Source organism: Sphingomonas sp. BL-S-29, from assembly GCF_055521495.1.
Map to the genome: position 1 here is coordinate 3525328 of NZ_CM145482.1, position 57671 is coordinate 3582998.

Annotated in this window: 43 protein-coding genes (2 of these 43 only partly in view); 21 read left to right on the plus strand and 22 right to left on the minus strand. The window is 66.0% G+C overall.

Annotated features, from left to right (window positions below):
* Together ACZ1I2_RS16675 and ACZ1I2_RS16680 are read right to left on the minus strand one after the other, a co-directional pair.
* Positions 1-290, minus strand: the beginning of a protein-coding gene (locus ACZ1I2_RS16675) for an amidohydrolase family protein (protein WP_465176494.1). It extends 586 nt beyond the left edge of the window; 290 of the gene's 876 nt are visible here — the first part of the coding sequence; it begins with the start codon at positions 288-290; its stop codon lies off the left edge, out of view.
* On the minus strand, positions 287-457 hold the full coding sequence (locus ACZ1I2_RS16680; protein WP_465181484.1) for a hypothetical protein: 171 nt from the start codon (positions 455-457) through the stop codon (positions 287-289). The genes ACZ1I2_RS16675 and ACZ1I2_RS16680 overlap by 4 nt, the downstream gene beginning before the upstream one ends.
* A gap of 183 nt (positions 458-640) precedes the next feature.
* On the opposite strand from ACZ1I2_RS16680, the gene ACZ1I2_RS16685 reads away from it, so the two are divergent.
* Positions 641-1633, plus strand: coding sequence for an adenosine kinase (locus tag ACZ1I2_RS16685; RefSeq protein WP_465176493.1), 993 nt, complete (start codon positions 641-643; stop codon positions 1631-1633).
* On the opposite strand, the gene ACZ1I2_RS16690 is transcribed toward ACZ1I2_RS16685, so the two are convergent.
* From ACZ1I2_RS16690 to ACZ1I2_RS16705, 4 genes are all read right to left on the minus strand, one after another.
* Positions 1630-2943, minus strand: a complete 1314-nt coding sequence (locus ACZ1I2_RS16690) for a hypothetical protein (protein ID WP_465176492.1) — start codon at positions 2941-2943, stop codon at positions 1630-1632. The genes ACZ1I2_RS16685 and ACZ1I2_RS16690 overlap by 4 nt on opposite strands.
* Before the next feature lie 76 nt (positions 2944-3019).
* The gene (locus ACZ1I2_RS16695) at positions 3020-3535 is read right to left on the minus strand and encodes a flavin reductase family protein (RefSeq protein ID WP_465176491.1); all 516 of its coding nucleotides are present in this window, start codon (positions 3533-3535) and stop codon (positions 3020-3022) included.
* Positions 3536-4098: 563 nt separating this feature from the next.
* Complete coding sequence (locus ACZ1I2_RS16700; protein WP_465176490.1) at positions 4099-5376, minus strand: cobalamin-independent methionine synthase II family protein; 1278 nt, start codon at positions 5374-5376, stop codon at positions 4099-4101.
* Positions 5336-6337 (minus strand): peptidyl-alpha-hydroxyglycine alpha-amidating lyase family protein, encoded by a 1002-nt coding sequence (locus ACZ1I2_RS16705; RefSeq protein ID WP_465176489.1) that lies wholly within the window; start codon positions 6335-6337, stop codon positions 5336-5338. The genes ACZ1I2_RS16700 and ACZ1I2_RS16705 overlap by 41 nt, the downstream gene beginning before the upstream one ends.
* 112 nt (positions 6338-6449) lie before the next feature.
* Between ACZ1I2_RS16705 and ACZ1I2_RS16710 the strand changes: the two genes are divergently transcribed.
* From ACZ1I2_RS16710 to ACZ1I2_RS16730, 5 genes are all read left to right on the plus strand, one after another.
* The gene (locus ACZ1I2_RS16710) at positions 6450-7511 is read left to right on the plus strand and encodes a hypothetical protein (RefSeq protein WP_465181485.1); all 1062 of its coding nucleotides are present in this window, start codon (positions 6450-6452) and stop codon (positions 7509-7511) included.
* Entirely contained in the window at positions 7508-8404 is an 897-nt protein-coding gene (locus ACZ1I2_RS16715; protein ID WP_465176487.1) for a sulfotransferase domain-containing protein, read from the plus strand. The genes ACZ1I2_RS16710 and ACZ1I2_RS16715 overlap by 4 nt, the downstream gene beginning before the upstream one ends.
* The gene (locus ACZ1I2_RS16720; protein ID WP_465176486.1) at positions 8404-8667 is read left to right on the plus strand and encodes a PqqD family peptide modification chaperone; all 264 of its coding nucleotides are present in this window, start codon (positions 8404-8406) and stop codon (positions 8665-8667) included. The genes ACZ1I2_RS16715 and ACZ1I2_RS16720 overlap by 1 nt, the downstream gene beginning before the upstream one ends.
* A gap of 133 nt (positions 8668-8800) precedes the next feature.
* Positions 8801-8950: a hypothetical protein gene (locus tag ACZ1I2_RS16725; protein WP_465176485.1), complete on the plus strand. Its 150-nt coding sequence runs from the start codon at positions 8801-8803 to the stop codon at positions 8948-8950.
* Positions 8951-9091: 141 nt separating this feature from the next.
* On the plus strand, positions 9092-10984 hold the full coding sequence (locus tag ACZ1I2_RS16730; RefSeq protein WP_465176484.1) for an asparagine synthetase B family protein: 1893 nt from the start codon (positions 9092-9094) through the stop codon (positions 10982-10984).
* A 9-nt stretch (positions 10985-10993) separates the two neighbouring features.
* Here ACZ1I2_RS16730 and ACZ1I2_RS16735 read toward each other — a convergent pair whose 3' ends face one another.
* The 10 genes from ACZ1I2_RS16735 to ACZ1I2_RS16780 form a co-directional block, all read right to left on the minus strand.
* The gene (locus ACZ1I2_RS16735; protein WP_465181486.1) at positions 10994-12151 is read right to left on the minus strand and encodes a 50S ribosomal protein L11 methyltransferase; all 1158 of its coding nucleotides are present in this window, start codon (positions 12149-12151) and stop codon (positions 10994-10996) included.
* A 371-nt stretch (positions 12152-12522) separates the two neighbouring features.
* Positions 12523-13011: a hypothetical protein gene (locus ACZ1I2_RS16740; protein WP_465176482.1), complete on the minus strand. Its 489-nt coding sequence runs from the start codon at positions 13009-13011 to the stop codon at positions 12523-12525.
* Positions 13008-13949 carry an alpha/beta hydrolase gene (locus ACZ1I2_RS16745; RefSeq protein WP_465176481.1) on the minus strand — a complete coding sequence of 314 codons (942 nt, stop codon included), beginning with the start codon at positions 13947-13949 and terminating at the stop codon, positions 13008-13010. The genes ACZ1I2_RS16740 and ACZ1I2_RS16745 overlap by 4 nt, the downstream gene beginning before the upstream one ends.
* A complete protein-coding gene (locus tag ACZ1I2_RS16750) occupies positions 13946-17305 on the minus strand; it encodes a glycosyl hydrolase (RefSeq protein WP_465176480.1) in 3360 nt (1119 codons plus the stop codon). Before ACZ1I2_RS16750 ends, ACZ1I2_RS16745 begins: the two co-directional genes overlap by 4 nt.
* On the minus strand, positions 17302-18606 hold the full coding sequence (locus ACZ1I2_RS16755; RefSeq protein ID WP_465176479.1) for a glycoside hydrolase family 1 protein: 1305 nt from the start codon (positions 18604-18606) through the stop codon (positions 17302-17304). The genes ACZ1I2_RS16750 and ACZ1I2_RS16755 overlap by 4 nt, the downstream gene beginning before the upstream one ends.
* Positions 18603-19457 carry an alpha/beta hydrolase gene (locus ACZ1I2_RS16760; protein ID WP_465176478.1) on the minus strand — a complete coding sequence of 285 codons (855 nt, stop codon included), beginning with the start codon at positions 19455-19457 and terminating at the stop codon, positions 18603-18605. Before ACZ1I2_RS16760 ends, ACZ1I2_RS16755 begins: the two co-directional genes overlap by 4 nt.
* A 32-nt stretch (positions 19458-19489) precedes the next feature.
* A complete protein-coding gene (locus ACZ1I2_RS16765) occupies positions 19490-21784 on the minus strand; it encodes a TonB-dependent receptor (RefSeq protein ID WP_465176477.1) in 2295 nt (764 codons plus the stop codon).
* Between the two features lie 37 nt (positions 21785-21821).
* On the minus strand, positions 21822-22658 hold the full coding sequence (locus ACZ1I2_RS16770; RefSeq protein ID WP_465176476.1) for a fumarylacetoacetate hydrolase family protein: 837 nt from the start codon (positions 22656-22658) through the stop codon (positions 21822-21824).
* Positions 22659-22687: 29 nt separating this feature from the next.
* Positions 22688-24244, minus strand: coding sequence for a bifunctional 3-(3-hydroxy-phenyl)propionate/3-hydroxycinnamic acid hydroxylase (locus tag ACZ1I2_RS16775; RefSeq protein WP_465176475.1), 1557 nt, complete (start codon positions 24242-24244; stop codon positions 22688-22690).
* 179 nt (positions 24245-24423) lie between these two features.
* Positions 24424-25317: a LysR family transcriptional regulator gene (locus tag ACZ1I2_RS16780; RefSeq protein ID WP_465173018.1), complete on the minus strand. Its 894-nt coding sequence runs from the start codon at positions 25315-25317 to the stop codon at positions 24424-24426.
* Between the two features lie 179 nt (positions 25318-25496).
* Here ACZ1I2_RS16780 and ACZ1I2_RS16785 point away from each other — a divergent pair, with 179 nt between their 5' ends.
* From ACZ1I2_RS16785 to ACZ1I2_RS16795, 3 genes are read left to right on the plus strand one after another with little or no spacing between them, the layout of a single operon-like run.
* On the plus strand, positions 25497-26387 hold the full coding sequence (locus ACZ1I2_RS16785) for a VOC family protein (protein WP_465176474.1): 891 nt from the start codon (positions 25497-25499) through the stop codon (positions 26385-26387).
* Positions 26388-26409: 22 nt separating this feature from the next.
* On the plus strand, positions 26410-27408 hold the full coding sequence (locus ACZ1I2_RS16790; protein WP_465176473.1) for a cupin domain-containing protein: 999 nt from the start codon (positions 26410-26412) through the stop codon (positions 27406-27408).
* 27 nt (positions 27409-27435) lie between these two features.
* Positions 27436-28257, plus strand: a complete 822-nt coding sequence (locus tag ACZ1I2_RS16795) for an IclR family transcriptional regulator (RefSeq protein ID WP_465176472.1) — start codon at positions 27436-27438, stop codon at positions 28255-28257.
* Between the two features lie 255 nt (positions 28258-28512).
* Here ACZ1I2_RS16795 and ACZ1I2_RS16800 read toward each other — a convergent pair whose 3' ends face one another.
* On the minus strand, positions 28513-30867 hold the full coding sequence (locus ACZ1I2_RS16800; protein WP_465176471.1) for a transketolase family protein: 2355 nt from the start codon (positions 30865-30867) through the stop codon (positions 28513-28515).
* 76 nt (positions 30868-30943) lie between these two features.
* Positions 30944-31906 (minus strand): LysR family transcriptional regulator, encoded by a 963-nt coding sequence (locus ACZ1I2_RS16805; protein WP_465181668.1) that lies wholly within the window; start codon positions 31904-31906, stop codon positions 30944-30946.
* A gap of 162 nt (positions 31907-32068) precedes the next feature.
* Here ACZ1I2_RS16805 and ACZ1I2_RS16810 point away from each other — a divergent pair, with 162 nt between their 5' ends.
* From ACZ1I2_RS16810 to ACZ1I2_RS16860, 11 genes are all read left to right on the plus strand, one after another.
* Positions 32069-33274: an aromatic ring-hydroxylating oxygenase subunit alpha gene (locus ACZ1I2_RS16810; protein WP_465176470.1), complete on the plus strand. Its 1206-nt coding sequence runs from the start codon at positions 32069-32071 to the stop codon at positions 33272-33274.
* Positions 33271-34530 (plus strand): cystathionine gamma-synthase family protein, encoded by a 1260-nt coding sequence (locus ACZ1I2_RS16815; RefSeq protein WP_465176469.1) that lies wholly within the window; start codon positions 33271-33273, stop codon positions 34528-34530. Before ACZ1I2_RS16810 ends, ACZ1I2_RS16815 begins: the two co-directional genes overlap by 4 nt.
* Positions 34527-35945 carry an FAD/NAD(P)-dependent oxidoreductase gene (locus ACZ1I2_RS16820; protein ID WP_465176468.1) on the plus strand — a complete coding sequence of 473 codons (1419 nt, stop codon included), beginning with the start codon at positions 34527-34529 and terminating at the stop codon, positions 35943-35945. The genes ACZ1I2_RS16815 and ACZ1I2_RS16820 overlap by 4 nt, the downstream gene beginning before the upstream one ends.
* A complete protein-coding gene (locus ACZ1I2_RS16825) occupies positions 35938-37086 on the plus strand; it encodes an NAD(P)/FAD-dependent oxidoreductase (protein ID WP_465176467.1) in 1149 nt (382 codons plus the stop codon). The genes ACZ1I2_RS16820 and ACZ1I2_RS16825 overlap by 8 nt, the downstream gene beginning before the upstream one ends.
* Positions 37083-38339 (plus strand): sarcosine oxidase subunit beta family protein, encoded by a 1257-nt coding sequence (locus ACZ1I2_RS16830; RefSeq protein ID WP_465176466.1) that lies wholly within the window; start codon positions 37083-37085, stop codon positions 38337-38339. The genes ACZ1I2_RS16825 and ACZ1I2_RS16830 overlap by 4 nt, the downstream gene beginning before the upstream one ends.
* A complete protein-coding gene (locus tag ACZ1I2_RS16835) occupies positions 38339-38602 on the plus strand; it encodes a sarcosine oxidase subunit delta (RefSeq protein ID WP_465176465.1) in 264 nt (87 codons plus the stop codon). The genes ACZ1I2_RS16830 and ACZ1I2_RS16835 overlap by 1 nt, the downstream gene beginning before the upstream one ends.
* Complete coding sequence (locus ACZ1I2_RS16840) at positions 38599-41331, plus strand: 2Fe-2S iron-sulfur cluster-binding protein (protein ID WP_465176464.1); 2733 nt, start codon at positions 38599-38601, stop codon at positions 41329-41331. The genes ACZ1I2_RS16835 and ACZ1I2_RS16840 overlap by 4 nt, the downstream gene beginning before the upstream one ends.
* The gene (locus ACZ1I2_RS16845; RefSeq protein ID WP_465176463.1) at positions 41324-41776 is read left to right on the plus strand and encodes a sarcosine oxidase subunit gamma; all 453 of its coding nucleotides are present in this window, start codon (positions 41324-41326) and stop codon (positions 41774-41776) included. The genes ACZ1I2_RS16840 and ACZ1I2_RS16845 overlap by 8 nt, the downstream gene beginning before the upstream one ends.
* Positions 41777-41995: 219 nt before the next feature.
* A complete protein-coding gene (locus ACZ1I2_RS16850) occupies positions 41996-43297 on the plus strand; it encodes a spinster family MFS transporter (protein ID WP_465173005.1) in 1302 nt (433 codons plus the stop codon).
* Positions 43298-43321: 24 nt separating this feature from the next.
* Positions 43322-44182 carry a formyltetrahydrofolate deformylase gene (purU, locus tag ACZ1I2_RS16855; RefSeq protein ID WP_465176462.1) on the plus strand — a complete coding sequence of 287 codons (861 nt, stop codon included), beginning with the start codon at positions 43322-43324 and terminating at the stop codon, positions 44180-44182.
* Positions 44183-44192: 10 nt separating this feature from the next.
* Positions 44193-45350 carry a DUF3089 domain-containing protein gene (locus ACZ1I2_RS16860; RefSeq protein WP_465176461.1) on the plus strand — a complete coding sequence of 386 codons (1158 nt, stop codon included), beginning with the start codon at positions 44193-44195 and terminating at the stop codon, positions 45348-45350.
* Between the two features lie 243 nt (positions 45351-45593).
* Here the strand turns inward: ACZ1I2_RS16860 and ACZ1I2_RS16865 are convergent, their stop codons facing one another.
* Positions 45594-48101 carry a TonB-dependent receptor gene (locus tag ACZ1I2_RS16865; RefSeq protein ID WP_465176460.1) on the minus strand — a complete coding sequence of 836 codons (2508 nt, stop codon included), beginning with the start codon at positions 48099-48101 and terminating at the stop codon, positions 45594-45596.
* 174 nt (positions 48102-48275) lie between these two features.
* Positions 48276-50249, minus strand: a complete 1974-nt coding sequence (locus tag ACZ1I2_RS16870) for a tetratricopeptide repeat-containing sulfotransferase family protein (protein ID WP_465176459.1) — start codon at positions 50247-50249, stop codon at positions 48276-48278.
* Positions 50250-50447: 198 nt separating this feature from the next.
* On the opposite strand from ACZ1I2_RS16870, the gene ACZ1I2_RS16875 reads away from it, so the two are divergent.
* Entirely contained in the window at positions 50448-52517 is a 2070-nt protein-coding gene (locus tag ACZ1I2_RS16875; protein ID WP_465176458.1) for a CocE/NonD family hydrolase, read from the plus strand.
* Positions 52518-52585: 68 nt separating this feature from the next.
* On the opposite strand, the gene ACZ1I2_RS16880 is transcribed toward ACZ1I2_RS16875, so the two are convergent.
* Together ACZ1I2_RS16880 and ACZ1I2_RS16885 are read right to left on the minus strand one after the other, a co-directional pair.
* Positions 52586-55573, minus strand: coding sequence for a TonB-dependent receptor plug domain-containing protein (locus tag ACZ1I2_RS16880; RefSeq protein ID WP_465176457.1), 2988 nt, complete (start codon positions 55571-55573; stop codon positions 52586-52588).
* Between the two features lie 136 nt (positions 55574-55709).
* Positions 55710-57671: the 3' portion of a glycosyl hydrolase family 28-related protein gene (locus tag ACZ1I2_RS16885; protein WP_465176456.1), read on the minus strand. It continues 1095 nt past the right edge of the window; only the last 1962 of its 3057 coding nucleotides appear in the window; its start codon lies beyond the right edge, outside the window; it ends in the stop codon at positions 55710-55712.

The following is a 57671-nucleotide window of genomic DNA, read 5'->3' on the forward strand; positions in this document are numbered from 1 at the left end:
AGCCTCTTGTCGCCGCGTGCGCGCTCGACGGCGGCAGCCAGATCCGAACCCGTCGCGCTGAACGTCTCCACCCCGATGAATCGCCCGGGGTAGCGTGCCACGCAGGCTTGGATATAGGGCAGGGCCGCGACCACCAATGTCGCGTCGACGCCCGTGCTGTCCATCGCCTCGCGCGCCAATTCGACATTGACGGCCAGCTTCGCTCCCTCGGGCACATCGTCGCCGAACGGCACCGGGGGCGCGGGCTGGTGGATCTGGGCATCGATGATGTCGAAGTCTGCGCTTTTCAAGAAACGGACCCTTCATTGGCGGCGAACCCGCGGTAGATCGCCCGGCCGCATGCCGTGCAGCACAGGTCTTCGACAGGCAGTGGGACGGAGGTGGAATGAAGCGCGGGCGCACCGCCGCAGCACGCGCAGCTCGACGGAATGGAGAAGCGGTCGAACTGGGCCAGCATCGCATCGCTCCACGCGGCGCCACAGAACGGGCACGATGCGCCCTCCCCTTGTGATCCGCTCAAACCAGTCATCGCCCTCCCCGTCTCCACATGCGCCTTGTTGAACGCCGTTCGTCTTTATATAACGATCATCGACTTTATCCAGCGCCTTCATGCCCTGTTTCGTCTGTCCAGGAGACAAGAATGCAGCCTCCCCAATATCACGTCCTCGCCATCGGCAACGCGATCGTCGACGTCATTGCAAATGCCAGCGATGCGTTCCTCGACCAGCAAGGGATGGCGAAGGGCAGCATGGCGCTCATCGACGAAGACAGTGCTGAACGCCTCTACGCAGCGATGGGCCCGGGCATCGAAATCTCGGGTGGCTCGGGGGGCAATACCATTGCCGGCGTGGCAGCGTTTGGCGGAACCGGTGCCTTTATCGGCAAGGTGCGCGACGATGCGCTCGGCGACATTTACCGCCACGATCTTGGTGCGCTCGGCGTACGGTTTGCCACTCCAGCAACCACCAGCGGTCCTGCGACGGCGCGGTGCCTGGTTCTGGTGACGCCCGACGCCGAGCGGACGATGAACACCTTTCTCGGCGCCTGTGTCGGGCTGGACGAAGACGATATCGACCCGGTGCTCGTCACCTCGGCTGGGATAATCTATCTGGAAGGCTATCTGTTCGATCAGCCGCCGGCCAAGGCCGCGTTCCGCAAGGCGGCATCGCTCGCCCGCGCTGCGGGCCGCAAGGTAGCGCTGACCATGTCCGACAGCTTCTGCGTCCATCGCCACCGCGACGAATTTCTCGACCTGATCGACGGCCATATCGACATCCTTTTTGCCAATGAGGATGAAATTCGCACGCTTTATGGCGTCGACGACGTCGTCGCGGCTGCGCGCATTGCCGCGCAGCATGTCGAGATCGTCACGGTAACCCGGGGCGCTGCCGGGGCATTGCTGATCGATGGGAACGGCATGGTCGAGGTCCCGGCAGCGGGCGTGGCCACCGTCGTGGATACAACCGGCGCGGGCGATCTCTACGCGGCAGGCGTCCTGTACGGCCTCAGCCACGGACTGGCGCTTGAAGAATGCGGGCGCCTCGGCTGTGCGGCCGCGGCTGAAGTCATCGGGCATGTCGGTGCGAGGCCGCAGGCCGACCTGAAGGCGTTCCTGTCGGCCAACACCGCCTAGTTGAGCCGCGCGCGGCGCGAGATCAGATAGATCTCGTCATTGAACCACAGTCCCTGGTGGCGCTGCAGCACTTCACGCGTCGCCTGGAGATACTGGTCGTTGGAGATCGCCTTGGCGAACCGCCCGTCCTCGATCTGAGCAACGTAACTGGCCGCGTTCCACGCCGCGAACAAGGTCGAGCTGCCGATCGGCGTGTGCTCGTCGATCTCGGTCGGCAGCGTCCGAATGTCGTAGCGAAATAGCGCCTCCTCATCGGACAATGCCTGGAAATGATAGTCGCGCGCAGAAGAACCCAATTCGCTTCTGACCGCGTCCATGATCGCCTGGCGGCTGGTCTGGAACGGATTCTCGTTCGGCCAGATCGCGCGGATGATCTCCAGCCCGGGATCGTTGCCGTGGCTATGGACTCCCATCAGTCTACCGTTCGCGCGAAGCGCCTTGACCAGGGGCGTCACCACCCGCGAGGTCTTGAATTCAAGCGGCGCGTGGGCGCGATAGGGCTGCGACAGGAGCACGAAATCGAAATCGGCCTGGGCATAGCCGCGGCGCGGGATGATCGGATCGAGCATGAAATGATGGTCGCTCCGATACAGCACGAGCACCGTCGGCGTCTTGTACATCGGATTGCCGCTCGGCGCGATGCTCGCCTGCCAGTGCCTGGCGAGAAACGGATCGAGCTGCTGGATCTGCTCTTCGAACTGGCCCGCCGACGTTCCATCCAGGCCGACTTCATGCCACACCATCGCGCTCGCGCCGGCTGGCGTGTCGGGCTGGAGCGTCGGCGCTTCGGCATATTTTAGATTGGTGAGCACCAGGACGGTGCCGGGATGCTCGCGCAGCCGATCGGGCATCTTCTCGAGAGTCAGACGGATATTCTCCATGCTGATCTCCTTGGCGACGACATAAAAGGGTACCCAGGGGTGACGGCGATGAAGCCCGCGCAGCATGCGCGCCAGGGCGGTGCCGTCGCCCGCGCCACCGTCGAACAGGCGGATGGCGGGTGGAACGGGCTGGGTGTCCGAAAGCTCGCGGACCGCGCGATCCGCGATGATCTGTTTCTCGTTCGTCGTGTTGACGAACATCAGATATTTCTGGCGGTTGTCATAGAAACGAAAATTGTGCTCGGGCCGGACCTCGGCGCGAAGGCCCTTGATCCCCGCGCGCAACGCGCTTGCCGAAGCGCCGTTCTGATTTTCGATGAAACGATGCACGCGCTCCACCGTCTGGACGGTTACGCGGCCACCCTCCTGCAGCCGGGAGACCAGTTTGCCGTCGTTGACGGCCAGCCGACCGAAAGTCGACTGCGCCATCTTCAGGCGCCGGCAGGCGTGCTCGATTTGCACGAGAAGGGCTTGGGTATCGTCCATTATATTCTGTGCTGCCCGATCAAAACCTGACCACGCCTGCATAGTCGCCATCGACATAAATCAGCGGATCAGGCTCGCCCCACGAGTCCGCTTCTCGCACCGCGCCGATGACGACGGCGTGGCTGCCAAAATCGAAATGGGTTTCGTATTCGCAGAAGAAATTGGCCTGCGCCTCGCGCAGATAAGGCGACCCGCACGCTCCCGAGCCCCATTGCCCCTCGCTGAACCGCGCCTCGCCTTTAGCGTCGCCACCGCATGCCAGCGACACGCTGCGTTGATCGGCGCGCAGGATGTTGACGCAGAAATTAAGTCCCGCCACGAGCGGCGCACAAAGGCCAGCACTTCTGTCGACGCAAATGAGCAGCAATGGCGGATCCATGCTGAGTTCGCTCACCGCGGTCGCGCTCACCGCCCAGCGCTTCCCCTCGTGCCAGCATGTCACCACCGCGGCGGCTTTACCCAGCCTGCGAAGCCCGTTTCGCAGCTGCTCAACGGCATTCAGCGGTGCCGACGCGGCCATTCCCAGCTCGATCATGCGCGCTGCCCTCTCCTGCCGACGATGCACGGCGCGGATGGCTCATGCGACATTGCGCACAATGCCTCCCGCGACAGGGGTGCAGCCTCGGCGAGACGCTGCGCCGCACCTCTGGCGTGAATCAGGGCAGGTCGGCCTATCGCGGCGCGACCAAAGCTTGCGACCTGCATCGCTCTCCATTCATCGTTTTGACTATGATTTGACTAGCAGAGTGTTGCCCTGGACACCCTGCGTCCAATTCTTTGTGCTCGAACGATTGATACCGCCGAAGCATGAAAAGTGACGAAACTTCACTAACCTGGCTGGCTTATGCCATGTGCCGGCGAGATGCCGACACATGATTGCGCAATGGCCAAAGCCCTTCACGGGATGGCCGGCCCCCTCCACGACCGCGGATATGCCGCCGAGCAAGGCCATCTCTATCTTGTCAGTCTCGTGCGTGAGAACATGGCGTATCGGATTTGATTCGGCCTGATTTCAGGCCGAAACGTCGTCGCATCCGGCGTGCGGTTCTCTCGCCTGGGGTCGGGCGGTGCGGCAAGCCCTGCCGCACCGTGATTGTCTCAACCCTTGAGCTTCTTTGTCGCGATCGCAGCGCCCTCGGCCATCGCGGACAGCTTCGCCCACACGACCTCGGGATGCCCGACGCGCGAGCCGATTCCGCAGTCGGTGCCGCCCTGAATATTCTCCATGCCGACGAGCTTGGCGACATTGACCAGCCGCTCGGCGACGAGTTCGGGATGCTCGACGAGATCGGTCATATGACCGACCACGCCGGGGCAGATGATCTTGCCCGTGGGAAGTTTGACATCCTCCCAGACGCGCCATTCATGCGCATGTCGGACGTTGCTGGCTTCGAAGGTGTAACACTGGGCGTTCACCTTGAGCATGAGATCGACGATATTCTTGAATTCGATGTCATGGACATGTGGGCGATGACCACTGCCCCAGCACATGTGAAAGCGAACCTGCTCCTCCGGCAGACCTTCGAGCGCATGGTTGATCACTTCAACCGCGAATTCGAGATAGTCGCGATACTGCTCGACCGACCATTCCGGGTAGAACATCCAGCTTGTCGCGAATTCCGGCTCATCGATCTGGACGATCAGCCCTGCATCGGTGACTGCCTTATACTCCTGGCGCATCGCTTCGGCGACCGCCATCATATAGTCACGCTCGTCGCGGTAATGGGCGTTTCGCGCGCCGGCGCCGGCGCTGAGCGGCCCCAATGCCGCGATGAAGCCATCGACATCGCTTTTGCCTGCGAGTCCGCTCTTGAGCGCGTCGATGTCCTTCGCGATCTCGGCATGGCCGATATAAGTCAGGGGGCCGGTGCAGACCTTTTCCTTGGTCGGTTTTTGCGGCTTGTTGCCGGGCGTCATGAAACCGGGACGGACCGGCCCGCCGGCGCCGGCGAACCACAGGCCGGACTCGTAGAAACCCGGAAAGTCGAGCCGGTCACGCTCGCCCGGGCCGGCGCGCTTCGAGGGCGTATCAGCGTCGCGCGGGAGTGTCTCCCAGCCGGTCACGCGCGCGGCGATGTAGCTGGTGTAGCTGCCCATGTTGGCGGCCTTCACATATTCACCGTCATTGATGATATCGACGCCGCATTCGATCTGCTTCTCGACGACTTCGCGCACGGCCACCGGCAGCCGTGTCTGGATCGCGGTCCGATTGGTGTCGGCATCTGCGAGCAAGGCATCCAGGTCAGCCGGGCGCGGCAGATTGCCGCCATGAGTCGTCAGGATATGATCGGTGGAACGCCGCATTTTACATCTCTCCTTTGGCGGTCTCGCCGGATCATTTCCGGCGGACGAATTTCTGGATCTGGTGGTCGCCATGAGCCTCGGGAATCCAGCCTGGACGGATGGCGAAACTATAGGGCACTTCCGCGACATAGACGTCGCCATGGCTATCGACGGCGATGCCGTGCGGCGCGATGAAATTGCCGGGCGTGTGACGCGCCTGGGACGAACCACCCCAGCGATCAAGGACACGACCATCGGGGGCAAGGACGCTCACGCGGCCTGGGTGATCTTCCTGCATTTCGCCGTGAACGAAGCTTTTTTTCCCCTTGGGCCGCCAGAGTTCGGCGACATAGACGAGACCCTCGGAATCGATGGCGAGGTCGCACGGCCGCTGGATATCGGTCCACTGATCGAGATACGCGCCATCGGGCGAAAAGATCTGGATTCGGTCGTTCTCGCGGTCGCAGACCAGCACGCGACCATCTGCGTCGCAAGCAATGCCATGCGGCAGATGGAATTCGCCGGGGCCCGTACCGATCTCGCCCCAGGACTGAATAAGATCGCCGCCCGAAGTGAAGCGGTGCACCCGGCAATTGCCGTATCCGTCCGCGACGAAAAGCTCTCCATTCGGGGAGACCGCCAGGTTGGTGCAACGATTGAACGGTCCGCCCGGGTAGCGGATGCATTCGCAGGCATGGACCTCATAGGGTGGCTTGGGGTCGTATCCTGTATCGGAAGCACGACCAGGCACGCCCAACGTCATGATCGGCGTGCCGTCGAGCGTGAAGACCCGGATGCTATGGTCGCCATTGTCGACGCAATAGACCCGATCATCCGGGCCGATCGTCAGGCCATGCGCCATCGAAAAGATGTCGTCACCCCAGCTGCGAATGAAGGTGCCGTCGCGTTCGCATACGATGATACGGTGCGGAAAGCGCGCAAACAGATAGACGCGGTCCCGCGAATCCACCGCTACCCCAGTGACATCGCGATGCGACATGCCCTGAGGTAGCTTTTCCCAATCCGCGACCACGTCGAAGGCGGGTGCTGCCATGGTGGCCACTAAAGGCATTTCGCTCCCCATCGGATATCAACCGGACCTAGACGCCCGTTCGCCCCTAAGCCAGGCTGACATATATCGCTGACAGGCCGTTTGTATATAGCGAATGCCATATGACAAGAGCAATCGGGACTTGCAGACCCGGTATCGCGTTCGAAGAATCAATGCACAGCATGAGCGTGGCTATCCGCCGCGACACGCCCACGCTATTCGACAAGGGTTCGCCCCCAGATCAGCAAAGAAGACCGCCGTGCAGTATTTCAGGATTGCGGGGCTGGCGGTTGGCAGCGATCTTCCGTTACCGCAAATGACACCCGTGACGGCAAGCGCGTCCGCGGCGGATATTCATATCCGGCGCGGATCGGTACCGCCGACATTGCCGCGTGCCGACGCTGTCGGTCCTACCTGGGAGATCGCCGGGGATCATTTCCTGTTGCGCGTACCCGGCGTCGCGCGCTTCCTGCTGCTGGAGGGACGCGACATCATGTTCGAACCCTGCGATCAGGAACGGACTTCCGACATCGCCGTTTTCGTGACCGGGACGGTGTTCGGCATTCTGCTGCACCAGCGCCGGCAGACCGTGCTGCATGCCAGCGCGGTCAATGTCGGCGGAAAGGCCGTGCTGTTTTGCGGGGCGTCCGGGGCGGGCAAGTCCACCATGGCGGCGGCACTCGGCACTATCGGCTATCCGCTGCTCAACGACGATATCAGCGTCATCGGGCGCGATGGCGAGGACGTGCCGGTCACCCACAGCGACGGCCGGCAGCTGAAGCTCTGGCAAGAGGCCGCCGATGCGCTGGGATTGACCGACCGCCTTGGGGCTCCGGTGCGTAACGGCCTGTCCAAACATTATGTCACGCCGCGATCCTCGATCGGCGAAACCCTGCCGATCGGCGCGGTTTACATGCTCCGTGAAGCGGAACCGTCGCGGCAGAGCGGCATCGCAAGACTCAACATCGCGGACGCCGCGCACGCTATCATCGCCAATGCCTATCGTCCCTTCCTGGTCGCGGCGATGAATCAGAAATCGCTCTATCTCCAGTCCGCGATGGCAATCTCCAAAAGTGCGGGCGTCTTCCTGCTTACCCGCCAGAAACACTTTGCGGGCATCTCGGACATTGTCGGCGGACTGGAGCGGCATTGGCGCGAACACGGGCTGCTCGCGTGACCAACCGGGTCTGGCTGGCGTCCTATCCCAAGTCGGGCAACACCTGGTTTCGCATCCTCATCCACTGCCTCGATCTCGAACCCGGCGACACGCTCGACATCAATCGCCTGGGCACACCCATCGCCAGCGCACGCGCGCCGTTCGAGGACGCGACCTTGATCGATTCCGGTATCCTGACCCGCGGCGAAATCGAATATCTGCGGCCGCGGATTCACGAGCGCCCCGATCCTGACATGGGCGATCACGACACCCCGCTCGCGACGCACTTCGTCAAGACGCACGACGCCTATTCGCTCACACCGCAGGGCGAGCCACTGCTCGCTGGCGCGCGCGGGGCGAAGGGCGCCATCCTCATCGTCCGCGACCCACGCGACGTGGCGCCGTCGCTGGCGGATCACAAGCAGATCGGCCTCGACGAGGCCATCGCGTTTCTCGACAGTCCGGACGCCGCCTTCGGCGACAGGCCTGGCGGCCTGGCGCGCCACCTGTATCAACAATTGGGTCGCTGGAGCGATCATGTCGCTGGCTGGCTGGGCCAGCGCGACATCGCGCTGCACCTGGTCCGGTTCGAAGATCTTCGGCAGGACACCGCGCGCATTCTGCGCGACGCAATGGCGTTCGCCGGACGTACGGTCACACAAGAGCAGGTGGAACGCGCCGTCCGGATGGCGAATTTCGCCTCGCTGCAGGCGCTGGAGTCGCGAACCGGGTTTCGCGAGACGGCACGCAACGCCACCACCTTCTTCAGACGCGGCCAGGCCGGCGCATGGCGGGACGAATTGACCCCTCACCAGACGCGCGATATCGAATTGGCGCACGGGCCGATGATGGCGACCATCGGCTATGACCTGACCTACTCTCCTCCGCCACACCGGAAGGTCGGGCAATCCTGATGATGATGACACGCGAGCCAGGCGAATGGATCTGCGCCGAGGCGAACGGCGAAACCGTGATGATGAGCGTGGAGACCGGCACCTATGTGGGTCTCAATGCGATGGGCGCGCGAATCTGGGACCTGCTGGCCGGGCCGCATGAGCTGGAAACGCTGTGTGCGATACTGGTCCGGGATTTCGACGTGACGCCCGAAATCTGCCGTGCCGAGACTCAGGCGTTCCTGGACACCCTCATCCGACAGGGCGCGGTGTTGCGGACCTGACTCAGCGATTGTTCGGGCCGGATGCGCATGGTACGAAGATGGCACGACAAAAGGCAGGCGATGGCGGTTCGTCTGGCCAATCTATTTCAGCCCGCTGGATCTGATTGCGTGAACACGCGACATAAGGAGCATTATGCAGGCTGTTGAAAAAGAAGAAGCAGGCAGGATCGAAGTGCCCGCCCGCGCGCCATGGCAAACGCCATATGCTGTCACCACCGAGTTCGTGGCGACGCAGGGAATCTTCAATAACGGCGCTGATATGTACGCCTCTTCCGGTTCCTAGGGTCGCTGCAATACTGCCCTGTCGGACATTTCGAACCTGACCAGGTCGCCCGAGGTCGTCATCGGCCCTTCGGGCTGTTCACCATGGTCGCCGCGCTGGGTGTCGTTTGCGGGCCAGCGCTAGGGGCTTGCCGGAACCTGCATGACGAACTTTGCCGGCCTGATTCGATTTGACGGCGCATCCATCTCCGACCGGCAGGAAGCGGCGCTCGCCTCTGCCCTCGGTCAGCGACAGCGCGGGCGAGTGCATTTCCAGCGCGCGGCGCATGCCGTTTTCGCTCAGGTCGCGTCAGCGGGTGAGCCGCGGACAGGAGCGCTGTTCGCGGCGGACAGCCGGCTCGACAATCTCGGCGATATCGCTGCCGCAGCCGGTGTGTCGTCGCGCGGCGGCGAAGCGGCCTGCATGCGCGCGATCTTCGAGCAGCGCGGCGACGCCGGGCTCGCGCAGCTGCTCGGTGTATTTGCCATGGCGCACTGGGATGAAGCCGACCGAACGCTGACCCTTGCCCGCGACTGCACCGGCGGGCGCGCCCTTTTCTACCATGCGGGCAAGGGCTTCGTGGCCTTTGCCTCGCATCTGGGGACGCTGCTGGCCTTGCCCGATGTGCCATGCGACCTCGACGAGCGGCTGCTGGCAAACTTCCTGGCGCTCAATCACCGCGAACGCGAGGCGACATTCTATCGCGGCATCTGCCGGGTGCCGTCGCGCACCGTGGTGCGCATCACGCCTGGGGGCATTGCCCAGCGGCATTACTGGAGTCCACGGCTGGACGCAGCGCCCCCCTTCAAGCGCGACGAAGACTATATCGCGCGCGGGCGCGAATTGATCGACCGCGCAGTCGCACGCGTTCTGCGCGACACGCCGCGCGTGGCGATCTGCGTCAGCGGCGGCTTCGACTCCAGCGCGGTGGCCGCCACCGCCGCCCGCCTCGGGTCGGCGGAGCTCGATTGCTATTGCGGGGTTCCATCGCCGGGGCTCGACCGGTCGGTGCGCGACCACCGGTACCTCGACGAAAGCGACAAGGTCAGGGCGCTGGAGCGCCTGCATCCGGCGCTGCGCCTGACGCTGGTAGCGCCGCAGGCCGCCCATCCGATGCAGGCCGATCCCACGCGCTTCTTCCAGACCGTCATGCCCATGCCCTGCCGCAACGTGGACAATCTCGGTTGGTTCAGCGGCATCCAGGATACGCTCGTCCGGCACGGCCACCGTGTGGCGCTGACGGGGACCATGGGCAATCTGACGTTCAGCTGGGATGGACGGTTTTGCCTGTCGTCACTGGCGCGGCAAGGGCGCTGGCTGGAATTGGCGCGACAGGCGCGCGCGCTGGCGCGAGGCGCCGGTGACAGCCTGCCGCGCACCGTGGTGCGGCAGGGGCTGGTCCCGCTGCTGCCGCCCGGCCTGCACCGCGTCTTCCAGCGCCTGCGCGGGCGCGAGCCGGAGGACGTCAGCCGGTTCAGCCTGCTCAACCCCGATATCGTCCAGTCGCTCGACCTGCCCGGACAATGGCGGGACGACGGGTTCGATCCCACCTACAGCACGCGCGGCACCAGCGCCCAGCTGCGCGCGCATCAGATCTTCGACCAGCTCCAGATTTCCCGCGATCACCTCGCGATGCAGGGCAACAGCCTCGAAACGCGCGATCCCTATGGCGATCGCGAGCTGATAGAATTTTCCCTCACCATTCCCGAAACCCTGTTCCTGCGCGACGGCGTGCCCCGCTGGTATGCGCGCCAGCTGTTTGCCGATCGCCTGCCGCGCGAGATTCTCGACGAAACCAGGAAGGGCGAGCAATCACCCAACTGGTTCGAATCCCTGAATGCGCGCCGGCCGCTGATCGAAGCGGCGGTCGAGCGGCTCGAGGCCTCCCCGCTGGCCAGCCGGCTGGTGGACATGCCGCGCCTGAAGCAGCTGATCGCCGGCTGGCCCGGCGACGCGCGCGCCGCGGAGAAGCACATGACCGTCTACCGCCTGGCACTGGATCGCGCCGTCCATGTCGGGCAGTTCATCCGCTGGGTCGAACGTGGAAACGAATAACCCCCGTCGTTACGGCCGGTCGATCCAGATGGCGAGGTTGTGACGGTCGTGCGATCCGGCGATCGTCATCGCCTGCCCAGGCGCGGTGTCGATCATCGGCAAGGCATGCAACATCATGTCCCAGCAGGAGGTGGCGCCAGGCATGGGCCGGTTCTCGTACTGCGTGTCGTCGTCCATATCGAGCGCGATCCATTGCGCGACGCCGTTGACGCGCCCGCCCGCCGCGCGCACGCGCGTCGTGGCTCTCGCCGGCGTACAGAAGCTCCCGGAACCGAGATCGAAGTCGAAAAGATCGCTGGGCTCGCTGCGCAATTCTATCCGGTCGCTGCCGACCGAACGCGCCCGAGCAGGCGCACGCAGATCGTTGAAGAGCGACAGGTCGAAGCCGTCGACCATGTGCATCCGCCCGGTCTCGCCGCGAACATCCTCCGCCAGCGCCACGCGCACCCGGCCGCGCGCGGGGATCGCCTGCGCCCCGGGCCTCATCAGGTCGCGCATCGCCTTTTCATGCGCTGGCAGCACATCCTCGCCCAGCAGATTGTTGCTGACGATCTCCGACACCAGAAGGTCAGCGTGCCCGCCCAGCTCGTCCAGAGTGAGCTTGTCCGAATGGCCGGAAAAGATGCGCACCACATCCCCATAGCCATTGGCGTCGACGATGCCGCGCGCGGCATGGGCGACCATGGGATTCATTTCGCAGCTGACCACTTCGGCGGCACCGGCGCGCGCCGCCATCATCGCGAGAATGCCGGTGCCGGTGCCGATTTCCAGCACGCGCATCCCGGGTCTGATCGCCCGGCGCAGCGCGGCGTCATACGCCGCGTTGCGCGCCGCATCCGCCACGATCGTGAAGTGCCAGTTCGGCACGTCTCCACTCAGCAGGGCGCGCGCGCGTGCCGCCAGCTCCGCGTCGTCCGGCACCAGCGCCAATGTCCTGCGGCACAAGGCAACCGCCTGCTCGACCTGACCGGTTTTGCGCATCAGGTTCGCCAGCTGCATCATCGCCGCCGGGTTGCCCTCCGCCTTGGACAGCAATGCCGCCAGCCCGTCCTCGCGATTTCCCATCGCCTGACCTTGCCGCGATTCATCGCGCGCGTCGAGCGGATCGATGTCTTCCGCCCGGGCTATCGCCGACCTCACCGTGCTCGACGCCGATCCCATCGCCATCGCGCCCGAGGCGATCCCCCCAGGCGAAGACGCAGCGCACGATCGTCGGCGGGCGCGAGCTGCTCGGGCCCGCCAAGGCATAACGGGGAGGAACAGGGCGGCGATTTTTCTCTCGCCCTGTTACCTCCAACTTTGTTGGAGATATTTCCGGGAGATTTCAGGTCTTTATTGGGCGTTTGCCCTGTTCCTGCGGAACAGGGCGGGCAGGCAGCGATAACAGGGCGCAGCTCATCGCCAGACAGGGCGCGTCGATTCAGTCGACTCGACTGTCCGGCGGGAGGTGGTTCCATGCTGCGGTCCTGCATCCGGGGACGGTGGCATGACGGGATGGAACTTTGAATCGAACACGTCGCTACGCGGCTACTCGACGGCTACTCAGGACGAACGGGTGTTGGTGGCTCTGATGTACTGCAAGCTGCTCTAGTCGCCACGGCCGACACGATCGCCCCGAGCAGGGCGCCATATAGCGTCTTGGCGATGGCCACGGTGCCGAACGGCCAGACCGACGGGCCGATCGACAGAAAAGCGGCATTGATCAGGAACGACAGCGATGCAGCCGCGCCGGCGATCAGCAGCGCACGGCGCAGGCCGTTGCGGCGTGAGGGTGGCTCGTCGACAAGGCCCGGCAAGCCACCCCGCGCCAGGCGCCTGTGCGTGATCAGCGTCGGCACGACCGCTGACATCAGCGCGATCATCACGCCTTGCGGCACGGCGTCGAGGATCAAGCCGCCGGTGCCGCCCACCGGCACATGGCTCTGGCCACCGAAAAGCAGGAAGCAGAAGGCCAGGCTGAGCAGCCCGTTGATCACGGCGCCGACCGCTGCCTCGACCGCAACATAGCGTCGGACCGCCTGGTTCATCGTTGCGTGCCGAGCAGCCCGCGTGCCTGAAGCCAGGTCACGAATTCCGGAAGGACCTGCACGGTGGTCGTCCCGGGCCGCCCAGCACCGAAGCCATGGTCGCCGCGTTCATAGGCGTGAAGCTCCACCGGCACGCGCGCGGAGCGCCATGCCTCGACGATGCCGAAGCCCTGGCGTGAGAACAGCCCGTCGTCCATCGCGATCGCGGCGAACATCGGCGGCGCGCCGGCCGGCACCGCGATGGTCGACATCGGGCCATAGATATAACCGATGAACGCCGGGCGATCGGCCGGGGTACCGGTCAATACCGCTTGCAGCGCGGTCATCGCGCCGGCGGAAAAGCCGATCATGCCGACCCGGGCGGGGTCGATATGCCATTCAGCGGCGCGGCTGCGGATCAACCGCAGCGCCTGTAGTGCATCGGCGGGCGCGAAGGGATCGCTGATGGATTGCGATCCGCCGGGCCGCGCCGCCTCGCCCATCACCTGGCCGACGGTCTGCATGAAGGCCTGCTCGTCGTCCGGGACCGGATTGGTGCGATATTTGAGCACGAACGCCGCGATGCCACGATCGGCCAGGCGCTGCGCAACGTCATATCCCTCCGTGTCCATCGACAGCGACAGGAACGCCCCGCCAGGCGCGACGATCACGGCGGCGCCCGTCGCCTTGCCCGGCGCGGGCAATACGGGGACGATGGTCGGCACGGTGACGTTCCGGGCAATCCGCCCGTCCATCCGCGTGGCGGGATCGAGTTGCGCGGTGAGGCGGCCCCAGCGCTCGGTCGTGGTTCCGGCGGGCAGCGATCCGGCGGGATAAAGCGGGATCGCACCCGGCTGGTCGGGCGTCGCGATCCGCGCAAGCTCGAAGCGCGGCTGAGCACCAGCGGCAAGCGGCACGATAGCGAGAAGGACGGCGACGGCCTTGGCGAGAAAGTTCATGGCGTTCCCTTCGTTTCGGTCAGGATGGTGACGGGCCCGATCAACCCGGATGGCCGCAGCGGCGCGTCGGGCTGATAGGTCGGCGCGGCGGTGAAGGTGACCTTGGTGGCGCCCGGCTGGACGTCACCGATCAGGCGGTTCACCCAAAGGTTGGCGACGCGAATCTCGAGTTGATTCCTGCCGGCGCGCGCGGCTGCGGTGACGTCGACCCGGTAGGGCGCCTGCCAGACGGTGCCGACCGGCGTTCCGTTGACCCGCACCTCCGCGACGTCCCCCAGCTTGCCGAGATCGAGCCACAACCGGCCTTTTCCGACGGTACGCGGCAGGACGACGCTGCTCTCATAGGTCGCCACGCCGGAAAAATAGCGGATGCCGGGATCGGCCTGCTCATTGAGCGGCGCCAGTTTTTCGAGAACCGTACCCGCTGGCGCGCCGCGCTTCGTCTGGAAAGCGACCTTCCATGGATCGGTCGCAGTCGCGATGGTGCGCAGGACCGGTGGCGCGATCGTCGCACCGCCGCCTGATGCAGGGCGGCGGAATACCACGAACAGCGATTCCTCCGGCGCGATGGTCAGCGGCACGATCGTCTGGTTGCCACTGGTCCGGAAGGACAAAGGTTCGGCCTTGCCAGTGTCGGCGTGCCAGATATCGGGCGCCTTGCCGGTCACGCGAAACCGGGCGTCGATCCGCATCTCGCGCTGCGTGCGGTTGTCGAGGAAATAGATGTCGCCCTCGGACAGCGCGCGATGCTGGAACAGCAGGTCGGTGCCGTTGGCGCCGGCATAGGTGAAATCGGAGCCGATCCCCGCCCGGTCGAGCGCCGCGCCGGGATCTCGGCCGGTGATGACGCGGCCCTGCCCCACTCGCGCCTCGCCGCCGCCGGGCCAGAGCCGCTTGATCAATGCGGCCGTTTCAGCCTTATCGTCATCGAGCGACGGCGAGCCTGTCGGCGCGTCGCCGACCAGTGTCGCGCCGGCTTCGACCAGCGCCGCGATGCGTCGCAGCGTCGCCAGGGTCATGCGCTGGCTGCTGCCGCCGAGATAGAGCGCCCGATAGCGCGCCCCGCGCGCCGCGACGAGGTCGCCGCCCTCGACCCGCAACTTGCCGGCAAGAACATCGGCATTGACGAAATCCACCCCGCGACCGACCGGCAGATCGGCGGGCGCGCGATCCGCGAACAGCGCGGTCAGCGGCGCCTCCTCGCCGTAGAAATAGGCGATGTCGGCGACATGCCGCCCCTGCTGGAGCAGAAAGCTCGACCGGGCGAGGTAATCGACCCAGGGCCGCGCCATCTCGGCCCAGCTTTCGTGGCGATTGAAATATTGCCCGAAGATCGCGAGGCTCAGCCCCGGCTCCTTGTCGTCCATCGGCGACATCACCGAGGTATGGATCACCGGCCGGTTGACGCCCAGTGCGAATTCCAGATCGGCCACGCGGCGCAGATCGGCCGGGGCGAACGCCCAGGGCGAGAAGGAGGCGGTGAAGGATTCCGCCGCGACCAGATTCTGGCCATAGACATGCGCGACCGAGGCCGCGCCCATGATGTCGCCGACCAGGGTCGGGCGCGGCGCGCCGTCCTTTCCGAACGCCCACATTGCTGCCATCGGCACATCGGTATGCGCGCGCATCGCCATGTCGTCGCCAAGCTGCGGCCGGCCGTTTTCGAGCGCTTCGCCATAGAGCTTCAGGCCGCGCTCATGCGCCACCGTAGCAATGGTGCCGTAATGCTCGCTGGCGAGCAGGTCGGCGAGCGTGCGGCGATAATCGTAAAGGAACGCGTCGCTCTTCGCGCGCGACCCGATCACCGCGCCGGTCAACGCAGGAAGCCAGGGCCGGGCATCATAGCCGCGCAACGCCTTGAAGCGATCGAGCAGCTGCGGCGTCCAGTTCGCATCGCCGGATTCGATGCTGTCGGTCAGCAGCGCGTCGACACCCTTGCCGTCCGGCCCGATCGCGGCGCCATAGGTGTCGAGATAGGTGGTGATGTAGCGGCGCACCGCCCCGCCATCATATTTGTCGACCTCCAGCCCGGTCGCTTCGGGCGAGGCGGGGTGATTGGTCGTGCCGAGCAGCGACCAGCCAAGCCGCGCCACGCGCCAGCGGCCCGGTGGCGGCGTCCAGTCGAGCGTGCCGTCGGGGCGCATCCGGCCGGTAAGGTCGACGACCTTGTCCGGTGCAATGCCGTCCAGCTCCGGCGCGTCGCCGCCGAGCGCATAATAATCGGGCACCGTGGCGAAGCCCGCCTTGGCCTCGAACCGGTTGATCCGCGCATCGCCGGTCAATCGCAACGTGCCGATCTGCACGTTCTGCGACGCCGGTCCGGTCGGGAAGACTCCGCCCACCACCGCGCCCGGCGCCGGGGCGGCGAGGCCGACCTGTTTCGGGCCGTCATTGGGCGCAAAGACGACGCGGAAACGTGTCGCCGTCACCGGCGCGAACGCCGATGTCGTCGGGACATTCCCGAGCGGGAGCTTCGCCACCGGGCGCCACCCCGCGCCGGTCTCCGCCTCCAGCACCGGCAGGAATTCCGGGTCGCCGAACGGCGGGACGGCATTGGGCACGAACAGCGTCACCGACCGAACGGTCTGCGCCGCCGGATAGGCGAAAGTGATCGCCGGAACGGCACCGGCCGCGCCGCGCGGAATCGCGACACTCGTTTCCTCGCGTGCGTCGGAAAGCGCCGCTACGTCGAGCGTATCGCCGGCTTGGCTGGTGGCGCGGGGAAGTGCGGCACCAGGTGCCGCGACCGGCCAGGCAAGCACCGCGATTTCACCCGATGCCTGGGGTACAGCGCTCGCCTTCTCGCCGGTAAAGGCCGCGAGCGGATCGAAGAAGGGTGTCGACCCATAAGGTCCGGTGACGCCGGGTGGCGCGGACAGGCGCCCGCGAAACGGTTTGCCGCCGACGATCTCGGTCTCGCTCCACACCAGCTTCTTCATCGCGTCGGCGGGCGGCACCCATGGCCCGCCGGTTTCGCTCCAGCCGGGCGAAGCGGCAATCGCCAGTTCCAGGCCCAGCCGGTCCGCCGTGGTTGCGGCATGCGCGAAAGCCGCCTTCCACGCCGGGGTCATATAGGCGATGCGGTCTTTCACCACCTGCGGCGTGCCGAGCGAGGCATCGAAGGTCTGCACGCCGCCCAGGCCGACGCGCTTCATCCATTCGAGGTCGCGCGTGATCCCGTCCTCGGTGATGTTGCCGTTCAGCCAGTGCCACCAGACGCGCGGACGGGCGCTGACCGGCGGATCGCGAAAGCCCTCCGCCAGCGCGTCGCTGGTCGGGGCGGGTGCGTCCTGCGCCGAAGCGGCGCCGGCAATGGCCAGCGCGGCGAGCGAAACGGCCAGCAGGCCGCGTTTCACAGCGCGTTCCAGCGAGCGATGGCGGCGAGCACGCCAGCGCTCGGCTTCGGCGTGCGCTTGAAGGTCGTGCGGTCGACCGCCACCAGACCGAGATGCTGCTTATAGCCCGAGATCCATTCGAAATTGTCGAGCAGCGACCAGTGGATATAGCCCAGCACCGGCACGCCCTCGCCCATCGCCTTGTGCAGTTCGGCCAGCGCGGAGGGGATCAGGCGGGCGCGGATCGTGTCGTCGTCAGTCGACACGCCATGCTCGGTGACGATGATCGGCTTGCCGATCTGCGAAGAGGCATAACGCACCGCGTTGGCGAGCGAGGGCGCGTAGATCTCGCCGCCCATCGCGTTGACCGTCGCGTCCCTGGCCGGCGGCAGGCGGCCCTCCGGCCCCCACAGCACGCGCTCGTAATTCTGCACGCCCATGAAGTCGTCCTCGCGCGCCACCTCTAGCCAGGCGGCATAGAGTTCCTTGCGGGCAGCATCGCGTTTGGCGACGGGGCCAACCGCCTCGTCATCGAACATCGACAGGGTGAAGCCGACAGGCAGATCGGGACGGACCGCCTTGATCGCGGCGCGCGCCTGCCGGTGTCCGGCGATCAGATTGACCGTCATCGCATCGACATCCTCGGCGTTCACCGCATTGCCGGCGATGAACCTGGCGACATTCGCCTTTTTCGCGGCGGCATCGAGCATCCCCCGCTGCAGGTCGAGCACGAAGGGCGGCAGGACGTAGCGCAGGATTCGCATGATATTGGGCTCGTTGAGCGTCATCGCATGGCTGATGCCGGCACCGAGATGGCGCGTGGCACGCTCGCAGAAGCGGGCAAAGAGCTGCGGCGAGTCGGGGTGAAGCCACCCGCCCTGCTTCGCGAACCACAAGGGGGTGGTGTAGTGGTTGTACGTCACCATCGGCCGGATGCCGCGCGCCCGGCATCCCTCGATGATCCTCTTGTAGTGATCGAGCATGGCGATCGAGAACAGGCCCGGCTCCGGCTCGATCCGCGCCCATTCGAGGCTGAAGCGATAGGCGCCGAGATTGAGCACCTTCACCAGATCGAGATCGGCCTGCCACAGCTCGAGGCTGTTGACCGCGTCCCCCGACGGTTCGGAGAAGACGCTCGGCTTCACATTCTCCAGAAACCACACGTCGCTATTGACGTTGTTGCCCTCGACCTGATGACCCGCGGTCGCGGCGCCCCAGAAAAAGTCTTTTGGAAAGGTCTTTGCCGGCGCGCGCTGCGCCAGCGCGGGCGAGGCCAGGGTCGCCCCGGCCGCAGCGATGAAGGAACGGCGGTCGATCGTCATGCGAGGTCTCCGATGAAGGCGCAGATCTCGTCGGACAGCCGGGTGTCCGTGGTGCCGAGATGATAAGCGAGGCTGAAATGGTTGTGGCCCGAGCCGACAAAGGCGCGCGGCATGATGCCGTGGCGCTCCAGCCGGGCGGCGAGCAGCGATAGGAATTCCGCCTGGAATCGCGGCGGATCATATTCGGCGCCGGCAACCAGCAGTGGCAGCGTCGTCGCCACCACTGCATCGAGCGGTCGGCGTTCCGGGTAAAGATCGGGCGCGCCGTAATAGAGGGAGTCTCGTTCATCCAGCGGCGTGAACCCGTAAAGGCCTGAAAGCAGCACCGCCGCCGCCAGCCCTTCGCCGCCGCGCAATTGCAGGTGCGTGGCGACATGCACCGCGCCGGCCGAGGTACCGACCGCGACGATGCGCGCGGGATCGCCGCCATGCCCGGCGATATGCGCGCACAGCCAGTCGACCGCGTGCCCGACATCCTCGCCGCCCGCCGGCCATCCATGGTCGGGCGCGAGCCGGTAATTCATCACCGCCCCGACCATGCCGTTCCGCGCCGCCCAGCGCCCGGCATGGGCGTTGAACGGATGATCGGCGCTGCGTTTCTCCCCGCGCAGGAAGCCGCCGCCATGCACCCACAGAAGTACGGGCGCGGCGGCGCCCCCTCCTGGCGGTGCGTAGAGGTCGAGCGTCTGGCGCGGATCGTCGCCATAGGACAGGTCGGCCACCGAGACGGGGTGCGCCGCGGCATGCCGGTCCTGCTCGTCGCGATAGAGCGCGTGGACCCGGGCCAGGATATCCGGCCCCAGCACGCGCCCCATCGCCGCCAGCGCGGCGCGGTCCGAAGCCGGTTGCATCACCATCTCTTCCTCTCCCGAGACTCTCGCGATCAGAATTTGCCGTCGAGGCTCAGTCCGACCTGCCGGAACGACTGGGGACCATAGATCGCCCCGATGTTCGCGGTGCCGTTATAGGGGAAGTCGCTCTGCAGCAGCGAGGGCTCGTGGACGTCGAACAGGTTGCGCGCGAAGATCGCGACCTGGAAGCGATCGTCGTCGGTCCGCACGCCGATCCGCCCGCCCGTCATCCAGTGCGGGCGGAAGGTCGTCTCGATCCGCGAATTCGCCTCGTAGCGCAGGCGCGATTTCCAGACGGTGTCGGCAGCGATGAAGCCCTTGAAGCCGCCGGTCAGCGCATGCTCATATTCGCCCGACAGGGTGAACTTGTACTTCGGCGCATAGGCCAGCTGAGTCCCGCCGAGATTGGTACCGTCAGTACCGAGGAACCCGGTCGGATAGGTCGCCTTGGCGTAGATGAACCCGGTGTTGAGCGACATGCCGTCGAACGGCCTGCCGAAGAAATTGATCTCCGCGCCGCGCGATTTCACGCCGTCGATATTGGTCTGAACGCAGGAGATGACCGCGTTCGCATCGACGGTGCATTGCTGCGCCTGGAAGTCGCGGATCTTCTGGTAGAAGATGTTGATGTCGGCCACCCAGCCGCCGAACAACGTGGTCTTCAGGCCGCCTTCATAGACCATCGGGATCTCAGGGCGCACGACATAAGGCGTCAGCGGGGCCGACGGCGTCGCGATCTGGCCGCCCTTGAAGCCGCGCGAAACCGTTGCATAGACCATGGTCGCCGGGGTCAGGTTATATTGCGCGCCGAAACGGTACGACACGACCGCGCTGCTGAGCCGCTGGGCCTGGTTGGGGCTGGCCGGCACGTCGAAATTATACCGGTCGAGCGACAGCTTCGCGCTGGTGTAGCGACCGCCCGCGATCAGGCGGAGTTCCGGCGTAAGGTGGATTGTCCCCTGCCCGAACACCGCCAGCGATTCATCCACGATACTGTCATTGGCACCCAGCGAGCGCACGATCGGGATGGCGACGCCGGGCGCCGGGATCAGCGTGACGCTCAGCGTTTCCGGCGTGCGCGTCTGCTTCTGGCGCGAATAAAAGGCGCCGACGGTATATTCGAGGACCTGGTCCGCCGGCGAGGCAGCGCGGAATTCCTGCGTGAACAGGCTGAGATTGCGGTGTACGTCGCCATTATTGACCTGGAGCTCGAGCGGATCGGCCCGGAACACGTTGCCCGCCGCGCCGGCGCCGCGCTCGCGGCTTTCACGATAGGCCGTGATCGAGGTCAGCGTGAACGGGCCGGCGTCATAATCGACCTGCCCCGAGCCGCCATAATTGGAGCTGCGACCGACGACCGACTGGTTCGTGCAATAGTTCCGATTGCCTTCGCCCGGCGTCACGCCGCAGCTTGCGAGGCGGGCGGTGATGCCCAGCGGATCGAAGCCCGCGCCGCCCAGGAAGGGCCCTGGCCCGCCGGTCTTGACGAAGGTGAAGAAATCGCCGGCGCCGTTGAAATGACTCTCGCTGTAATCGCCGATCAGATTGACCGTCAGATCGGCGGTCGGCTTCCACAGGAAGCGCGCGCGGCCGCCATAGCGATTGCTGTCATTCAACCGGCCGGTCAGGGCGTTGCGATTGACGCCCTGGCGCAGATTGGCGAGGCCGGACACGCGCAACGCCGCATTCTCGCTGAGCGGCACGTTGACGAGGCCCTGGATGATCTGATTGCCGAACTGCGATCCGGCAAAGCCGGCGCTCGACAATTCGGTGCGGAGCCGCGCGCTGAAGTGAGTCGGGTCGGGCGCGTTGGTCGAGATGTTGATGACGCCGGCCGATGTGGTGAGGCCGAACAACGTGCCCTGCGGGCCCTTCAGCACCTCGACCCGCGCAACGTCGAACAGGTCGCTGATGTTGGCATTGCCCTGGCTGACCTGGTCGACGACCACGCCGACCGACGCGACTGCGCCGGCGGAAAAGGTCTGGGTGCCGATGCCGCGGATCGTGCCGCCGCCGCCGGTGTTCTGGCCCGGCGCCGCCTGGATCTCCAACGAGGGCGCAATCCGGTTCAGATCGTTGACCGTATTGACCTGCTGCCGCTCGAGCTGCGCCTGATTGGCGACGGTGATCGAGATCGGAACCTTGGTGACGTTTTCCTGCCGGCGCTGCGCAGTGACGATGATGTCGGACATCGCGCTGCTATCGGCTTCGGCAGCCTGGTCGGTACCGTCCTGTTCCGCCGGCGCAGGCGCCTGCTGGGCCGCGGCGGGCGTGGCGAGTGCCATCAGGCTGGTGGTGGTCAGTGCTGCGGCAATGAATCGTGTCATGGTGCCTCTCCTGTTGTCGTGATGCGTCTTGTGACGCTTAGTTTTCGTCGGCGATCGGGTTGGTGAGCGTGCCGATCGGGCCGATCGTCACGGTGATGAGGTCCCCTGGCTTCATCCACAGCGGCGGCGTGCGCTTGGCGCCGACCCCACCGGGCGTACCGGTCGCAATCACGTCGCCGGGCGACAGCGGGGTGAAGGCCGAAATGTAAGCGATGATCTTCGCGATCGGGAAAACCATGTCGCCGATCGGCTGGTCCTGGACGACCTGGCCGTTGAGCCGGGTGACGACACGGACTTCGGTCAGGTCGCCGGCTTCTTCGGGCGTGACCAGCCGGGGTCCGAGCGCGCCCGTGGAGGGGAAGTTCTTGCCGGGGATGAACTGGCTGGTGTGCCATTGCCAGTCGCGCACCGAGGCGTCGTTGAAGCAGGCATAGCCGGCGACATGGCCGAGCGCGTCCTCCTCGCGGATGGCGCGGCCGCCGCGGCCGATCACCACCGCCAGCTCACCCTCGAAATCGAGATCGGTCGAGGCGCGCGGCCGGACGATCGGCTGGCCGTCGGCGACCAGGGTATCGGCGAACCGGGTGAAGATCGACGGATGATCGGCCTTGGCGCGGCCGGTCTCCTGGCGATGGCTTTCGTAATTATGGCCGACGCACAGGATCTTGCCCGGGTTGGGGATCACCGGCAGCAGCGTCACGTCGGACAGTGCCAGCGACGCGTCCGATACGAGGTTATCGAGCGATCCCGTCGCAATCGCTGCCTTGAGGTCGGCCGGGGCGCCGGGCGCCGCGGCAAGATCGATCACGCGATCGCCCTCGACCCGGCCGAAACCGGCGGTGCCGTCAGGGCGAAGGAAGCTCAGAAATGCCAAGGATCGTCTCCTGAAGAGGATGGCGGAGGTCATGACGCGATCGCCTCGGCCCGCGACGCCAGCGCGCGGCGCAGCTTCTCGATCAGCACGGCCGGATCGCCGGCCGAGGTACCGAACACGTAGAAATCGGGGCGGACCAGCACCGAACGAACGCCGCGATGGTCGAGCCAGGCCGCGACTCCGTCGCTATCGCCGAGCGTGCTCGCATCGATGACGCTGGCCGGGACCGGCGAGGCCTTGAGCGCTCGCTGTCCGGCCGGGAGCAGATCGGCGTCGCGCACGAACAACCGCCAGCCATGGCCGGTCACATTGTCGAGCAGCGCACCATCCGCGACGCGCGGCTGGATGAAGCGCTCGCCGACGCCCGGCGTGCCCGGTGCGACCACGCCCTTGCGGATCGGCGGGATGAGATCGGCGGCGGTACCGCTCGATACGGCACGCGCGCGCTGGCGCATCGTCGCATCGCGCTCACCGGCACGGTCGGGGTCGAGCTCGCAGATATAGCGCCCCGCCTCGACCGCCGCCGCGATCACCGCGCGCACATGCGGATCGCGTTCCGGCTGATAGGTGTCGAGCAGCCCGGCATCCGCTTCGCCGCGGTCCACCGCCGCCAGCTTCCAGGCGAGATTGGCGACGTCGCGCATGCCGTGACACATGCCCTGGCCGAAAAAGGGCGGCGTCTGATGCGCGGCATCGCCGGCCAGGAACACCCGGCCCTGCTGCCAGCGCGAAGCGACCAGGCCATGGAAGCGATAGGTCGCCGCGCGGACGATCCGGTGCGGTACGCCGTCGAGATAGGGCGCCAGCAGCGCCGCGACCTTTTCGGGCCGCATCATCTCTTCATCGTCCTCGCCGGGGAGGAGCATGAACTCCCAGCGGCGCATCGACCCGCGACCGGGCACCAACGTCGCCGGGCGCGCGGGATCGCACATCATCACTGACAGGCGCTGCAGATCGGCCGCCTCGGGTACACCCCACAGATCGGGGAAACGCACCGGCCCATCGACATCGACATCGACCACCAGCCAGGGTTCCTCGAAATCGAGATCGTCGAGATCGATATCGAGGAGCTTGCGCACTGTGCTGCGCGCGCCGTCACAGGCGATCACATAATCGGCCCGCACCTGCGACAATGTCTCGCCCGAGCGCAGGGTGAGCGTCACGCCGCCCTTATCCTGTTCCATACCAACGAGTTCAGCATCCAGGCGCAGTTCGGCATTGGCGAAGCGCCCTATGCCGGCGCGGAGCGCATCCTCCAGCTCAGGCTGATAGAAGAAATAGTCATTGGCCCAGCCGAACGGCTTGTCGCGGCCGGCGGTGCCCATGTAGCGGATCACGCCGTGATCCGCGCCGATATGGAGATGCCCCTCCGTCTCGTTCATGCGCGGACGAATGGTGTCGATCAACCCGGCCGACTGGAACAGCCGCATCATCTCGTGATCGAGATGGACTGCGCGGGGCAGTGGATGCGGCTCGACTTCGCGGTCGACGACCAACGTCCGGAAGCCGGCCGCCGCCACCAGGTTCGCAGCGAGTGCACCGACCGGTCCGCACCCGACGATCGCGACATGCACCGTATCGCTCACCGACGACCACCGCAGGGCGCCATGCGCCAGCCGGTACCGCGTCCGTCATTTCCGGGGCTCGTCGAGCCGTGATGCATGGTGCAATCCCCTCTGGCCGCGCTGCTGGCGGCTGGGGATCATGTGCTCGCTCACGACGTCAAAAGTAAAATATTGGATTTTGGTAAATGCATAGTTGCAGTTTATAAGTCGCTGCCTGCCTCGATCGCTTCGACGAAGCGCGCGCCGAGTTCGGACAGCGGCTGATCGGCGAGAATGCGAATGCCGACATTGCGCACGATCGCGGCGTCGCTGATCGGCACTGCGCGCAACACGCCGATCGACAGTTCGGCCGCGACCACGCCGCGCGGCAGCATCGTCACGCGGGCACTTTGCTGCACGATCGCCTTGGAGGTCAGCAGGGAATCGCAGCGGATCACATCGGCCGGGACCGCGACCTCGGCGGCGAGGAACAGTGCCTCGATCTGGCGGTGGAAGGCGCCAGCCGCCTGCGGCAACACCCAGCCCCAGTCCACCGTGTCGCGCAGCGAGACCGTCGGGCCGAGCCCGTCATGCGCGCGTCCGACGATCAGCGCGAAGGGATCACGGGCGATGCTGCGTTCCTCGATATCCGGCGGCGGTGCCTCGATCCCGGTGGTCGCGACCGCGACTTCGATCTCGCCCTTGCGCAGCAGCTCGGTCAGTTCGAAATCCGGCCGTTCGAGGATGTGGAGCGACAGCCGCTCGGATGGATGCAGCCGCGCGACCGCATCGGGCACCAGGCTGACCAGCGCGCCGGGCGTGCCGCCGATCCGCAAGGGTCCCTGCACGCCCAGCTTGGTCAGCGCGACTTCCTCCACCGCATCGCGCAGCAGCGCCTCCATCGCCTCGGCGCGCCGGTACAGCGCCGTGCCCGCCGGCGTCAGCGCGATGCCGAGCCGGCTGCGCCCGAACAGGCTGGTGCCGAGCACATGTTCGAGTTGCGCGATCGCCACGGAGACGGAGGGCTGGGAGATGTTGAGCCGCCGCGCCGCGCCGCTGATCGAGCGTTCGCGGCAGACCGCGAGATAGGTGCGCATCAATCGGGGATCGATCATGGCGGGCTCCGGAAGTCGGTGGTCGATCTATAGATACAAACTATGATTGCCTAGCAATCGCGTATTGGACAACTATGTCAGATCGGTCCAGATCGATGGTCGAGCCGGCGGCGAACGGCGCGAGAGGACCCCTTTCCGCGCATCTCGCCGTCAGCAGTGGCGGGAGTGATCAGGCGCACATGAACCGGTTTCCGCTGGAAGGCATCCGCAGCGTCGATTTCGTCGTGCCCGATCTCGGCGCGGCGACCGATTTCTACACCCTTGTCTGGGGGCTCAAGCTGGTCCGCCGGACCGCCGCGACGAGCTGGCTGCGCGGCACCGGCAGCGATGCCCAGCTTCTCGCCCTGCACGCCGGCACGGAAGCCTCGATCCGCTCGATGACGTTCCGTGCCCGGCCCGAGGGCGATCTCGATGCGCTTGCCGCCGCGCTGGCCGGCCAGGGCTGCGCGCTGCTTCACGGCGTGCAGGCGCTCGACGAACCGGGCGGCGGAGAGGCTATTACCGTTCGCGATCCGCAGGGCCGCGCCATCCGCATCGTCCGCGAGGACGGCCGCGTCGCCCCCCTGCCCTTCGATCCCGACCGGCCGGAACGCCTGGCGCATGTCAACATCAACAGCGACGACGTCGCCCGGGATACGCGGCTGTTCACCGAGGGGCTTGGCTTCACGCTCACCGACCGGTCGAAGATGATGGCGTTCGTGCGGACAAATGACGATCATCATTCGGTGGTGATCGCGGAAGCCCCGGTCAACACGCTCAACCATGTCGCCTTCCAGCTACCCGATTGGGAAAGCGTGATGCGCGCGTCGGGCAGGATGGTCGATCACCGTTTCCCGATCGGTTGGGGGCCGGGGCGTCACGGGCCGGGCAACAATGTCTTTGCCTATTTCGTCGACCCGTTCGGCTTCGTCATCGAATATACCGCCGATGTGCTTCAGGTGGACGACAGCTACCGCGTCGGCGGGCCCCAGGATTGGGTCTGGCCCGAGGGGCGGACCGACCAATGGGGCATCGCCCCGCCCAAAAGCGCTGCGTGCAAGGGCGCGCAGCTCGCCATCCCCTTTTCCTGATCTCGACTTCGAAGGAACCCCAATGTCCGACACGGCCACCCAGACCCGAACCGCCCCTTATGTCGTGCGTGCCGGCGAGGGCGCCTGTCATCTCGTCGCGGGCCAGATGATCCGGACCCTGGCGGGCGTGGACGAGACGGCGGGCGGCTTCGGCGCGGTGGTCTGCGACGCGCCGCTCGATCGCGGGCCGATCCCGATGCACTGGCATGAGCGCGAACACGACACCTGGTTCTGCACCCGCGGCAAGCTCCAGGTCTGGTGCGGCGACCAGAGCCGCGTGCTGACGCCGGGCGATTTCGCCTATGTCCGCCCGGGCGACACGCATTCCTATCAGAGCGTCGCGCCGCGCACCCAGTTCTTCGGTGTCGTCGCGCCGGGCGGCTGGGAGCAGTTCTTCGCCGATGCCGGCGAGGTGTGGGGCATGACCGGCCTGCCCCCGGCAGGCCATCCGTTCGATTTCTCGCGGATGGGCCCGGCAATGGGCAAGCATCGCATCATGCGCGTCGAGAACCCGGTCTTTGCCGAGGCGAGCCCGATCGGCGCGGCTGACCAGCACTTGCCCGGCGCGCACCAGTCCTATTTCCTCGAGGCCGGGTTCGGCCCGCGGCGCAGCCTGTTCGGCCATCTCTCGACGGCGTTGCTGACCGCGTCCGAAAGCAAGGCGATGGTCGACATGCGCCAGATCGAAGGCGGGCGCGGCGCGGCCATTCCAGCGCTCCGCCACGCCGAAACGCACCAGTTCCTCTATCTGGTCGACGGCATGCTGGAAGTCACGCTCGACGGCGTCGAGCATGTCCTGTCGAGCGGCGACGCCGTCAATATTCCCGCGGGCACGATCTATGCGACGATAGTGACGAGCGGGGCCGCGCGGTGGATCGCGTCCAGCTCGGGCGGCAATGGCGGGGCCTTATGGGATATAGCCGGCACCCCGACCCCCGAATTCAGCTTCCCGCTAGCGGCGGACCGGGACGATGCACCGCGCCTGCGGGCGCAATCGGGCATCGATGTCGCTCTGGCCTGACGGCACGAGGTCGCGCAGGATAGGCGGATGAGCGACAAGGACCCGGCAAATCTGTCCCGAAAGCGCAGTGGTGCCGACGCCGACGCGCCCGACGTATCGGCGGACCCGCGCAAGGGAAGCCAGACGATGATGCGCGGCCTCGATCTGATCGAGGCCGTCGCCAACGGCATGGCGAGCTATGGCGAACTGGCCGACAAGCTCGGGCTGAGCAGGAGCACGGCCCACCGCCTGGCACATGGCCTGGTCGAGCGCGGTTACCTCGCCGCGACGCCGCGCCTCGGCTATCGCCTGGGTCCCAAGCTGCTCGAACTCGGCTTCGTCGCCCAGTCCCAGACTGATCTCGTCCAGGTCGCGCACCCGCATCTCGAAATGCTCTCCGTGACGACCGAGGACACCGTCCGCCTGGGCGTGCTGCAGAATGAACATGTCGTCTATATCGACGTGGTCTCGGGCACCCGCCGCATCACCATCGCCAACCGGCCAGGCGACGCCCAGCCGCTGACCACGACCAGCGCCGGCAAGGCGCTGATGCTTGACGACCCGGAAGCCAGCTGGAAATCCCGGCTCGCCGCTGACCTCACGGCGGGCAGGCCGGCAGTCGACCCGGAGCTGTGGCTTGAGCGGATGAAGACCTTCGCCCGGGCCGGCTATGCCTATGGCCTGGCCGAGAATGACGACGATGTTCGCGGCGTCGCTGCCCCTGTACGAAGCGCGTCCGGCACGATCGTCGCGGCGGTCAGCGTGTCGAGCGTGACGCATTATATGAACGAAGAGCGCATGAGCGATTTGTCGATCGTGGTGAGAAAGACTGCCCAGACGATCAGCCGGGAGTTGGGCAGTCCGCGTTAGGGTTGACCGCATCTCGGTTCGGAGCCGCATGCGCGCCAGCGTCCAGCCGCGGTCTCGATAACCGGGGCGGTGCGCTCTCAATGCACCAAGCCCCAACAGATCGATCCGCATCCCGTGATCGAGCCGAGAGCCGTCGTGCCCGCACCTCCCCAGATCGCTTCAATCCACCTCCAGGTCCAGCAACCGCACGAATTGCGGGCCGCAATGCAGGTCGCGCTCGATCACGCCTCCTGGGGTGGCATCAATGAACCGCGGTCAGTTTGCCCGATCGAGAAAAAGATCGGCGACGGCGTCGATCATCGCGTCGGTATCGAGCCTGTAGCGGCGGTACAGATCCGGCAGGTCGCCCGTCTGGCCGAAGCTGTCGGTTCCCAGCGGGCTCACCCGCATCCCCCGGACGCTGCCGAGCCATGACAAGGTCGACGGCGATCCGTCGATGATCGTCACCAGCCCGGCTCCTGGCGCAAGATCGTCGAGCAGAGTCTCGACGTGCGAGGCCCCTCGCCTCTTTCCCGTCCAGCGGCTCGCGCGCTGCGCGGACCAGCCCCGGTGGAGCAGATCGGGCGAGGTCGCCATCAGGAGTCCGAGCCCCGGCAGGTCGTCGGCCAGTTCCTCATACGCCCTGAGCACCTCCGGTACGACGGCGCCGGTGAAGACGATCGCGGCATCCCGGTCGCCGCCGGGCCGCTTCAGCCAGTAGCCCCCTTTCAGCGCGCCGTCCTGCCAGCCAGTGTCGGGGCGTTCGATCTGGTCGATCGCCCGCGTCGTCAGGCGCAGATAGACCGAGCCCCCGTCCGCCGCCTGGAGATGCTCGAACGACCAGCCCATGATGAGCGCGAGTTCGTCGACGAACGCCGGCTCGAAATAGGTGAGGCCCGGCTGGCCGATGCCGATCAGCGGCGAATTGATCGACTGGTGCGCGCCGCCTTCCGGCCCGAGCGTCAGCCCAGACGGGGTCGCGACAAGCAGGAAGCGTGCGTCCTGGTAACAGGCATAGTTGAGCGCATCGAGCCCGCGGGCGATGAACGGATCATAGACCGTGCCGATCGGGATCAGTCGCGTGCCGAACAGCGGCGCCGCGAGGCCGAGCGCGGCGAGCATCAGGAACAGGTTGTTCTCGGCGATGCCCAGCTCGATATGCTGGCCCGCACCGTGCCCGGCCCATTTCTGCGCCGACGGGATGCGCGCGGCGGAGAAGACGTCCTTCAGTTCCTGGCGGCGGAACAGCCCGCGCTGATTCACGAACGCACCGAGATTGGTCGACACCGTGACATCGGGCGAAGTGGTGACGATGCGGTCCGCCAGCGGATGCCCCGACTTGGCGAGATCGAGCAGGATCCGGCCGAACGCCGCCTGAGTCGACAGCTCGGTTCCGTCCGGCACCGGCAATGCGGTGGGGACTGGAACGGGCGCCGCGGCGACGACCTCGCGCGGCCGTGCAAGCGCGCTTGCTTCGACGAAGGAGCGGACCGAGGCGGCAGCGTTGTCGCCCAGGCCGCCATAAGGCGCCCATTCCTCGCCCGGCGCGATGCCGAGATCGCCGCGCAGCCCCTCGATCTGGGTCGGGTTCATCAGCCCCGCATGATTGTCCTTGTGACCCGCGAACGGCAGGCCATAGCCCTTGACGGTATAGGCGATGAACAGGGTCGGCCGATCGTCGTCGCACCGCGCAAAGGCATCGAGCAGGGTCTCGATGCAATGCCCGCCGAGATTGGTCATCAGCGCCGCGAGCGCCGCATCGTCATGCGCGTCGATCAGCGCCCGTGCGTCGCCATCCGCGCCGAGATCCGCCAGCAGGCGTTCCCGCCAGGCCGGCCCGCCCTGATAGGTGAGCGCGGCGAATTCGGCATTGGGGCAGGCATCGATCCAGTCGGCGATCGCCTGGCCGCCTGGCCGCGCGAACACCTCCCGCTGCTTCTTGCCGTGCTTCAGCGTTTCGACCCGCCAGCCACAGGTTTCGAAGATGTCGTCGAAGCGGCGGAACATGCGGTCCGCGGTGGTGCTGTCGAGCGACTGGCGGTTGTAATCGACGATCCACCAGCAATTGCGAATATCGTGCTTGTACGCCTCGATCAGGCATTCGTAGATATTGCCTTCGTCGAGCTCGGCATCGCCCATCAGCGCGATCATCCGGCCGGTATCCGCCTCCGCCATCTCGCCATGCGCGACCAGATAATCCTGGATCAGGCTGGCAAAGGCGGTGATCGCCACGCCCAGCCCGACCGACCCGGTCGAGAAATCGACCGGGATCTTGTCCTTGGTGCGGCTGGGATAGCTTTGCGCCCCGCCCAGGCCGCGATAGCGCTGCAGCGCGTCGAGGCTCTGCTGGCCGAGCAGATAATGGATAGCATGGAGCACCGGGCCGGCATGCGGCTTCACCGCAACCTTGTCCTGCGGCCGGAGCGCGCCGAAATAGAGCGCGGTCATGATCGCGGTGATCGACGCGCAGCTCGCCTGGTGCCCGCCGACCTTCAGTCCATCCCGGCTTTCGCGCAGGTGATTGGCATTGTGGATCGTCCAGGACGACAGCCAGCGCAGCCGCGTCTCGATCGTCTCGAGGATGGCGATGGTGGCCGGATCGGCCCGGCGTTCGGGGGGAATCGTGGTCATGTCCATGATTCCCCGAATAGCCAATCGGCGGCCGCGCGCGATGCCAATCTTGTCATGGGGCGAAAACCCCAGGGCATCACGCGGCGGCCTGATCCAATTGCCGCGCCGCGAACCGGGCGATCAGCCAGCTTCGCACCAGGCTGATCGTCGGGTCGGCCAGGTCCTCCGGGCGCAGCTTCAGATAATAGCCGAACCCGTCGTCGATCACGCAATCATGCGGCACGACCAGCCGCCCCGCGGCGATCTCGGGCGCGAACATGTCGATATCGGTCAGCGCGACCCCCGCGTTCATCGCATAGCCCACCGCGAGCAGCGCGGTGTCGAAGGCAAGCCCGCGATCGACGTCGAGATCGATCCGGCACTGGCGCGCAAAGATGCTCCAGAGCAGCCCGCGCGGTTCTCCGTCGAGCTTGACGTGTAGCAGGTCGTTGTCGGCGAGGAATTGCGCGAGCGGCTTGCCCGCATGAGCGGCGGCGGTCTGCGGCGAACAGACCGGCGCAACGCGCACCATCCACAACAGGTCGGTCACGCGGTCGTCGATATTGGGCCGGTCGAACACGATCGCCATGTCGGTTTCGTTGCTCGGCAGGCCGGTGACGCCCGAGCTGGAGATATCGATGCGGATGTCGGGATGCTCGGCATGGAATGCCTGGATCATCGGCATCACGACCTGATGCAGCAGGGAGGGCGGGATATGGATGCGGATCGGGCGGCTCGCATTCGGATTGGCGCAGATCGCGTTCATCGTCTGCTCGAGCCGGTCGAACGACTTGCTGACTTCAGGGAGCAGCGCCTTGCCCGCCGCGGTCAGCACCAGTGTCTGGCCGGAGCGATCGAACAGCTTGTGCCCGAGCAATTCCTCCAGGCTGATGACGTGGCGGCTCACGGCACTTTGCGAGACGTTCAGCGCCTGTGCGCCCGCCGTGAAACTCAGCCGCTGACCAACCGCATCGAACGCCCGAAGGGCGTTCAGGGGCAGCCAGCGCCGATTGACCGTTGATGTGCGTGCTATGGCTATCTCCCTGGTCGCTACGGCTATGCCCTTTTTCGATACCAAGCGCGTTTTTTGGGCTGATGCAACGGCGTCAGGCGCGCAGGTCCGATGCTTGCAGCTTTTGGCATGCGGCCATGCGCAAATGCGATTTCTGCTTGGCCCCGGCGTCATGCCACTCACCCCATGGGGTAAGTTGGAGAATTCGCTTTGGACCTGGGGGATATTTCGGCGCTGCTGCGCGCGCGCCCGGCGGGCCATTCGCTACCACAGGCTTTCTATACCGACGCGGCCGCCTTCGAATTCGATCTCGCCGCGATCTTCGGCAAGTCATGGCTGTTCGCCGGTTTCGAGGCCGAGATCAGGAAACCCGGCGACTATCTGTCCTTCATGGTCGGGCGCTGGCCGGTCATCATCCTTCACGGCCGCGACGGCGAGCTGCGCGCCTTCCACAACAGCTGCCGCCATCGCGGCTCGATCCTGTGCAAGCCAGGTCAGGGCAATACCGCGCGCCTCACCTGTCCCTATCATCGCTGGACCTATGGCCTCGACGGCCGCCTGCTCGCGGCGGGCCGCATGCCCGAGGATTTCCAGAAGAGCGACCATGGCCTGAAGCAGGTCCATCTCGAACGCGTCGCTGGCGCGATCTTCATCTGTCTCGCCGAGACCCCGCCCGACATCGACACCATGCGCCGCGACCTGACGCCGTTGCTCGCGCCGCACAATCTGCAGCACGCCAAGCTCGCCTATCAATCGACCCTGGTCGAATATGCGAACTGGAAGCTGGTGATGGAGAATGGCCGCGAGTGCTATCATTGCGCGACCGGCCATCCCGAGCTGTCGCTGACCTTTCCGGTCAACGCCTCGGCTTATTTCGACCTGGAGGACGAACCCGCGCTCGCCTTCGGCCGTCGCATGGCCGAGATCGGCCTGCCGATGGGGCCGGTCGGCGAGGATTGGTGGCAGGCGGTGCGCTTCCCGCTCAACCCCGGCACCGTCGCGATGACCACCAACGGCCAGTTCAATGTCAGGAAGCTGATGTGCGAGGCGGGCGGCGGCGATACCGGATCGTTGCGCTGGGCAATCGAGCCCAATAATTTCTGCCACTCGACCAGCGAATATACCTTCGCCTTCACCGCGATCCCGGTTTCGCCCACCGAGACTCATGTGGTCTCGCGGTGGCTGGTGCATGAAGATGCCGTCGAAGGCGTCGATTACGATATCGAGACGCTGACCGACCTGTGGACGCGCACCAATCTGCAGGACAAGGAATTCGCCGAGAACAACCAGCTCGGCGTCAATTCGCCCGGTTACACGCCCGGCCCCTACAGTCCCGACGCTGAGTCGCTGACCTTGCGCTTCGTCGACTGGTATTGCGCCAAGGCGGCCGATTATCTGGAGCGGGCGGCGGCATGAGCGCGGGCGACGATCCCGTCTGGCGCCCGGAGACGTTGGCCGTCCGCGCGGGCTATGATCCGGCGGGCGCGGCCAATGCCGCCAAGCCGCCGATCTACATGACCTCGACCTTCGCCTATGCCTCGGCGCGCCAGGCAAAGGACATTCACGAGGCCTATTTCGACGGCACAGGCCCCGAAGTCGGCGGTGGCGGGCATATCTATTCGCGGCTCGGCCACCCCAATCTCGACATGGTCGAGGCCCGGCTCGCGGCACTCGACGGTGCCGAGGCTGCCGCCGTCTTCAACAGCGGTATGGCGACTCACAGCGCGATCGCCCTCGCCCATCTGCGGCCCGGTGACAGCGTGGTGTTCAGCCGGCCGATCTATGGCGGCACCAACGGGCTCTATACCGGGCTGATGCCGGGCTTCGGCGTCGGCCATGCCGACTTCACCGATGGCTGCGACCGGGCGAGCGTCGAGGCAGCGGTCGAGGAAGCGCTCGGCCAGGGCCCACTCAAGCTGATCGTGGTCGAGAGCCCGGCCAATCCCACCGCCGCGATCGTCGATATCGCGATGGTCGTGGCCGTCGCCGATGCGGTCGGCGCGCGCAGCGGAACGCGCCCGATCGTGGTGGTCGACAACACGCTGCTTGGCCCGCTGATGCAGCGCCCGATCGAGCTCGGCGCCGATCTGTGCATGACCTCGCTCACCAAATATTGCGGCGGGCATAGCGATCTGCTGGCGGGCGGCGTGTCGGGCAAGGCAGCGCTGATCGCGCCGTTGCGGCTGCTGCGCACCACGCTCGGCAGCCATCTCGATCCCTATACCAGCTGGCTGATGCTGCGATCGATGGAGACGGTGCACCTGCGGGTCGAACGCGCCATGGACAATGCCCGCCTCGTCGCCGAATTTCTGCGCGGCCACGCCAAGATCGCCGACATCACTTATCTCGGCTTCCTCGCACCGGGCACCCCTGCCCGCACCGTCTATGACCGGCAATGCCGCGCGGCGGGATCGACCTTTTCCTTCGCGGTGACCGGCGGCGAGGCGGAGGCGTTCCGCTTCCTCGATCGGTTGAGGCTGCTCCGCTTCGCGGTCAGCCTGGGCGGCTCGGAAACCTTGATCACGCATCCCGCGACGACGACGCATTATGCCCTGTCGCCCGAGGAACGCGCGGCTGGCGGCATCACGGATGCCACGCTGCGTCTGTCGGTCGGCATCGAGCATGTCGACGACCTGCTCGCCGACCTCGCCCAGGCGCTGGAGGCCGTGTGACGGCCCGCGATATTCACGCGATCGACGGCAAGCTGCCCGCCTCCGACGCCCGGTTCGACGTCGTGGTCGTCGGTGCCGGCCCGGCGGGGACGACCGCCGCCATCGCCGCGGCGGCGGATGGCGCATCGGTGCTGCTGGTCGACGAGAATCCGGCCCCGGGCGGCCTGATGGGCACTGACGTGCCGCTCTTCTATGGCGGGCGCATGACCGCCGCGGTGCAGCAGCCCGGCCGCATGCTCGAGCAGATTTTCGCCAGCAATCCAGCGCTCGAAGCAGCCTTCGAGGCAGGCGTCGATGTACGCCTCAGCACCGCCGCCTGGGGACTTTATGTCAACGGTCCGGCGATGCGCGCTATGCCCGAGCCGATGCTGGGCATTGCCGATGCCGAGGGCGCATCGATGATCGGTTTCGACCGGCTCATCCTCGCCACCGGCGCGCGCGATCTGGTGCTTGGTTTTGCGGGCTGGAATCAGCCCGGCGTGATGGGCGCGCAGGGCTTTGCAGCGCTGCTGACCCGCTATGACGCGCTGGCCAGCCGCCGGGTGCTGGTAGTCGGATCGGACAGGCTCGGGCTGGAGACGGCGCTGCTCGCTCAGTCGAACGGGATCGACGTCGCCGGCATCGTCGAGATCGCGGCCAGCGTGCAGGGCCCTCCCGACCTCGCGGAGCGCCTGTCGGCATCGGGCGTCCCGATCCATCTCGGCCACACGCTGGTTTCGGCGGCAGGCGGGATCGACGGCGTCGAGGCCGCGCGGATCGCCTCCATGGATGGCGGTGTGCCCTTCGACATCGCCTGCGACACGATCTGCCTCGCGATCGGCACCCGGCCCGCCACCGAATTGCTCGACGCCGCCGGAACTCAGGCCAGCGACCGGATCACGCTGGTCGGCGACTGCGCCACGACCTGCCCCCCTGCGCCCGAGCGGATCGATGCCTGGAGCCGCGCGCTCGGCCGCCATGCCCCATCCGACACGATCGTCTGCCAGTGCGAGGACGTGACCCGCGCCGACCTGATCGGCGTCCAGCCGCCCCAGTATCTCGACCGGCCCGAGCGCATGGCGGCACGCTCGCTCTCGTCGCTGCTCAACGACGGCCCGGCCCATCCCGACCAGATCAAGCGCCTCACCCGCGCCGGCATGGGCCAGTGCCAGGGCCGCCGCTGCCGCGATCAGGTCGCGTGCCTGCTGGCGCAGGAACAAGGCGTCCCGCTGGCATCGGTACCCGTCGCCAGTTTCCGCGCGCCGGTTCGCCCGGTGCCGCTCGGTATCCTCGCCGACTGGCAGGAAAGCGCGGAGATGGCAAAGGGCTGGGACGTGTGGTTCGGCATCCCGACGCAGTGGACGCCCTATGCCGTGATCGGCACGCCCGAAGAGGCCGATCATGTCGCCGGCCTTGGCGGCAACATGCATGTCTGAACCGGCAGCACCGAAGGGCGCATCGGTGATCGTCATCGGCGCCGGCGTGACCGGGCTGAGCGCCGCCTGGTGGTTGGCGCGATCCGGGCTCGACGTGGTCGTGCTCGACAAGGGCATTGTCGGCTGGGAGGCATCGGGCCGCAACGGCGGCGGCGCCTCGCATTATCAGAGCCCGCTCTTCGCCGAAGAGCAGCGCATGTGGCCGATGATGGACGATCTGCTCGGCTATCCCACCGAATATCGCCGCGAACGCATCATCATCCAGCGCGACCCCGATCTGCTCGACCATTACCGCGCCGTCGGGCGGATGTGCAGTGCGATGGGCTATCCGGTCGACGATCTCGATGCGCGCCAGGCGCAGGAAATGGTCCCGCTGACCGATGAGACCTGCCTTGGCGGTATCCACCTCCGTTTCGGCGGCCATGCCAATCCGCAACGGACGGTGCAGGCTTATGCCTGGGCGCTGCAGGACCTTGGCGGCCAGATCCTGCAGCATTGCCCGGCTTTGTCGATCGGCACCACGGGCGGCAAGGTCACCGCGGTAAAGACGCCGCGCGGCTGGATCGGCTGTGATGCGCTCGTGGTGGCGGCAGGGCCGCAATCGGGCATGCTGCTGGCGCCGCTCGGCGTGAATTTCCCGCTCGCCTCGGCCCGGGCGGAGATGATCGTAACCGAGCCCGCACCGCTGATGGCGATCGGCGGCGTCGACGGCAACGGCCTGTACGGACGCCAGACGCTGCGCGGCAATCTCGCCTTTGGCGGCGGCCCGCACGAATGGATCGCCACGGAGCCGAACGGTCCCGCCGCGCGGCCGACCTCGCCGCTGGTCCGCAACCTCGCCCGCCGTGTGGCCGAGATGTTCCCCCGGGCGGCCGGGCTGAACGTCATCCGCTCCTGGGCCGGCGTGATCGAGAACACGCCTGACGGCCGCCCGATCATCGACCGGCTAACCGATCCCGGCAACGTCACCGTCGCCACCATGTCCGGGGTCGGCTTCGGCCTGTCGCCGGCGAGCGGCCACGCGATCCGCGATCTGGTGGTCGACGGTGCCTGTTCCTTCGCCGACATCGCCAAGCTCGGCCTCGCCCGCTTCGCGACGCTCGAGCCCGACTGGCGCGAGCAGCGCGGCTGGGCGGCATGACGCGCTATTCGGCGCTCGCGCTGCTGCGGGCCGGCTTTACCGGCCAGCGCCACTGGCCCCGTGCCTGGCGCGATCCGGAGCCGAAGAAGAGCTATGACGTGATCGTCATCGGCGGCGGCGGGCACGGGCTCTCCACCGCCTATTATCTCGCCAGAAAGCACGGCGTGAAATCGGTCGCCGTGCTGGAAAAGGGCTGGATCGGCGGCGGCAATACCGGGCGCAACACCACGATCGTCCGGTCGAACTATCGCCAGCCCGCGCTCCACAATCTCTTCGATTTCGCGCTGAACCTGTGGGAGGGAATGAGCGACGAACTCAACTACAATGTCATGTTCAGCCCGCGCGGCGCGCTGTTCCTCGGCCATTCGGATTCGGACATGACTCGCCTCGCCGAACGCGGCGACGCGCTGCGCTGCGCCGGGATCGACGCCGACCTGCTGACGCGCGACCAGGTGCGCAAACTCGTCCCGCTGCTCGACATGTCGTCCGGCGCGCGCTTCCCGGTCCATGGCGGTATGATCCAGCGGCGCGGCGGCACCGCCCGGCATGACGCGGTCGCCTGGGGCTATGCCCGCGCTGCCGACGCGCTGGGCGTGGACGTGATCCAGAATTGCGAAGTGACTGGCTTCACCCTGGCTGGCGGGCGCATCACCGGTGTCGAGACCAGCCGCGGCGCGATCGGCGCCGGGCGTGTCGGCATCTGCGTGGCGGGCAATAGCGGGCCGGTCGCGGCGCTGGCCGGCATCAAGCTGCCGATCGAAGCCCAGACGCTCCAGGCCTTCGTCACCGAGCCGGTCAAGCCGATGATCGACACGGTGATCATGTCGCAGTCGCTGCACTGCTATATCAGCCAGTCGGACAAGGGCGGCATCGTGCTCGGCGGCGATCCCGATCAATTCCCCAGCTATGCCCAGCGCGGCCTGCCTGCCCGGATCGAGAAGGCGGCGGCGGAAGCGATCGCCCTGGTCCCGGCCCTGTCGCGGCTGCGCATGGTGCGCTGCTGGTCGGGCACGACCGATATGAGCTTCGACGGATCGCCGATCATCTCGGCCCTGCCGGTCGACGGCCTCTATCTCAATGGCGGCTGGTGCTATGGCGGGTTCAAGGCGACGCCCGGATCGGGCTGGTGCTACGCCCATCTGCTCGCGACCGGCGAGGCGCATCCGCTCGCCGCGCCCTTTTCTTTCGACCGGTTCGCTCGTGGTGCGACGATCGACGAAGCGGGGGTCGGCTTCATGCCGCAGCTTCGCTGATGATGCTGATCCACTGCCCCCATTGCGGCCCGCGCGCGCAGATCGAGTTCAGCTACGAACGCACGCTCGATTCGATCGTGACGCTCGACATGCCCGCCGATGAGGCCGTTGCACGGCTCTATGCGCGCACCAATCCGCGCGGGCTCGATGACGAACTGTGGCGGCATGGCATGGGTTGTCGGCAATGGCTCGTGTTGCGGCGTCACCGCCAGACGCATGAGATCGTCTCGGCCGCGAACTATGATCCGGCGGTGCACCGGTGAGCGGCCCCTCGCGCATCCCGGGCGGCGCCGAAGCCACGCTGCACTTCACCTTCGATGGTGTCGCGATGCGCGCCCGGCCGGGCGACACGCTGGCGGCCGCCCTGCTCGCCAACGGCGTGGGACTGGTGGCACGGAGCTTCAAATATCATCGCCCGCGCGGGATCATGGCCGCCGGGGTCGAGGAGCCGAACGCGTTGGTGACGGTCGGCGAAGGCGGCCGCACCGAGCCCAACACCCGCGCTACCGATCTGTTCGTTTATGACGGGCTGGTTGCGCAAAGCCAGAATCGCTGGCCGAGCCTTCGCTTCGACCTGGGGGCGGTCAACGGCCTGGCCGCGCCCTTCCTTGCCGCCGGCTTCTACTACAAGACCTTTTTCGGCCCGCCCTCGCGCTGGATGCTTTACGAAAAGCTGATCCGCCGCGCCGCCGGGCTGGGCAAGGCACCGACCCACGCCGATCCGGATCGGCACGAGCATCGCGCCGCCTTTTGCGACGTACTGGTAATCGGCGGCGGCCCCGCCGGGATCGCCGCCGCGCGCGAGGCGGCACGGACCGGCGCACGCGTCATGCTGGTCGAGCAGGACCGGATCCTTGGCGGCGAGGCACCGCCCGGCGTCCGCGTCCTCACCCGCACCACCGCATCGGGGCTATGGGATCATTGCTTCGCGACGCTCGCCGAACGGCTGGTCGAGCCCGGCCAGGCGCCCGCGGACGGCATGCCGGTCCAGCGCCTCTGGCATGTCCGCGCCGGGCGGATCGTGCTCGCCACCGGCGCCTTCGAACGGCCGCTTACCTTCGCTGGCAATGACCGACCCGGCGTGATGCTGTCCCAGGCGGTACGAACCTACATCAATCGCTTCGGCGTGCTGCCCGGCCGCCGCGTGGTGATCGCGACCAACAATGACGATGCCTATGCCACCGCCGACGCGATCCTGGCCGCCGGCGGCGAGGTGGTCGCGATCCTCGACGCCCGCAGCGGGTTCAGTCCCGTGGCAAGCGAAGCGAAGGCGCGCTTTCCGGTCCATACCAACGCCTGGCCGTTGATCGCCAAGGGCGGAGCGCGCGGTATCGTGGCGGTGCGCGCGGATATCTGGACCGAGCAGGTGACATTCGCCGCGGATTTGCTCGCCATGTCGGGTGGCTTCACGCCGGTCGTCCATCTGCATAGCCAGGCCGGCGGCACACTCGACTGGCGCGCCGACATTCAGGCATTCGTGCCCGGCGCATCGCGACAGGCCGTCACCAGCGTGGGTGCCGCCGCAGGCGAGGTCGCCCCGATCGCGCCTGCGGCAGTGGAACTGCCCGATCCCAAGCACAGCTTCATCGATTTCCAGAACGACGTGACCGCCGCCGATGTCGATCTGGCCTGGCAGGAGGGCTATCGCTCGGTCGAGCATCTCAAGCGCTACACCACCCTGGGCATGGCAACCGACCAGGGCAAGACCAGCAACATGGCCGCGCTCGCACGCCTGGCCGGCGCGGCCGGTGTCGAAATCCCGCAGGCCGGATTGACGACCTTTCGCCCGCCCTTCACCCCGCTCACCCTGGGCACGCTGGCCGGTGCCGATGGCGGCGGCCATGCCGCGCCGAGCCGCCGCCTTGCCCTGTATGATCGTCACCAGCGGCTCGATCCGCTCTGGCAACCGCTCGGCTATTGGTACCGCCCGCGCGCTTATCCGCTGGCGGGCGAAACGCTGCACCAGGCCGCCCTGCGCGAGGCATGTGCGGTGCGCACCGCTGCCGGCATCGTCGACGTCTCCACCCTCGCCAAGTTCGCCGTGTCGGGGCCGGATGCGGCGGCCCTGCTCGAGATCGTCTGCGCCACCGGCGTGAAGCTCGCGGTCGGGCGCGGGCGCTACACCATCATGCTGCGCGAAGACGGCATGGTGATGGACGACGGCACCTTCTGGCGGCTGGACGAGAACCGCTATCTGCTCACCAGCTCGACGGGCGGTGCCGACCGGATGGAAGCGCATCTGAGCTATGCGCACCGCGTGCTGGCCCCGCATCTGCGCGTGTCGGTAGTGGCGCAGCAGGAGCAATTTGCCGGTATCGCACTGGCCGGACCGCTCGCCCGCGACATCCTCGCGACGCTCGCCGGCATCGATCCACCAGCACATATGGGCGTCGCCGAGGCAATGATCGCCGGCGTCCCGGTGCTGATCCTCGCGGCAAGCTATAGCGGCGAACGCGCCTTCGAAATCTATGCCGCCGGCAGCGAGGCGGCACCGGTATGGGACGCGCTGGAGACCGAGACGCGGGCGCGCGGCGGTTGTCCCTATGGCCTGGAGGCGCTGGAATTCCTGCGCATCGAAAAGGGCCATATCGTGATCGGCGCCGAGGCCGATGGCCGCACGACGCCGCACGACCTCGGGCTGGGCCGGATGCTGCGCAAGAGCGGCGGCTTTATCGGCGCCGCGGGCCTCACGCGACCGGCGCTGTCGTCGGAAGGTCGCCTGCAACTGGTCGGCCTCGAAGCGCGGGACGGCGCGATCCCCGAAGGGTCGATGCTGGTCGCGGCAACGGGTGCCCCGGTGCAGGGCCATGTCACCTCCGCGGCAGGGCGAGTCCTCGGCGACGGCGCGATCGCACTCGGCTTGCTGACCGACGGCCATGCGCGCAAGGGCGACGTCCTGCTCGCCACCTCGCCGACCCGCAACCAGCATGCCCGCGTCACCGTGACGGACCCGGTCTTCTACGACGGCGAGGGAGCGCGCTATCGTGATTGACGCCTCCGTCACCACCGCGCCCGCAGGCGATGTGATCGTGCTCGATCTCTGGGGCGCGGACGGCCCGCCCGCCGATACCGCGATCCGGGTGCTGCAGGTCGAGCCGCGCCGCTGGTGGCTGATCGGCGCGGGCGACCGCGTCACCGATATCGCCGCCCGCATCGCCGACACCGGCACCCTGACGCCGATCGGTGGCGGCCTCGTCCGTGCGACGCTTGCCGGACCCGAGTGGCGCACCTTGTTGATGATCAGCGGCTGTTTCGACGCCGAGGACCGGGACTTCGGCATCGGCCGGGTCGCAGCGACCGTTATCCATCACATACCTGTCTGGATCGCCGTGACCGGCGACACGGCGTGTGAAGTCTATATGGCAAGCAGCTACGCGCCGGCCCTGACCGATCTATGGGCAGGCGCGATCGGCTCGGGGTCGAACCATGGGCGCTAAGGCGGCGACGATGCGCCTTATCTTTTCTCCTTCCCCGGCGAAGGCCGGGGCCCAGTCGGGGGACATCGCAGAACTGGCGTTGCGCGTCGTCACCACGGCCTTCCCTACTGGGCCCCGGCCTTCGCCGGGGAAGGAAGAGGGGAATGGCACTACGGGGGCTTTGCGACGCCACAAACCTGGCGCCAATGAGCATCGACCGCGGACTAAGGGGAATACGCGATGACACCGACCACGCCGCGTCTCGAATCCGTCCGCTGGTACGTCGTGCTGGTCCTCGGCCTCGTCTATGCCCTGAACATTGCCGACCGTTACGTCGTCTCGACCGTGCTCGAGCCGATCAGGGTCGAATTCAACCTCACCGATACCGGCGTCGGCTGGCTGACCGGCGTGTCGCTCGCTTTGTTCTACATTTCTATCGGCATCCCGATCTCGCAGCTCGCCGATCGATCGAACCGGCGCAACATCGTCGCGGTCGCGATGGGGCTGTGGTCGCTGATGACCGCGTTGCTCGGTCTCACCCACAATTTCTGGCAATTCCTGCTGGTGCGTATCGGCGTCGGCATCGGCGAGGCCGGCGGCACCCCGCCATCGACCTCGATCATCGCCGATTATTTCCCGCGCGATCGCCGCGCCTTTGCGCTGACCGTCTATGCGCTCGGCCTACCGCTCGGCGCCTGGCTCGGATCGACCGTCGCCGGCCAGATCGTCGAGCATTTCCATAGCTGGCGCGCCGCGTTCATTGCGCTCGGCGCGCCTGGCGTGATCTTCGGCCTCATCATCTTCCTCACCGTGCGCGAGCCCGTGCGCGGCCGGTTCGAATGCGTCGATCCGATCACCGAGCAAAAGACGCCGCTCGGCGAGACTTTGCGCTTCCTCTGGTCGCAGCGCTCGGCGTGGCACATCAACGCGGCGGGTACGGTGATCTGCCTGTGGGGCTGGGGCCTGATGTACTGGACCCAGACCTTTCTGGAGCGCAGCTACGGCCTGACCACGGCCGAGGCTGGCGCCCGGCTCGGCACCATCTATCTCTGGGCCGGGATCGCCGCGACGCTCGCGACCAGCGCGATCTGCGCCATGCCGCAGATGCGCGAACCCCGGCGCATCGCGTGGTTCCTCGCCGGGATCACCCTGTGTTCGACCATCCCGTCCTTCGTGATCTACTGGACTCATTCGCTCTGGGTCGCGACCCTGATGCTGTGGATCGTGGTGCCGGCCATCTATCTCTATGTCGGGCCGACCATGGCACTGCTGCTCAATTTCCTGCCCTGCTCGATGCGCGCGCAAGGCATGGCGATCAGCCTGCTGACCGCGAACGTGGCCAATCTGATCGTCGCGCCGCTGGCGGTCGGCTGGATCAGCGACACACTCTCCGGTCCGTTGCACAGCAACGCCGAATCGCTACGCTATGCCCTGATGGCGCTGTCGCTGACCGGTTTCTGGGCAGCCTATCATTACTGGACCAGCGTCCGTACCTATGCCGCGGACGGCCAGCGGATTCAGATGGCCGCCGCTGCCGCCTGATCTCTTTTTTCCCACGGAGCCCTGATGTCAGCGCAGCATTTCGTCCTTGCCTTATCCTGCCCGGACCGGCCGGGAATCGTCGCCGCCGTCTCTGCGCATATCTTCGCGTGCGGCGGCAACATCACCGATTCCAGCCAGTATAACGATGCCGAGCTGGGCGGTTTCTTCATGCGCACGGCCTTCGCCCTTCCGGCTGGTACCGACCTCGCCGTGCTTCAGCGCGGCTTCGACAATCTGGCGGACCGGTACGGCATGACCCTGACCTTGCGCCCGGCGGCGGAACGGCAAAAGGTGCTGATCCTGGTGTCGAAATTCGATCATTGCCTGGTCGACCTGCTCTATCGGCGGCGCATCGGCGAGCTCGACATGGACGTGGTCGGCATCATCTCCAACCATCCGGCCGAAGCCTTCGCCACGCTCGATCTAAACGGGATTCCCTTCCACTATCTCCCGGTCACTGCGGCAACGAAGCACGAGCAGGAAGCGCGGATCTGGGAGATCCATCAGGCTACGGGTACCGATCTGGTAGTGCTCGCCCGCTACATGCAGATCCTCTCGGACGATCTGTCGGCGAAGTTCGCCGATCGCTGCATCAACATCCATCACAGCTTCCTGCCCGGCTTCAAGGGCGCCAAGCCCTATCACCAGGCCCATGCCCGCGGCGTGAAGGTGATTGGCGCGACCGCGCATTATGTCACCGGCGATCTCGACGAGGGGCCGATCATCGAACAGGACGTCGAACGCATCAGCCATGCCGACACCGCCGAGGACCTGGTGCGCAAGGGCCGCGACATCGAGCGGCGCGTCCTTTCGCGCGCGGTCGGCCTGCATCTTAGCGGGCGCGTGCTCGCCAATGGCGCGCGTACCGTGGTCTTCCGGGATTGAAGGAGACATCATGAGCCTGTTTCTCCTTCTCGCTGCAGCGGCCGCCCAGGCACCGGCCCCGAACGACTATCGCCAACCCGACACCTGGCTGTGCCGGCCGGGCCGGACGGATGTCTGCACCGGCGACATGGCCACGACCGTCATCGGCCCGGAGGGCATGATGAAGGCCGATCCGTCACCACGGGCAGGCGCGCCCAAAGCGGATTGTTTCTACGTCTATCCGACCACCTCGATGGACGAGCTGCCGCACAGCGACATGACTCCGGATCGCCAGGAACAGGGTTTGGTCGCCTCTCAGGCTGGCCCGCTGCGTGCCATGTGCCGCCTCTTCGCGCCGATCTACCGCCAGGTGACTCTTCCGGCGCTGCGCGCGGCGATGCGCACGGGCGTCAGGCCATCGGACGACGAGTTCGCCCTGCCCTATGCCGATGTGCTCGCGGCGTGGCGCGACTATCTGGCGCACGACAATGACGGGCGGCCCTTTGTGCTCGTCGGCCACAGCCAGGGCTCGGCGATGCTCAAGCGCCTGCTGGTCGAGGAGATCGACGGCAAGCCGATCCAGCAACGCCTGCTCTCCGCGATCCTGCCCGGCGTCTCGGTGATGGTGCCACACGCCAAGCAGGTCGGCGGCGATCTGAAAACCGTGCCGCTCTGCCGCTCGGCCACGCAGACCGGATGCGTCGTCACCTGGGCGAGCTACCGCGACACCAACCCGCCGCCGGCGAACGGCCTGTTCGGCCGCGCGCCGCTGATCGGCACCGCCGCCGCGGGACTGGAGGCCGGATGCACCAATCCGGCGAAGCTCGAGGGCGGCAAGGCGCCGCTCGATCCGATCCTCGGCTTTCCCTGGTGGCGCGGCGGCGTCGCGCAGTTCGAACAGCCCGCCATCTGGTCCGCGCTGGGCAAGCCGGTGCCGACCCGCTTCGTGCGTACCCCCGGCCTGCTCTCGGCCGAATGCACCGTCCGGAACGGCTTTTCCTATCTGTCGGTCCATGTCGAACCCGGCGCTGCGACCGACCTGACCGACGCCGTCATCGGCCCGGTGGCGATCGGAGATACCGACTATCCCGAGTGGGGCTTCCATGTCGTCGATATGGCGATCGTCGAGGGCGATCTCGCCCGCCTGATCGGCAACCAGAGCGCCGCATGGCATCGGCGCCATCGCTGAAGCGGCACGGTTTCGGACTGAGTCGCCGCGATCCGGTGCACGATTAATGTCACACTCTCCAACAAAAATCCTGTTGGAACGTCCGATTAAGGCATTGATTTGTAACTATATTATTTCCGGTGATTTTTAGTGTCATCCTATAGGGGTGTGACATTAATCGCCAACTGCCTTGCTCCATTTCCATCTGGCACAGACAAAAAAAAGGGGCGGCACGGGCCGCCCCTCCTAATCTCCGGCGAAGCCTCAGAACTTCACTTTCGCCCGCAAACCGATCGTCCGCGGACGTGCATAGGTGACCCGGTCGCCAGCCTGATAGACCTTGTAATAAGTGGCACGGGCGACGTTGGTGATCTTGACGCCGTTGAACAGGTTGTTGCCGAACAGGCCGAATTCGAACTGCCCGATGTCATAGGTCAGCGACGCGCTGACGTTATGCGTCTCCGGGATGACGGCATAGCTCGAGCTTGGACCGTTCCTGGTCAGCACGCCGCCGACGATCTTGGTCGCGAAGTTGTTGAACGTCGTATATTGCTGCGACTGATACTGGTAGCTGGCCTGCAGATGGACACTGCCGGGTCCGACATCCTTGTCGTAGAAGAACGATCCGGCTGCGGTCCAGGCGGGGTAATAGGGCGTCTGGTCGCCATCGAACGCGCCGACCGTCGGGATATCGCCCTTGGCCTTGGAGCTGTTGTACGAGGCGCTGCCGACAAGCGTGATCTCCGGGCTGGCCTTGACCATCGTCTCCACCTCGACACCCTTGCTGGTGATCTTGCCCTTGTTGTCAGTGAAGAAATAGGAGCAATCGAGCCGAAGGCGCGTCTGCACGTCCGTCCAGTTGATATAATAGGCGCTCGTGTTGAGGGTCACGCGTCCACCCGCCAGCTTGGCTTTCTGGCCGATCGTGTAGTTCCATAATTTGTCCGGGCCGAAGGTGAGCGGCGCGGCGGAATAGCCGAAGGCGGCAAGGTTCTGCGTGCACTGCCCCGCGACGCCCGACGAGCCGAGCGGCACCGGCTGGTTGCCGCCGCCATAACGGAAGCCCTTGGCGACCTCGCCATAGACCATGAAATTGTCATTGACCTTGTAGGAGATGTTCCCGCGCGGATTGACCCCGTTCGACTTGAGCGTCGCATTGGTCGTCAACGGTTTATGGTCGATCACGCCATACACCCCGCCTTCGAACAGGTAATATTTCTCCTTGAAGTTGAAATAGCGCAGGCCGGCGGTCAGATCGAGCTTGTCGGTGGCGTGCCAGGTTCCGTCGGCATAGGCCGCGAACTGGTGCTCATCGACATCCTGCAGGCCGGAGAAGATGTCGTTCGACTGGAACGCCCCGTCGACCAGCTTGGAATCATATTTGCCGTTCGGCGTGTTGAACGGCCCGTAGAAGTAATTCATGTAGGACAGCGTATCGAAACCGGGCGTCGGAATGTCCTGGCGCAGATGGCGGGTCTGCTTTTCATAGAACGCGCCGACGGTCCATTTAACCGGGCCGGTGTCCTTCGAAACCAGGCGGATTTCGCCCATATAGTCCTTGAGCTTCTGATCGATCTGATACAACTCGGCCGGAATCTTGTTGGTGATCGACTGGTCGTATGTGGTCGGCGCCTTGAACAGCGGATAGGTCGTCGAACTGATCGGCAGGCCGCTGCCATAATCCTCGAAGAAATAGCCGATCTGCGGACCGGGCTCCGCATCGAAGCCGATCGCGCGATCGGTATAGGCGCCGGTCATGACAAGGCTGGCGAAGCCGACATCATAGTCCGCGCTGAGCGAGTAGAGCCGGAAGCGATCGTCGGTACCCTCGGGCCCGTTGGTCGAAACCTTGTAGGGGGCCAGCCCGCTCAGCCCGGTGCTCAGGCCCTTCGCGATGCTGCGCTCATAGGTGATGCTCGCATCGACCGTCAGTTCGGGCGTCGGTACCCAGCGTAGCGCGACACGCCCCTGATAGGTGTTGTTGCTGTTCGCGTTCTGCTTGTTGTAGGTGCCGATATTGTCGATATAGCCGCCGTCGCGCCCGACATAGAAATTCGCGCGCACCGAAAGCTGGTCGGAGACGATCGGCAGGTTGACCATGCCGCGGAAATTATAGCTCTCGGCGCCGTGCTGGGTCGTCGCGACACCGGCCTCCGCCGTTCCGAACATCGTATTGAGATCCGGCTTGGCCGTCACGAACCGGATGGTGCCGGCCATCGAGCCCGCGCCGTACAGCGTTCCCTGCGGGCCGCGCAGCACTTCGACGCGCTCCAGGTCATAGACCTTGAGGTCGGGCGTCTGCCCCTGCACCGAGATCGGCGTATCGTCGAGATACACCGCGACCAGCGAGCGATCCGACGTGTCCGACGAGGCATAGCCGCCGGTCGAAAGACCACGCATGTTGAATTTCTGATAGCCCGGCGCGCCCTCCGTGATCGACAGCGATGGCGTGAACTTGGCGATATCGGAAAGATTGCCCTGTCCGGCCTTGGTGATCTGGTCGACGTTCACCACCGACACGGCCATCGCGACCTTCTGCAGCGATTCGGCGCCGGACCGGTTGGCCGTGACGACAATGTCACCGAGCTCGTCGCTCTTTTCCGGTGCCGCCTGTGCTTCCTGGACCGGCGGCGCTGCTGCTGGGACTGGATCCTCGGCAGCGAAGGCCATACCGGGTGTGAGTGCCGCAAGGCTCGCGCCGGACGCCATCAGGACCGCCAGCAACCGCGCACGACGGCCGAAGCGAACCGATTTATCATGTGACTTTGTCATTAGCCCCCCATTTTGACGAAAATACTCTATCAGGCCTTTTGCGTCGCCGCGTCGAGCATGCATGTGCTCCAGCTTGCGACTATTGGGGCCTGACCCCCGATTTGATGGTGAAGGTCACCTGATTCGGCTGGAGCGGGAAGCAAAATAATCGGATGGGGGCATCCAATATAGGCATCATCGCCGCGTCATCCCATCATGGGCGAGCGGACCCAGCGTTTCGACCAGTGGGCCGAGCCAGGGTTCGAAGCGCCGCCACTGGTCGAGTCCGTCGCGAAAGATCGGCTGTCGCACCTGTTCCGAACTCGGCGTGCGGACGGCCCGGTCCGTCTCGAAGAAACTGAGGCACCCATTTTCGAACTCCAGGCCGCAATGGTCGAGCAGGCGTTGCACCTCCCGCTCCGGCTCCTCGACGATCGCCTCATAGGAAAGATGCAGCACACGACCGGGCAGGACCGTATCGAAATGCCGCATCAGAGCCTCATATTCCACGAAATAGCGGCCAAGGTCGCCCAGATCGTAGCTATAGGCCTGGCCCCGCGCGAAATTCTGCTTGAACAGCGACAGGCAGCAGGCAAGCGGATGGCGCCGGATATCGATGATCCGCGCCTTGGGCAGGATCAGATGGATCAGCCCGACATGCAGGAAATTGCCGGGAAACTTGTCGACGAAATGCGCCCGTTCGAGGGGGCGATGTCCGCGCGTCCGTTCCAGATATTCGTCACCCAGCGCGGAAAAGGCATCGCGCGGCAGGTCAGCCAGCGATGCTGGATACGCCTCGCCGTCGCGCGCCGCGAGGTTCGAAAGCCGTCGCGCCAGAGCGGTAATGTCCGGCAGTTCCGACGCGCCCTCGACCTTGCTGTGGCTGGCGAGGATCTGCTCGACCAGGGTCGATCCCGATCGCGGCATGCCGAGCACGAAGATCGGGTCTTCAGCCGCCAGCCCGACATTCGCCCGCTTGGCGAAAAAGTCCGGTTGAAAGGTCGCAATCGTGCGCCTGACAAAAGCTGCATGGCCGTCCGCATCATGCGGTGTCACCGCGCGCCGCGCGGCATTGGCCTGGCGATAATGGTCGAACGAGTCGGCATAGCGCCCCTCATCCTCCCGCGCCTTGCCGAGCGCGAAATGAACATGCGCGACGCTGTCGGCGTTGAGCTCGCCGCCCGCCAGCAGCCCAAGCATGCGGTCGATATCGCCCGGCTCGAAACGCCAGGTCTTGAGATTGGCCAGGCTCCACCAGGGTTCGCCGAACGCCGGGTCGAGCGCGATCGCGCGGCGATAGGCGCTTACAGCCTCGGCCTGCTGGCCCAGCGCGCGCAAGGCATGCCCCTTGCCGTGCCACAACCGCGCATCTTCCGGCGCGGTCGCGATGGCTGCGGCGAACTCCTCGACTGCCTCGCGCTCCCGGCCGAGCTGCATCAGGATCGCTGCCTTCAACGCCCGGAAGGCAGTGATACCGGACTCCGCGATCTCCTCCAGCGCCTCCCGGTTGCGTTCGAGCCGGTGGAGCAGGATGGCCCGATGATAGCGCGCCGGCGGATAATCGGGCGCGGTCGCGAGCAAGGCTGCGGCAGCCTCGTCGCACCCGAGCCGCACGGCGACATCGGCAAGCAGCCGCCTCGCCGCCGGATCGTTGAGATCCAGGCCGAAACGAATGCGCAGTTTCTCGGCGGCAGCGGGATCGCGCCCATCGAACAATCCCATAGCCACCTCGCCCAGCGCCGCGTCGCTCGCGCTGCCGGGAACCGGCCGCGCTTGCGCCGCCGACGCGGCATCGATCTGCCCGAGCATCGCAAGCTGGTCGCCCAGCGCATGCCATGCGAGCGAGGATTGCGGGTTGGCGCGGGTCGCGCGATCCAGTGCCGCCGCAGCAGCCTCGCATTGGCCCAGCGCCGCGAGCGCCATGCCATGCTCATAGTGCAGGCCCCATGCGCCGGGTCGGGCAGCGGCCAACGGCGCCAGCACCTTCAGCGCATCGCTCGGATCGCCACTACGACGCAAGGCGGCCCCCAGCACGAACTGCGCCTCGACCGAATGCGGCGTCGCCAGCAAAACCTGCCGCGCTGCGTCCGTCGCAGCAGCCGGATCGGTGCCGAGTAGGTCTCTTGCCCGTTTCACGGCCGCCGCCGCGTCGCGATGATCGCCAGTCATGGGCAGTGCCTGAATCCCCGACATCGACATCGGGCACCGCAGTGCCGCAACGGCAGAAAGACTAGGCGCATCGTCTACCGGCCGGGCTTTCTAAAATCTATGACGGCATTGCAAAAAGGCATTGGAAGGGGTGGACGGCATGAACGCACTATCGGCACGCAACGGCATTTGCCGGGCTAGCGCGGGGGGCGCACGATAATGCCGGGTTCGCGCCGTGAGTTTCTCGCCGCCTCGCTCACCGGCCTAGCGCTGGGCCGCAGCACCCTCGCCCGCGCGGCGGAGCCCAAGCCATGGGCGCTGCCACCCAAGGGAACGGTCAAGCATATCGACGCGGCGCGCATTCCGATGCGCGATGGCGTGACGCTCCGCGGCCGGATCTGGCTGCCCGCCGATGCCGATACCAAACCCGCCCCCGTCGTGCTCGAATATATCCCCTATCGAACCCGCGACGCCTATAGCGCGGCCGACGATTATTGGGGCGAGACGCTGGCCGGCTACGGCATCGGTTTCGCGCGGATCGACATTCGCGGCTCCGGCGATTCGGATGGCATCCTCCATGACGAATATCTGGCGAGCGAACAGGATGACGGCGCCCAGATCATCGCCTGGCTCGCCGCTCAACCCTGGTCGAACGGTGCCGTCGGCATGCGGGGCATTTCCTGGGGCGGGTTTTCGACGCTGCAGACGGCGATGCTCAATCCACCAGCGCTCAAGGCGATCATGCCGATGGCCTGTTCGGATCGCCGCTATACCGACGACGCGCATTATGTCGGCGGTTGCCTCGGTCTGACCAACTTCAAATGGGGCGCCAATTTCAAGGGCGTCATGGCCGCGCCGCCCGATCCGCTCATCGCCGGCCCGGCCTGGGAATCGATGTGGCGCGAACGGCTCCAGGCATCTCCGCCGATCATCGCGCGCTGGACTGAGCATCAGCACGAAGACGGCTATTGGCGGCATGGGTCGCTCCACTTCGATTACGCCGCGATCAAATGCCCGACCTATGTCGTCGGTGGCTGGGCCGATGCCTATGTCCATTCGGTGCCGCGGCTGCTCGAAGGATTGAGCTGCCCGCGCAAGGCGCTGGTCGGGCCCTGGGGCCATACCTATGCCTGGGTCGGTGGCCCGGGCCCGGCGCTGGACTGGGCCTATGAGGAAATCCGCTGGTGGTCGCACTGGCTGCGCGGCGAACGTACCGGCATCATGGATGAGCCGATGTTGCGCTTCTATTGCCCGAGCGCAACGCCCGCCCAGTCCGCCCCGGGCGAAACGCCCGGGCATTGGGCCGCTGAACCGGTGTGGCCGTCAAAGGCCGTACATCGGCAGCGCCTGTATCTCACCGACACCGGCCTCGCGCCGCGGCCCGGCCCGGCGAAGACGCGTCGTCACAAATCCAACAATGCCGTGGGGCTGAAGACGCCCGAATGGGTGCCGTTCGGCCAGGCGGAAATGCCGGGCGACCAGCGTACCGACGATGCCCTTTCGATCACCTATGACATGGCACCCCTGCCCGCTGACGTGGAACTGCTCGGCGTGCCGAAAGTCCGTCTGCGCGTCGCGGCCGACAAGCCGGTCGCCCAGGTTGCGGTGCGGCTGTGCAAGGTCATGCCGGACGGCACCTCATGGCGACTGGCCTATGGCCTGCTCAACCTCACCCATCGCGACGGGCATGACACGCCCCGACCGCTGACGCCTGGCAAGGCCGTCGATGTGGAGATCGCCCTTGGCTTCGTCGCGCAACAGCTCAAGGCCGGGGAACGCCTCCGGCTCGCCATCTCGGAAGGGCTATGGCCGCTCGTCTGGCCCTCACCCGAAGGCCCGACGCTGACGCTGGATCCGGTCGCCAGCAGCCTGGAGCTGCCGATCCGAACCCCGCCGCTCGCCGAACCGGCCATGCCTGTCCAGACCGTGCCGATCGCGCCCGACAAGGGCGAGGTCGTGGTAAGCACGACGATCGACCAGGGCCGCCTGACCGTGACCGGCGTCTGGCCCGACAAGAAACGAACCTGCGCCAACGGAACCGAGCTCTCGGGCTATGGCCCGAACACGGTTGCGTCGATCATGACGGGCGATCCCAATAGCGGGGTCTGGTCGGGCAACCGCATCAGCCGCTATCGCCGCGAAGGCTGGAATTGCGAGCTCCGAATTGCCTTCGAGGTGAGGTCGACAGCGGCGACGTTCGACGTCGTCGAATCGATCGAGGCCTTCAACAACGGCACATCCATCTTTTCACGCGAAGCGAAGCAGTCGATCAAGCGACGCCTCGTTTAGACGGTCCTCGCATCAATGCCGACCGTGCATGCCCGGCGGGGCACGCACGGTCGGCTATTCCGGCAAGATCAGAACTTTGCTCGGACGCCGACGCGGTACACGCGGCCCAGCGTGTCGTAGAGCGCCGGGTTCACGTCGAGGCCGGTATTGGTCTGCGGCGACGGCGCGGGATCGTGATCGAAGATATTGTCGACCTTGAAGAAGGTTTCGATCCCCTGGGTGATCTTCACCGAGCCGCCGAGGTCGAGATAGAAGGCGCCCTTCATCTTGTTGAAGTCGATCGTCGGATGATTGGCGGTCGAGGCCGGGCAGCCGGTGGTGCACACGACATATTGATTGCCGAACACGCCATTGCTGAACCAGCGCTCCTGAACGAGGAGGCTGAACCGGTCGTTGCTGTAGCTCTGCGTCGCCAGCCACTTCCAATGGGGCGTGTTGCCGGTGTTGGCGCCGGCCTGGTCGACCACGTCGACGCCGGCGATGCCGGCATCGACCAGGAACTCACGGATATGCGTTCCAAGGGCGCGGATGGTGAAGTTGCCCGGCAGGCCAAGCGGCTGCTGCCACTGATAGCTCGCCTCGATATCGAACCCGCTGGTCTTCCAGGAAGCGAGATTGAACGGCTTGACGTTGATGAAGTTGTCGGCCTGGTTCGCATTGTCCAGTTTGAAGGCGCTGCAAAAGCTCTTGAGACCATCGGCGCAGAATTGCACGATCTGCGCTGCCGACAAGGTCGAGATCACGCCCTTCAGCTCGATGTTGTAATAGTCGAACGACAGGCTCAAGCCCGGGAGCCAGGACGGACGCGACAGAACGATGCCGAGTTCGGTGTTGCGTGCGATTTCCGGTTTCAGGTCGGGATTACCAACTGTGTTCTGGAACGCCTGCACCGGTGGGCCGAACGGATTGGTAAAGCTTGGCTGCGTCGTGACGGTAGGCGCGGCGAACAGCTCCGACAGGTTTGGCGCGCGCACGTCGCGCGACGTCACGGCCCGCAGCCGGATGCCGTCGAGCGGGGTTTCCCAGGTGCCGCCGATCTTCCATGCCCAAACCGTGCCCGACGTGCTGTAATGCGTGACTCGACCGGCGCCGTTCAGGTTCGCCTTGCCGATCCCGTCGCCATCGAACAACGGCACGTCGAGTTCGAGGAACCCTTCATAGACATCATATTTGCCGCTGCCATTCTTGTAATTGCCGGCCGCCCAGTTGCTCCCCTGGGAAGCATTGAGCAGCGGATCCGCCGGATAGGCAGCACTGCTCGGGCTGATGCTCGAAACGCCGGCACCATAAGGATCGGCGTTCACACGATAGAATTCGTGCCGATATTCGCCACCGAACGCGACCGATAGCGGGCCTGCCCACAGATCGAGCGGCTGGCCCGAGAAGTTGAGGCTGACGACATCCTGAGTCAGCTTGGTATGCTGGAACGGCCCGTTGGCCGGCGTGATATAGGCAAGCGCGGCCGACGACGGGACACCGCCAAAGATATTGATCGGCTGACAACCGGCGGCTCGCGCACCCGCGTCGGCGCATACGATGGCGCCGTTCAGCGTGATGGCATTGGCCGCGGCGACGTAACGGTTCTGAATGACGATGTCGTGAACTTTGATGTCGGAAATGGTCGTGCCGTGCTCGTAATAGGCATCATATTTCCAGTCGGAACCGCCCAGGTCGAACGCTCCCTTCAGGCCACCGACGAAGCGATATTGACGCCGATCGGTGAAGACCTTGGGATCCGGGAAATAGCCGTTGCTCGAGCCGAAGTTGAACTTGGTGATGCCGGCGGTGACGCACCGATCCTTTACCAGCTGCGGCAGGAACGCGTTTGAGCATTGGACGTCCGCCAGATTCTGTCGATTATAGCCTGGGCTCGGCTGATTGCTGGTCGTCACCTTTGCAACGTTGACAGTCAGATAGGCTTCGTTGTTTTCAGCGAAGTCGAAGCCGATCCGGCCAAAGCCGTTGAGGCGCTCCAGCGCCGACTTCAGCGACGCGCCGGAGCCGGGCGCACCGGACAGGTCGCCGCCGACGCAGAAGCCATTGCCGGGGTAGCAGCCCGTAACAGTGCCGGTGCCCGTCGGCTTGCCACCCGACCCGTAGTTGAAATTATACGGCGCGCCGTTCTGATCGAACGCGATTCCCTGCAGCGGGCCGTTGTTGATCAGGCCGTACCGCGCATACTGATAGGGCTGCGCATAATCGCGATAATTGAACCGCGGCAGGCCGTTATTGGCCTGTCCTGTATCGACCAGCGTGGTCGCGCGATACCAGTCGCGCCCGCCCGCAAGGTCCGTGCCGAAATCGCCCGGGCCGACACCGTCTTCATGGTCGAATTCGCCGCTTACGATCAGGTGCAGCCGGTTGTCCAACAGCGCCGTGCCCCAGGCCGCCTGGACCAGCGCCTGCTCGTCATCACCGTAATTGGTGATGCCGCCCTGGACGTTCGCCTTGAAACCCGTGAAGCGCGTGTCAGTGATGAAGTTGACCACGCCGCCGACTGCGTCCGACCCATAGGATGCGGATGCGCCGCCGTTCACCACGTCGACCCGCTTCACCAGCAGCTGCGGGAACATGCTAATGTCGGGAACGCCGGTCACGTTCGCGCCGACGACACGCTGGCCATCAAGCAGGGTCAGCGTGCGGATCGTACCGAGGCCGCGCAGCGAGAAGGAGCTCAGGCCCTGCTGGCCGCTCGACGTGCTGAACGTGCCCGTGGCCGCACCGGTCGACCCCTGCAGCGACGGCAGCTGGGCGATGGTGTTGAAGATGTTCGGCTGCGCGTTGCGGGCGATCGACTCCTCGTTGATGACGGTCGTCGGCGTCGGCGCATTGAAGCCGCTCGACATGATGCGGCTGCCGGTGACGATGATATCGCCCTCCGGCTTTTCCGCCTCTGGCGCCGACTGCAACGGCGCCGGCGTGGCTGCCTCGAGCTGAGCGGGTGCGGTTTGGGCGGATGCAGGGGCGAACGCGAGGCCGGCAGCGAGTGCGGCAAGGCTGGTAACGGTACCACGAAGGCCCGTCAGAGCGCGGCGGTCAAACGAATTTTTTCCCATCATCCATCCCCTGTTTGTCATTCTTGGACGCGCCGCCTTGGCTGACGAATCGCGTACTTGTGAGATACACTTACCGGATCACGATCCGCCCATCATCTACGACCATGGTCGCATAGCATCGCCCCGATGGGAGCGTTCACGGCCGCGCGGAATACAGTGCATGATGCGTGAGGATGAACAGCGTGCGCCCGTCCGGGCCACCGAACAGCAGCTGCAGCGGCCGCTCGGGCACGTCGATCCGCCCCAGTTCGCCGCCATCGGCACCATAGATGAATATCTGGCCGTTCGCGACATAGACGCGGCCGTCCGGCCCCGCCGCCACGCTCTCCCCGCCGCGCGGCGCGAAGGGCTTGAGATCGGTCACCGCGCCGCGCGGGCCGAGCAGGCCAGAATAGGTCCGGTCCTCCGAACCATTGGCGACATAGACCCGCTCGCCGATCTTGCCGGTGACCCAGCCATAGGTGTCGAGTGTATCGGAGAAGCGCCAGCCCAGATGATTGGCCGGCCCCTGCTGCCACACACGATAGGCCGGCAGGATCAGGCTGCCATCGGGCGAGACATAGTCGCGTGCCTTGGGCACCGCCATGTCGCGCGCGAACATTTCGGCAAGCGTGGTGAACTGGTCGGTCGCGGGGTCATATTGATCGCGGAACTCGCCATTGTTCCAGAAGCTGCCGGGCAGCGCGATCCGGGCACCCGACCGGTCGCCGGCGGGCGTCGGGGCGATCACCCGCACTGCCTGGGCCTCGCCGGGTTTGATGCTGTAAACGGTCGCCTCGGGGCCGTCCGAGGACAATATCATCAGATTGCCCGACCGATCGACCGCGAGGTTTATAGGATCGACCGGGGCATCGGCGACGATCGAAAGTCCCTCCTTGTCCGACCAGCCATGGATGCGGTGGAACTGCCGGTCGACGAAATAGAGCTTGCCGGCCGAATCCACCGCGCCGCCGCCGAGCGCGTAAAAGTCACCGGCGAGCCGCGTCACCGGCACGAGCGGCGGCGCTGCGGCAACGGGCGCCGCGTCAGTCACGTCCAGCACCGCGAACTCGCGCTCGCGCACCTCCGCGCCACGCGTCAGATCCTGGATCGCATTCGCAAAAGGGTATTTGCTCGCACGCAGATAGGTGCCGCAGCCATTGGTGTCGCAGGTCGAAAAGCCGCTCTCCGCGTTGACATGGACATTGCGGAAACGGATGCCGGTCGAGCCGTAGAGCTTGACCGCCGCCGGTGCCGGCTGGAGCGAACGGGTGACGCGGTAGCCATGGAAATTGGCGAACAGGATGTCGCGCGAATTGCGCACCTCCAGCGCGACCGTATTGCGCCCCTCGCCCGCCTCTTCCTCGGTCTGCGGCGCCAGGAATTCCCAGTTGCGCACGCCGTCAAGCACGATCTCGGCGCGCACATGATGCTCGGCTGACATCTGATAGACATAGCCGGGCGTCGCCGTATCCGACACATGAAGCCCGGACTGGGCATAGGTGTTCGGCGTCCACAGGCCGTTGAAAGTGCCGCCACCGCCATCCGTCACCCACAGGCTGGAATATTGCGCGTCCCAGCGCTTCTTCGGGTCGGCATCCGATGTGTGGTTGGCGTTATAGGGATCGAAGCGGCTGCCATCGGCGAGATTGGTGCCGTGCCCGCCCTGGAACTTGACGTCGTCGACCAGCGACTTTTCGCCCGCGCGCCACAGCAGCGCCGTCGCGCGCGGGTTGATGCCGCCGGTGGCGAGGCCGAGACCCGAGACGATCGCGTCACCGCCTTTGGCGCTTTCCATCAACGCCCTGGCCGGGCCGACCCCGCGATAGGCGGGCGTGTCGTCGGCCAGCACGATCTGGGTCAGGCTGGGATGCAGGCCGATCAGCACGCTGTCGGGGCGCAGCTTCAGCGTATCGGTGACGCGGTAGAAGCCCGAGGGGAAATAGAGAATCTGATGGGTGTCGATCGCGCGCTGGAGCGCGGCGGTATCGTCAGTTGCATTGTCACCCTTCGCACCGAGATCGTGGACATTGGACCACCCAGCGGTACCGGGGAACGCGCGGATCGCCGGATCGCGGCGGCGCGGCAGCGATGACAGCGGGGCGGCATCCATGCGTGT

Bases quoted from the DNA above. Each gene is read 5' to 3' on its own strand.
- ACZ1I2_RS16735 (WP_465181486.1), bottom strand. From the start codon at position 12,151: ATGGCGATGGGATCGGCGTCGAGCACGGTGAGGTCGGCGATAGCCCGG.
- ACZ1I2_RS16835 (WP_465176465.1), top strand. From the start codon at position 38,339: ATGATGCTGATCCACTGCCCCCATTGCGGCCCGCGCGCGCAGATCGAG.
- ACZ1I2_RS16755 (WP_465176479.1), bottom strand. From the start codon at position 18,606: ATGACGATCGACCGCCGTTCCTTCATCGCTGCGGCCGGGGCGACCCTG.
- purU (WP_465176462.1), top strand. From the start codon at position 43,322: ATGTCAGCGCAGCATTTCGTCCTTGCCTTATCCTGCCCGGACCGGCCG.
- ACZ1I2_RS16800 (WP_465176471.1), bottom strand. From the start codon at position 30,867: ATGACCACGATTCCCCCCGAACGCCGGGCCGATCCGGCCACCATCGCC.
- ACZ1I2_RS16795 (WP_465176472.1), top strand. From the start codon at position 27,436: ATGAGCGACAAGGACCCGGCAAATCTGTCCCGAAAGCGCAGTGGTGCC.
- ACZ1I2_RS16790 (WP_465176473.1), top strand. From the start codon at position 26,410: ATGTCCGACACGGCCACCCAGACCCGAACCGCCCCTTATGTCGTGCGT.
- ACZ1I2_RS16850 (WP_465173005.1), top strand. From the start codon at position 41,996: ATGACACCGACCACGCCGCGTCTCGAATCCGTCCGCTGGTACGTCGTG.
- ACZ1I2_RS16860 (WP_465176461.1), top strand. From the start codon at position 44,193: ATGAGCCTGTTTCTCCTTCTCGCTGCAGCGGCCGCCCAGGCACCGGCC.
- ACZ1I2_RS16780 (WP_465173018.1), bottom strand. From the start codon at position 25,317: ATGATCGATCCCCGATTGATGCGCACCTATCTCGCGGTCTGCCGCGAA.
- ACZ1I2_RS16880 (WP_465176457.1), bottom strand. From the start codon at position 55,573: ATGGGAAAAAATTCGTTTGACCGCCGCGCTCTGACGGGCCTTCGTGGT.
- ACZ1I2_RS16680 (WP_465181484.1), bottom strand. From the start codon at position 457: ATGCTGGCCCAGTTCGACCGCTTCTCCATTCCGTCGAGCTGCGCGTGC.
- ACZ1I2_RS16690 (WP_465176492.1), bottom strand. From the start codon at position 2,943: ATGGCGCAGTCGACTTTCGGTCGGCTGGCCGTCAACGACGGCAAACTG.
- ACZ1I2_RS16830 (WP_465176466.1), top strand. From the start codon at position 37,083: ATGACGCGCTATTCGGCGCTCGCGCTGCTGCGGGCCGGCTTTACCGGC.
- ACZ1I2_RS16865 (WP_465176460.1), bottom strand. From the start codon at position 48,101: ATGACAAAGTCACATGATAAATCGGTTCGCTTCGGCCGTCGTGCGCGG.
- ACZ1I2_RS16720 (WP_465176486.1), top strand. From the start codon at position 8,404: ATGATGATGACACGCGAGCCAGGCGAATGGATCTGCGCCGAGGCGAAC.
- ACZ1I2_RS16730 (WP_465176484.1), top strand. From the start codon at position 9,092: ATGACGAACTTTGCCGGCCTGATTCGATTTGACGGCGCATCCATCTCC.
- ACZ1I2_RS16870 (WP_465176459.1), bottom strand. From the start codon at position 50,249: ATGACTGGCGATCATCGCGACGCGGCGGCGGCCGTGAAACGGGCAAGA.
- ACZ1I2_RS16815 (WP_465176469.1), top strand. From the start codon at position 33,271: ATGAGCGCGGGCGACGATCCCGTCTGGCGCCCGGAGACGTTGGCCGTC.
- ACZ1I2_RS16695 (WP_465176491.1), bottom strand. From the start codon at position 3,535: ATGATCGAGCTGGGAATGGCCGCGTCGGCACCGCTGAATGCCGTTGAG.
- ACZ1I2_RS16785 (WP_465176474.1), top strand. From the start codon at position 25,497: ATGAACCGGTTTCCGCTGGAAGGCATCCGCAGCGTCGATTTCGTCGTG.
- ACZ1I2_RS16760 (WP_465176478.1), bottom strand. From the start codon at position 19,457: ATGCAACCGGCTTCGGACCGCGCCGCGCTGGCGGCGATGGGGCGCGTG.
- ACZ1I2_RS16725 (WP_465176485.1), top strand. From the start codon at position 8,801: ATGCAGGCTGTTGAAAAAGAAGAAGCAGGCAGGATCGAAGTGCCCGCC.
- ACZ1I2_RS16700 (WP_465176490.1), bottom strand. From the start codon at position 5,376: ATGGCGACCACCAGATCCAGAAATTCGTCCGCCGGAAATGATCCGGCG.
- ACZ1I2_RS16705 (WP_465176489.1), bottom strand. From the start codon at position 6,337: ATGGCAGCACCCGCCTTCGACGTGGTCGCGGATTGGGAAAAGCTACCT.
- ACZ1I2_RS16875 (WP_465176458.1), top strand. From the start codon at position 50,448: ATGCCGGGTTCGCGCCGTGAGTTTCTCGCCGCCTCGCTCACCGGCCTA.
- ACZ1I2_RS16710 (WP_465181485.1), top strand. From the start codon at position 6,450: ATGCCATATGACAAGAGCAATCGGGACTTGCAGACCCGGTATCGCGTT.
- ACZ1I2_RS16745 (WP_465176481.1), bottom strand. From the start codon at position 13,949: ATGAACTTTCTCGCCAAGGCCGTCGCCGTCCTTCTCGCTATCGTGCCG.
- ACZ1I2_RS16685 (WP_465176493.1), top strand. From the start codon at position 641: ATGCAGCCTCCCCAATATCACGTCCTCGCCATCGGCAACGCGATCGTC.
- ACZ1I2_RS16825 (WP_465176467.1), top strand. From the start codon at position 35,938: ATGTCTGAACCGGCAGCACCGAAGGGCGCATCGGTGATCGTCATCGGC.
- ACZ1I2_RS16740 (WP_465176482.1), bottom strand. From the start codon at position 13,011: ATGAACCAGGCGGTCCGACGCTATGTTGCGGTCGAGGCAGCGGTCGGC.
- ACZ1I2_RS16765 (WP_465176477.1), bottom strand. From the start codon at position 21,784: ATGACACGATTCATTGCCGCAGCACTGACCACCACCAGCCTGATGGCA.